Source organism: Polaromonas jejuensis NBRC 106434 (assembly GCF_001598235.1).
Lineage (GTDB): Bacteria > Pseudomonadota > Gammaproteobacteria > Burkholderiales > Burkholderiaceae_C > Polaromonas > Polaromonas jejuensis.
Genome location: NZ_BCYO01000008.1, coordinates 1 through 54,285 on the forward strand (window position 1 = coordinate 1; position 54,285 = coordinate 54,285).

At 61.9% G+C, this 54,285-nt stretch carries 63 protein-coding genes and 1 pseudogene (1 of these 64 only partly in view); 31 read left to right on the forward strand and 33 right to left on the reverse strand.

Translation table 11 applies throughout. The annotated features are described in order from the left end of the window. Positions 1–266: 266 nt before the first annotated feature. Entirely contained in the window at positions 267–1,217 is a 951-nt protein-coding gene (locus tag PJE01S_RS11345; protein ID WP_068833737.1) for a transporter family protein, read from the forward strand. A gap of 1 nt (position 1,218) precedes the next feature. On the opposite strand, the gene PJE01S_RS11350 is transcribed toward PJE01S_RS11345, so the two are convergent. From PJE01S_RS11350 to PJE01S_RS11360, 3 genes are all read right to left on the reverse strand, one after another. Further along, positions 1,219–1,716, reverse strand: a complete 498-nt coding sequence (locus PJE01S_RS11350) for a peroxiredoxin family protein (RefSeq protein WP_068833738.1) — start codon at positions 1,714–1,716, stop codon at positions 1,219–1,221. Positions 1,717–2,062: 346 nt separating this feature from the next. After that, the gene (locus PJE01S_RS11355) at positions 2,063–3,295 is read right to left on the reverse strand and encodes a trans-sulfuration enzyme family protein (RefSeq protein WP_218017515.1); all 1,233 of its coding nucleotides are present in this window, start codon (positions 3,293–3,295) and stop codon (positions 2,063–2,065) included. Between the two features lie 31 nt (positions 3,296–3,326). After that, positions 3,327–4,247, reverse strand: coding sequence for a carbon-nitrogen hydrolase family protein (locus tag PJE01S_RS11360; RefSeq protein WP_068833739.1), 921 nt, complete (start codon positions 4,245–4,247; stop codon positions 3,327–3,329). 82 nt (positions 4,248–4,329) lie between these two features. Here PJE01S_RS11360 and PJE01S_RS11365 point away from each other — a divergent pair, with 82 nt between their 5' ends. Next, on the forward strand, positions 4,330–5,253 hold the full coding sequence (locus PJE01S_RS11365; protein ID WP_068833740.1) for a LysR family transcriptional regulator: 924 nt from the start codon (positions 4,330–4,332) through the stop codon (positions 5,251–5,253). A 188-nt stretch (positions 5,254–5,441) separates the two neighbouring features. Here the strand turns inward: PJE01S_RS11365 and PJE01S_RS11370 are convergent, their stop codons facing one another. Next, positions 5,442–5,657 carry an AbrB/MazE/SpoVT family DNA-binding domain-containing protein gene (locus PJE01S_RS11370; RefSeq protein WP_068833741.1) on the reverse strand — a complete coding sequence of 72 codons (216 nt, stop codon included), beginning with the start codon at positions 5,655–5,657 and terminating at the stop codon, positions 5,442–5,444. A 59-nt stretch (positions 5,658–5,716) separates the two neighbouring features. Here PJE01S_RS11370 and PJE01S_RS11375 point away from each other — a divergent pair, with 59 nt between their 5' ends. The 3 genes from PJE01S_RS11375 (at position 5,717) to PJE01S_RS11385 (ending at position 7,309) form a co-directional block, all read left to right on the forward strand. Further along, positions 5,717–5,929, forward strand: a complete 213-nt coding sequence (locus tag PJE01S_RS11375) for a site-specific integrase (protein WP_068833742.1) — start codon at positions 5,717–5,719, stop codon at positions 5,927–5,929. 334 nt (positions 5,930–6,263) lie between these two features. Continuing rightward, positions 6,264–6,668, forward strand: coding sequence for a hypothetical protein (locus PJE01S_RS25140; RefSeq protein ID WP_157090295.1), 405 nt, complete (start codon positions 6,264–6,266; stop codon positions 6,666–6,668). A gap of 332 nt (positions 6,669–7,000) precedes the next feature. Beyond that, the gene (locus tag PJE01S_RS11385) at positions 7,001–7,309 is read left to right on the forward strand and encodes a hypothetical protein (protein WP_068833744.1); all 309 of its coding nucleotides are present in this window, start codon (positions 7,001–7,003) and stop codon (positions 7,307–7,309) included. Here PJE01S_RS11385 and PJE01S_RS26310 read toward each other — a convergent pair. Next, a complete protein-coding gene (locus PJE01S_RS26310) occupies positions 7,302–8,258 on the reverse strand; it encodes a TniQ family protein (RefSeq protein WP_369406097.1) in 957 nt (318 codons plus the stop codon). The genes PJE01S_RS11385 and PJE01S_RS26310 overlap by 8 nt on opposite strands. A gap of 703 nt (positions 8,259–8,961) precedes the next feature. On the opposite strand from PJE01S_RS26310, the gene PJE01S_RS11390 reads away from it, so the two are divergent. Together PJE01S_RS11390 and PJE01S_RS11395 are read left to right on the forward strand one after the other, a co-directional pair. Continuing rightward, complete coding sequence (locus PJE01S_RS11390; RefSeq protein ID WP_068833745.1) at positions 8,962–9,501, forward strand: DUF4142 domain-containing protein; 540 nt, start codon at positions 8,962–8,964, stop codon at positions 9,499–9,501. A gap of 30 nt (positions 9,502–9,531) precedes the next feature. Continuing rightward, positions 9,532–9,897 carry a cupredoxin domain-containing protein gene (locus PJE01S_RS11395; RefSeq protein ID WP_068833746.1) on the forward strand — a complete coding sequence of 122 codons (366 nt, stop codon included), beginning with the start codon at positions 9,532–9,534 and terminating at the stop codon, positions 9,895–9,897. A 368-nt stretch (positions 9,898–10,265) separates the two neighbouring features. Here the strand turns inward: PJE01S_RS11395 and PJE01S_RS11400 are convergent, their stop codons facing one another. Both PJE01S_RS11400 and PJE01S_RS11405 read right to left on the reverse strand, forming a co-directional pair. Continuing rightward, complete coding sequence (locus PJE01S_RS11400; protein ID WP_084389479.1) at positions 10,266–10,706, reverse strand: cupin domain-containing protein; 441 nt, start codon at positions 10,704–10,706, stop codon at positions 10,266–10,268. Positions 10,707–10,829: 123 nt separating this feature from the next. Further along, the gene (locus tag PJE01S_RS11405; protein ID WP_068833747.1) at positions 10,830–11,201 is read right to left on the reverse strand and encodes a type 1 periplasmic-binding domain-containing protein; all 372 of its coding nucleotides are present in this window, start codon (positions 11,199–11,201) and stop codon (positions 10,830–10,832) included. A 126-nt stretch (positions 11,202–11,327) separates the two neighbouring features. Here PJE01S_RS11405 and PJE01S_RS11410 point away from each other — a divergent pair, with 126 nt between their 5' ends. The 3 genes from PJE01S_RS11410 (at position 11,328) to PJE01S_RS25145 (ending at position 13,369) form a co-directional block, all read left to right on the forward strand. Continuing rightward, positions 11,328–11,972, forward strand: coding sequence for a DUF1326 domain-containing protein (locus PJE01S_RS11410; RefSeq protein WP_068833748.1), 645 nt, complete (start codon positions 11,328–11,330; stop codon positions 11,970–11,972). Then, positions 11,969–12,760 (forward strand): DUF2182 domain-containing protein, encoded by a 792-nt coding sequence (locus tag PJE01S_RS11415; protein ID WP_068833749.1) that lies wholly within the window; start codon positions 11,969–11,971, stop codon positions 12,758–12,760. Before PJE01S_RS11410 ends, PJE01S_RS11415 begins: the two co-directional genes overlap by 4 nt. A gap of 447 nt (positions 12,761–13,207) precedes the next feature. Then, positions 13,208–13,369, forward strand: a complete 162-nt coding sequence (locus PJE01S_RS25145) for a hypothetical protein (RefSeq protein WP_157090297.1) — start codon at positions 13,208–13,210, stop codon at positions 13,367–13,369. A 420-nt stretch (positions 13,370–13,789) separates the two neighbouring features. On the opposite strand, the gene PJE01S_RS11420 is transcribed toward PJE01S_RS25145, so the two are convergent. From PJE01S_RS11420 to bufA1, 4 genes are all read right to left on the reverse strand, one after another. Then, complete coding sequence (locus tag PJE01S_RS11420; RefSeq protein ID WP_245660747.1) at positions 13,790–14,203, reverse strand: DoxX family protein; 414 nt, start codon at positions 14,201–14,203, stop codon at positions 13,790–13,792. 68 nt (positions 14,204–14,271) lie between these two features. Next, complete coding sequence (locus PJE01S_RS11425) at positions 14,272–15,066, reverse strand: HvfC/BufC N-terminal domain-containing protein (RefSeq protein WP_068833751.1); 795 nt, start codon at positions 15,064–15,066, stop codon at positions 14,272–14,274. Beyond that, entirely contained in the window at positions 15,038–15,928 is an 891-nt protein-coding gene (gene bufB, locus PJE01S_RS11430; protein WP_068833752.1) for an MNIO family bufferin maturase, read from the reverse strand. Before bufB ends, PJE01S_RS11425 begins: the two co-directional genes overlap by 29 nt. A gap of 14 nt (positions 15,929–15,942) precedes the next feature. Beyond that, on the reverse strand, positions 15,943–16,263 hold the full coding sequence (gene bufA1, locus PJE01S_RS11435; protein ID WP_068833753.1) for a BufA1 family periplasmic bufferin-type metallophore: 321 nt from the start codon (positions 16,261–16,263) through the stop codon (positions 15,943–15,945). A 147-nt stretch (positions 16,264–16,410) separates the two neighbouring features. On the opposite strand from bufA1, the gene PJE01S_RS11440 reads away from it, so the two are divergent. Both PJE01S_RS11440 and PJE01S_RS11445 read left to right on the forward strand, forming a co-directional pair. Beyond that, complete coding sequence (locus PJE01S_RS11440) at positions 16,411–17,070, forward strand: sigma-70 family RNA polymerase sigma factor (RefSeq protein ID WP_068833754.1); 660 nt, start codon at positions 16,411–16,413, stop codon at positions 17,068–17,070. After that, the gene (locus PJE01S_RS11445) at positions 17,067–17,729 is read left to right on the forward strand and encodes an NrsF family protein (protein ID WP_068833755.1); all 663 of its coding nucleotides are present in this window, start codon (positions 17,067–17,069) and stop codon (positions 17,727–17,729) included. Before PJE01S_RS11440 ends, PJE01S_RS11445 begins: the two co-directional genes overlap by 4 nt. Here PJE01S_RS11445 and PJE01S_RS25920 read toward each other — a convergent pair. From PJE01S_RS25920 to merT, 3 genes are read right to left on the reverse strand one after another with little or no spacing between them, the layout of a single operon-like run. Then, the gene (locus PJE01S_RS25920; RefSeq protein ID WP_084389480.1) at positions 17,714–17,968 is read right to left on the reverse strand and encodes a GDCCVxC domain-containing (seleno)protein; all 255 of its coding nucleotides are present in this window, start codon (positions 17,966–17,968) and stop codon (positions 17,714–17,716) included. The genes PJE01S_RS11445 and PJE01S_RS25920 overlap by 16 nt on opposite strands. Next, positions 17,965–18,249 (reverse strand): mercury resistance system periplasmic binding protein MerP, encoded by a 285-nt coding sequence (gene merP, locus PJE01S_RS11450; RefSeq protein ID WP_068833756.1) that lies wholly within the window; start codon positions 18,247–18,249, stop codon positions 17,965–17,967. The genes PJE01S_RS25920 and merP overlap by 4 nt, the downstream gene beginning before the upstream one ends. Before the next feature lie 12 nt (positions 18,250–18,261). Beyond that, complete coding sequence (merT, locus tag PJE01S_RS11455; protein WP_068833757.1) at positions 18,262–18,642, reverse strand: mercuric ion transporter MerT; 381 nt, start codon at positions 18,640–18,642, stop codon at positions 18,262–18,264. Positions 18,643–18,684: 42 nt separating this feature from the next. On the opposite strand from merT, the gene merR reads away from it, so the two are divergent. Further along, entirely contained in the window at positions 18,685–19,095 is a 411-nt protein-coding gene (gene merR, locus PJE01S_RS11460; RefSeq protein ID WP_068833758.1) for a mercury resistance transcriptional regulator MerR, read from the forward strand. A 204-nt stretch (positions 19,096–19,299) separates the two neighbouring features. Here the strand turns inward: merR and PJE01S_RS11465 are convergent, their stop codons facing one another. Beyond that, complete coding sequence (locus PJE01S_RS11465; RefSeq protein WP_068833759.1) at positions 19,300–21,111, reverse strand: L-lactate permease; 1,812 nt, start codon at positions 21,109–21,111, stop codon at positions 19,300–19,302. Positions 21,112–21,505: 394 nt separating this feature from the next. Here PJE01S_RS11465 and PJE01S_RS26185 point away from each other — a divergent pair. Further along, positions 21,506–21,763 (forward strand): annotated as a pseudogene (locus tag PJE01S_RS26185) (DUF2255 family protein); the annotation flags it as partial. 96 nt (positions 21,764–21,859) lie between these two features. Then, entirely contained in the window at positions 21,860–22,270 is a 411-nt protein-coding gene (locus PJE01S_RS25930) for a hypothetical protein (RefSeq protein ID WP_068833900.1), read from the forward strand. Between the two features lie 245 nt (positions 22,271–22,515). Here the strand turns inward: PJE01S_RS25930 and PJE01S_RS11475 are convergent, their stop codons facing one another. The 10 genes from PJE01S_RS11475 to PJE01S_RS11515 all read right to left on the reverse strand — a co-directional run bounded on the left by PJE01S_RS11475 (position 22,516) and on the right by PJE01S_RS11515 (position 32,116). Then, on the reverse strand, positions 22,516–23,691 hold the full coding sequence (locus PJE01S_RS11475) for an MFS transporter (protein ID WP_068833760.1): 1,176 nt from the start codon (positions 23,689–23,691) through the stop codon (positions 22,516–22,518). A gap of 8 nt (positions 23,692–23,699) precedes the next feature. Beyond that, the gene (gene hydA, locus PJE01S_RS11480; RefSeq protein WP_068833761.1) at positions 23,700–25,148 is read right to left on the reverse strand and encodes a dihydropyrimidinase; all 1,449 of its coding nucleotides are present in this window, start codon (positions 25,146–25,148) and stop codon (positions 23,700–23,702) included. Positions 25,149–25,183: 35 nt separating this feature from the next. Then, positions 25,184–25,957: an ABC transporter ATP-binding protein gene (locus PJE01S_RS11485; protein ID WP_068833762.1), complete on the reverse strand. Its 774-nt coding sequence runs from the start codon at positions 25,955–25,957 to the stop codon at positions 25,184–25,186. Between the two features lie 4 nt (positions 25,958–25,961). Then, the gene (locus PJE01S_RS11490; RefSeq protein WP_068833763.1) at positions 25,962–26,786 is read right to left on the reverse strand and encodes an ABC transporter permease; all 825 of its coding nucleotides are present in this window, start codon (positions 26,784–26,786) and stop codon (positions 25,962–25,964) included. Positions 26,787–26,794: 8 nt separating this feature from the next. Continuing rightward, complete coding sequence (locus tag PJE01S_RS11495) at positions 26,795–27,796, reverse strand: ABC transporter substrate-binding protein (protein WP_068833764.1); 1,002 nt, start codon at positions 27,794–27,796, stop codon at positions 26,795–26,797. Positions 27,797–28,052: 256 nt separating this feature from the next. Further along, complete coding sequence (locus PJE01S_RS25150; RefSeq protein ID WP_157090298.1) at positions 28,053–28,214, reverse strand: hypothetical protein; 162 nt, start codon at positions 28,212–28,214, stop codon at positions 28,053–28,055. Between the two features lie 23 nt (positions 28,215–28,237). After that, a complete protein-coding gene (locus PJE01S_RS11500; RefSeq protein ID WP_068833765.1) occupies positions 28,238–29,053 on the reverse strand; it encodes an ABC transporter permease in 816 nt (271 codons plus the stop codon). Positions 29,054–29,057: 4 nt separating this feature from the next. After that, complete coding sequence (locus PJE01S_RS11505; RefSeq protein ID WP_068833766.1) at positions 29,058–29,924, reverse strand: ABC transporter permease; 867 nt, start codon at positions 29,922–29,924, stop codon at positions 29,058–29,060. A gap of 32 nt (positions 29,925–29,956) precedes the next feature. Next, positions 29,957–31,000, reverse strand: coding sequence for an ABC transporter substrate-binding protein (locus tag PJE01S_RS11510; protein WP_068833767.1), 1,044 nt, complete (start codon positions 30,998–31,000; stop codon positions 29,957–29,959). A 30-nt stretch (positions 31,001–31,030) separates the two neighbouring features. Next, a complete protein-coding gene (locus PJE01S_RS11515) occupies positions 31,031–32,116 on the reverse strand; it encodes an ABC transporter ATP-binding protein (RefSeq protein ID WP_068833768.1) in 1,086 nt (361 codons plus the stop codon). Between the two features lie 222 nt (positions 32,117–32,338). Between PJE01S_RS11515 and PJE01S_RS11520 the strand changes: the two genes are divergently transcribed. Then, the gene (locus PJE01S_RS11520; RefSeq protein ID WP_068833769.1) at positions 32,339–33,760 is read left to right on the forward strand and encodes an amidase; all 1,422 of its coding nucleotides are present in this window, start codon (positions 32,339–32,341) and stop codon (positions 33,758–33,760) included. Between the two features lie 14 nt (positions 33,761–33,774). Here PJE01S_RS11520 and PJE01S_RS11525 read toward each other — a convergent pair whose 3' ends face one another. Beyond that, a complete protein-coding gene (locus PJE01S_RS11525; RefSeq protein ID WP_084389482.1) occupies positions 33,775–34,506 on the reverse strand; it encodes a GntR family transcriptional regulator in 732 nt (243 codons plus the stop codon). Between the two features lie 499 nt (positions 34,507–35,005). Continuing rightward, positions 35,006–35,701: a ribulose-phosphate 3-epimerase gene (gene rpe, locus PJE01S_RS11530; RefSeq protein ID WP_068833770.1), complete on the reverse strand. Its 696-nt coding sequence runs from the start codon at positions 35,699–35,701 to the stop codon at positions 35,006–35,008. A gap of 98 nt (positions 35,702–35,799) precedes the next feature. On the opposite strand from rpe, the gene apaG reads away from it, so the two are divergent. The 11 genes from apaG to PJE01S_RS11585 all read left to right on the forward strand — a co-directional run bounded on the left by apaG (position 35,800) and on the right by PJE01S_RS11585 (position 46,553). Continuing rightward, complete coding sequence (apaG, locus tag PJE01S_RS11535; protein ID WP_068833771.1) at positions 35,800–36,195, forward strand: Co2+/Mg2+ efflux facilitator ApaG/CorD; 396 nt, start codon at positions 35,800–35,802, stop codon at positions 36,193–36,195. 7 nt (positions 36,196–36,202) lie between these two features. Then, on the forward strand, positions 36,203–38,167 hold the full coding sequence (tlpB, locus tag PJE01S_RS11540; RefSeq protein ID WP_068833902.1) for a transporter-like protein TlpB: 1,965 nt from the start codon (positions 36,203–36,205) through the stop codon (positions 38,165–38,167). Positions 38,168–38,471: 304 nt separating this feature from the next. Further along, positions 38,472–39,731, forward strand: coding sequence for a cation:proton antiporter domain-containing protein (locus PJE01S_RS11545; protein WP_068833772.1), 1,260 nt, complete (start codon positions 38,472–38,474; stop codon positions 39,729–39,731). Beyond that, complete coding sequence (locus PJE01S_RS11550) at positions 39,721–40,860, forward strand: YbdK family carboxylate-amine ligase (protein ID WP_068833773.1); 1,140 nt, start codon at positions 39,721–39,723, stop codon at positions 40,858–40,860. Before PJE01S_RS11545 ends, PJE01S_RS11550 begins: the two co-directional genes overlap by 11 nt. Before the next feature lie 46 nt (positions 40,861–40,906). Then, on the forward strand, positions 40,907–41,893 hold the full coding sequence (thiL, locus tag PJE01S_RS11555; RefSeq protein WP_068833774.1) for a thiamine-phosphate kinase: 987 nt from the start codon (positions 40,907–40,909) through the stop codon (positions 41,891–41,893). Positions 41,894–41,900: 7 nt separating this feature from the next. Further along, a complete protein-coding gene (locus PJE01S_RS11560; RefSeq protein WP_068833775.1) occupies positions 41,901–42,467 on the forward strand; it encodes a phosphatidylglycerophosphatase A family protein in 567 nt (188 codons plus the stop codon). Continuing rightward, on the forward strand, positions 42,467–42,997 hold the full coding sequence (locus tag PJE01S_RS11565) for a CinA family protein (protein WP_068833776.1): 531 nt from the start codon (positions 42,467–42,469) through the stop codon (positions 42,995–42,997). The genes PJE01S_RS11560 and PJE01S_RS11565 overlap by 1 nt, the downstream gene beginning before the upstream one ends. Before the next feature lie 99 nt (positions 42,998–43,096). After that, a complete protein-coding gene (locus PJE01S_RS11570; protein ID WP_068833777.1) occupies positions 43,097–43,588 on the forward strand; it encodes a nuclear transport factor 2 family protein in 492 nt (163 codons plus the stop codon). A gap of 2 nt (positions 43,589–43,590) precedes the next feature. Then, positions 43,591–44,523 (forward strand): alpha/beta fold hydrolase, encoded by a 933-nt coding sequence (locus PJE01S_RS11575; RefSeq protein ID WP_068833778.1) that lies wholly within the window; start codon positions 43,591–43,593, stop codon positions 44,521–44,523. Between the two features lie 15 nt (positions 44,524–44,538). After that, positions 44,539–45,009 (forward strand): OsmC family protein, encoded by a 471-nt coding sequence (locus PJE01S_RS11580; RefSeq protein ID WP_068833779.1) that lies wholly within the window; start codon positions 44,539–44,541, stop codon positions 45,007–45,009. A 1,022-nt stretch (positions 45,010–46,031) separates the two neighbouring features. Next, positions 46,032–46,553: a DUF6680 family protein gene (locus tag PJE01S_RS11585; protein WP_157090299.1), complete on the forward strand. Its 522-nt coding sequence runs from the start codon at positions 46,032–46,034 to the stop codon at positions 46,551–46,553. A gap of 164 nt (positions 46,554–46,717) precedes the next feature. Here the strand turns inward: PJE01S_RS11585 and PJE01S_RS11590 are convergent, their stop codons facing one another. Further along, complete coding sequence (locus tag PJE01S_RS11590) at positions 46,718–47,569, reverse strand: UPF0149 family protein (protein WP_084389483.1); 852 nt, start codon at positions 47,567–47,569, stop codon at positions 46,718–46,720. Positions 47,570–47,899: 330 nt separating this feature from the next. On the opposite strand from PJE01S_RS11590, the gene PJE01S_RS11595 reads away from it, so the two are divergent. Genes PJE01S_RS11595 through PJE01S_RS11610 form a run of 4 tightly spaced genes read left to right on the forward strand, consistent with a single transcriptional unit; the run spans position 47,900 to position 50,160 of the window. Further along, on the forward strand, positions 47,900–48,988 hold the full coding sequence (locus PJE01S_RS11595; protein ID WP_084389484.1) for a patatin-like phospholipase family protein: 1,089 nt from the start codon (positions 47,900–47,902) through the stop codon (positions 48,986–48,988). Positions 48,989–49,044: 56 nt separating this feature from the next. Then, positions 49,045–49,284, forward strand: coding sequence for a hypothetical protein (locus PJE01S_RS11600; RefSeq protein ID WP_157090300.1), 240 nt, complete (start codon positions 49,045–49,047; stop codon positions 49,282–49,284). Between the two features lie 21 nt (positions 49,285–49,305). Next, the gene (locus PJE01S_RS11605; protein WP_068833782.1) at positions 49,306–49,863 is read left to right on the forward strand and encodes a DedA family protein; all 558 of its coding nucleotides are present in this window, start codon (positions 49,306–49,308) and stop codon (positions 49,861–49,863) included. A gap of 42 nt (positions 49,864–49,905) precedes the next feature. After that, positions 49,906–50,160 (forward strand): hypothetical protein, encoded by a 255-nt coding sequence (locus PJE01S_RS11610; protein WP_068833783.1) that lies wholly within the window; start codon positions 49,906–49,908, stop codon positions 50,158–50,160. A 115-nt stretch (positions 50,161–50,275) separates the two neighbouring features. Here the strand turns inward: PJE01S_RS11610 and PJE01S_RS11615 are convergent, their stop codons facing one another. The 5 genes from PJE01S_RS11615 to PJE01S_RS11635 all read right to left on the reverse strand — a co-directional run. Beyond that, positions 50,276–51,079 (reverse strand): FTR1 family iron permease, encoded by an 804-nt coding sequence (locus tag PJE01S_RS11615; RefSeq protein ID WP_068833784.1) that lies wholly within the window; start codon positions 51,077–51,079, stop codon positions 50,276–50,278. Positions 51,080–51,098: 19 nt separating this feature from the next. Further along, entirely contained in the window at positions 51,099–51,434 is a 336-nt protein-coding gene (locus tag PJE01S_RS11620; protein ID WP_068833785.1) for a cupredoxin domain-containing protein, read from the reverse strand. Positions 51,435–51,722: 288 nt separating this feature from the next. Next, entirely contained in the window at positions 51,723–52,130 is a 408-nt protein-coding gene (locus tag PJE01S_RS11625) for a putative toxin-antitoxin system toxin component, PIN family (protein ID WP_068833786.1), read from the reverse strand. Beyond that, complete coding sequence (locus PJE01S_RS11630) at positions 52,130–53,509, reverse strand: THUMP domain-containing class I SAM-dependent RNA methyltransferase (protein ID WP_068833787.1); 1,380 nt, start codon at positions 53,507–53,509, stop codon at positions 52,130–52,132. Before PJE01S_RS11630 ends, PJE01S_RS11625 begins: the two co-directional genes overlap by 1 nt. 80 nt (positions 53,510–53,589) lie before the next feature. Continuing rightward, positions 53,590–54,285 carry the 3' end of an RNA polymerase factor sigma-54 gene (locus PJE01S_RS11635; RefSeq protein WP_068833788.1) on the reverse strand. 858 nt of this gene lie beyond the right edge of the window, so the window shows 696 of its 1,554 coding nt (coding positions 859–1,554); its start codon lies beyond the right edge, outside the window; its stop codon occupies positions 53,590–53,592.

Here is a 54,285-nt window from a genome sequence, read left to right on the forward strand (position 1 = left end):
CCCGTCATTTCTCCAGGTGACCAAGGCGTTGATCACTCGCGTGACCTCCTGCCCTTGCATCTACGACTGCCTTGGTCGTCAGCGCAGCAGCGCGCACCTCCACTTCATTGCTGAAGACTGCGCGTTGAATTGACGTCCGGGAAACTTCTGGTTTCCCTTTGTGGCGTCCGCCATTTCATTTTTTACAAAAGAGCTGTCCGTTCCAGCGACGGCCTAACCTATTAATTTTGGCGATGGGTTTTTAACCCCGCCCGAGGGAGAACGATATGAAAAAACAAACTCAATGCCTCCTGGCATTTTTGGCTGTATTACCTTCCACCGCCGTATTCGCCTGTGCCAGCGACGGATGTTCGCTGAGCTCGGATGTGGACGTGGAGTGGCTGTCTTCAAGCAATGGATTCAGATTCGACCTTCGTTATGACTACCTGAACCAGAACCAAATCCGTAGCGGAACCGGCACGCCCGCGGTTTTCCCTGTAGACGGTCATGAACAAGAGCTTTATACAAAGAGTCAAACTGTCACAGCCGGATTCGACTATCGCTGGAACGCATATTGGTCGGTCAATGTCCAGGTTCCTTACCTTGATCGCGCACATGGAACAAATGGCTTTGCTTTCGACGGCACGGATGCTGGCACTTCTCACACCAAGAGCATCGGCGATATCAAGGTGATTGGAAGCTACATGGGTCTTTCAGATGAACATAACTTGGGTGTTCAATTTGGCCTGAAGCTGCCCACTGGCAGCTATACCCAGAACTTCGACGGAGGGCCTATTGCTGGACAGCCGCTTGATCGCGGTTTGCAGCCTGGAACGGGCACAACGGACGCCATTGTGGGAGCTTTCCGATTTTCGCCGTTGTCTCAGAACTGGAACTACTTCACCCAGGCCATAGTTCAGATTCCGCTCAATAGCCGTGCGGACTACAAGCCTGGCAAAGCGCTTAACCTGAATGCCGGGTTACGGTACTTGGGGTTTGACAAGGTGGTGCCGCAAGTTCAGCTTAACGTGAAGTTTTTGGGGAAAGACTCAGGCGCGAATGCCGCGCCAGATGACAGCGGCGGCACAACGGTTTATTTGAGCCCTGGCTTCACAGCCCCGCTAACCGAAAAGGTAAAGGTGTATGGATCCGTGCAGCTGCCGATTTACCGAAAGCTCAATGGTTTTCAGCTTGCGGCGAAATACATCTTCTCAGTGGGTACCCGCGTCGAATTTTGATTCACCGGCTGTTTAGCAGCGGCGTGACCAGTGATTCCAGCAAAGGAAGCGTGACTTCCGGATCACCGACATGACCGTTTTTTCTGAGGATGCCGTCTTTGTCGACCACGAACGTGGACGGCATCCTCCAGACTCGCCCCAGTCCTTTGAAGTTGGCTTCTGACTTGATCGCGATGGGAAAGGTGAAACTCTGGGCGACCTTTCTGACTTTTTCCAGGTTGCTCGCATCGTCCATGCTGATGGCCAAAATTTCCAGCCCTTCTGCTTTGTGCTTGTCGTAGTAGGCCTGAATCGCAGGCATCTCCTCTCTGCACGGCGCACACCACGTGGCCCAGAAATTGATGATGGTCACCTTGCCCTGGTTGGCCGACAGCCGGACCAGCGTGGGGCTGTCGAGCAGCGTTGCTTCGACGTCGGGCGCGGGTGATCCGACTACCAAGTCGGCACTTATGGCTGGCAGAGAGAAAACAAAAATAACAATAAACAACAAGCGGTTCATGAGCAAGATTTTCGCATCTCTACATGTCCTGATATCTATCGCACGGCTAGCAACGACTGCGCAGGCCAAGTTACTGCATGACCGATTCTGGATACCTACGGCTGCACGCCTCTGGAAGCTGTCGTTGAGTTCAAGTGAGGTCGAACGACAGCTGACCGGCAAGCCAAAATTAGAGATTGGATCTCCAGAAAGCCGCCGTTGGCCAATACCCGCAAACGCTGCGAAGTTGCCACTCGCGGGGACCGGGCCAATGTCGAATTTTGGTCCAAACTAGCCGGTCAACGTGTTCTGCTTGAGCGCCTGCAGTGCAGCGAACGGAGCCGGTCGGGTCGGGCGTACCGCCTCGTCAAGACCTTGCGCCTGAGTAGAGCGAGGCCTTTACCAGCGCCTGCTCAACATCGGCGAGCAAGTCCGCGATATCTTCGATGCCGACACTCATGCGGACGAGACCGTCCGTCACCCCACTCTGGCGGCGAACCGCTTCGTCAACGGCGCTGTGTGTTGTTGACGCCGGGTGGCAGGCCAGCGAGTCCGTATCGCCCACGGATACGGCCTGGGTGACAAGCGTCAGTGCGTCGAGAAACGAGCGCGCGGCGGGCAGTCCTCCTCGCAGCTCGAAAGAAAGAATGCCCCCAAAGCGGCGCATCTGCCGTTGGGCAACCGCGTGGCCTGGATGCCTCGCCAGCCCCGGATAGTGCACTCGCTCCACCGCCGGATGATTATTCAGCGCCTCGGCAATCTCCTCGGCGTTGTCACAGGAGGCCTCGATGCGCAAGGGCAGCGTTTTCAAGCCCCGCATTAGCATCGCCGCATCGTGGGGACTCAAACACGCGCCAAACTGCTTCATGCCGGTCGACCTGATCGCCTCCACCAGTTCAGCGCGTGCGATGGCCACGCCGCCGGTGGCATCGCCGTGACCACCGATGTACTTGGTGGCTGAATGAACAACGATGTCGACACCCAGCGCCAGCGGTCTCGATAGACAAGGAGTGGCGAACGTGTTGTCCGCGACGCTGATGATGCCTGCATTGCGTGCAATGCTCTCCACCGCAGCCAGATCGGTAATTCCCAGCACCGGGTTGGTGGGAGTCTCGACGTAGACCACTTTCGTCCGCGCACTGATGCGTGCCTGCAGATCGTCCACCGTCGGTGCATGGACGCTGCGAATGCCCAGCCGAGGCAACAGGTTGCGCATGATCCCTTCAGTGCCGCCGTACAGGGTGCCGACAGACACGATTTCGTCCCCGGCAGAGAGCACGGCGAACAGGCTCGAACAGATTGCGGCCATCCCACTGGAGAATGCCACCGCGCCGTCGCCGCCCTCAAGCGCCGCCATTTTGGCCTCAAAGGCCGCGACCGTTGGATTGGCGAAACGACTGTAAAGATAGCCCGGCGCTTTCCCTGAAAAGCGCGCCACACCGGCGTCGAAGTCGTCGTAGGCAAAAGAGGAGGTTGCAACGATGGGCGTTGCAATCGCGCCTGTGCTGGCATCCGGCTTCTGACCCGCATGGACTGCGAGGGTACGCAAGCCTGGAGAACGGTGTCTCGCCGGATCAGGACCCTTGTCTTTCATCATCATTCGTGCATCTCCTCGAACGAACTGCGCTTACTCAAACGAAATTCACCGAACGCTTTTGCCGTTCGTCGACGGTCAAGCTGAACACGTCCGGACGCGCATAGTGGCCGACCACATCGAAGTCGTAGCGCGCGCGCACCAGTTCTTCGATGTCGATGGACGCCGTCACCAAGCCGGTCTGGTTCATCAGTGGGCCGGCGAGGACATCACCCATTGGGCCGACGATCAGCGACCCGCCACGGATCAGTGGACGTTCGGGATCCCAGTCGGGCACCTTGATGCCCAATTTGCTCGGCGAAGGCTGCACCTGGCAGGCGCTGATGACGAAGCAGCGGCCTTCGTGGGCGATGTGGCGCATCGAGCATTGCCAGATATCGCGCTCGTCCACGGTCGGGGCACACCAGATTTGGACGCCCTTGGCATACATGGCTGTGCGCAGCAGCGGCATGTGGTTCTCCCAGCAGATGACCGAGGCCAGACGACCGGCCGCCGACTCCACCACCGGCAGAGTCGAGCCATCGCCCTGGCCCCAAATCAGCCGTTCGGTGCCGGTCGGCATCAGTTTGCGGTGCTTGGTCAGCAAGCCCTGCTGCGGATCGAAGAACAAGGCGGTGCAGTAGAGGGTGCTGCCGTCGCGCTCTATCACACCCAGAACCAAGCTGGCGCCGGTGCGCCGGGACAGCTCGGCCAATGCTTCGGTCTCCGGGCCGGGCACGTCAATGGCATTGGCGTAGTAGCGGGCAAACTCTTCCCGGCCTTCCGGCAAGCGGTAGCCAAGGCGGGTGCCAAAGATCTGGCCCTTGGGATAGCCGCCCAGCAGTGCCTCGGGCATCACCACCAGAGAGGCGCTTGCGGCGGCGATCTCGGCTTCGAACGACAGGATGTGTTCCAGGGTTTCGGCTTTGCCGGCGGGTGAAGAGCCGATCTGGAGCGCGGCGACGATAGATGTGGACATGGAATACAGCCTCAGCAGAATTGGATGAAGCCATTGTTCCCGTCCCATAGAATTAATCAACGTAGCATCGTCACTGAATGATATGAATGGAATTAATATCGAGTCGACAGATCTGAACCTTCTCAAGGTCTTCGAGGCTTTGTATGAAGAAGGCGGCGCGAGCCGGGCCGCCTTGCGCTTGGGGTTGACCCAGTCGGCGGTGAGCGCGGCTCTCGGCCGCTTGCGCACGCTGTACGTCGACCCCTTGTTCGTCCGTACTGGGCGCGGACTGGCTCCAACGCTGCGGGCCAACGAGCTGAAGCCCTTGATTTGCGAAGCGTTAAATAAGTGTCGGCAGAGCCTGGCACTGGTATCGAGCCAGTCAGGCGGCTACCAAGGGCGCTCGGTGGCGATAGGCCTGTCCGACGATTTCGAGATCGCACTGGGCCCGCGCTTGATCGAAGCTGTCGCCCAGCGCACGCCGGGACTGCGGCTGGTTTTCCGGCAAACCCATAGCCGGATCGTGGCGGAGATGCTGATGGCGCGCGAGTTCGACTTGGGCGTCACCGCGGGTGGGTTTTCGTCACGCTCGCTCAGCCGCGAAGCCCTCGGCGAGGGGCGCTATGCCTGTCTGGTTGAATCCGACAGCCTGCCCGCCGGACAGGTTAATCTGTCGGTGGCAGAGTTCGTGCGCCGCGGGCATCTGCTGGTTTCGTCCGGCGGTTTTGTCGGGGTGGTCGATGAAGTACTCGCCGCCATGGGATTGCAACGGCAGGTCCTCGCTTCTACGACCCACTTCGCTGCCTTGCCCTTCCTGCTGCAAGGGAGCGACGCAGTGGCCACTTTGCCGCTGCATGCGGCCAGAGCTTTGGCCGCACGCACAGGGCTGCGCCTGTTGCCGTGTCCGCTGGACATGCCGCGCTACCCGATCGAACTGGGCTGGCGCATGGACACCCTGCGCGACCCGGCCATCAAAGAGGTGAAGGCTGTCGTGGGCGGGTTGTTGGCGGAGTACAAGTGGCAGTGATCTGGCCAAGCTCGGTTGACTCGGTCACGCCTGGCCGGAGTTTGTTGCCGGGAAAACGCGTCAATGTCGCGGCCTGGGACGTAACTCTTCAGCGCTTCGGTAGTTACTGAATGGCCGGATTCGCTGCAATGCGGAATTGCACGGTAGCAATCAGAAAGTCGGCAAGGGGCTCAAGGCGACCTTCAGCGCTAAGGATTCATATCCTCGATGCGAACCTTCTTCTTGTTAGGCGGCTTTAGCATTCCTTGCATTTCAAGTATTGACTTCGTCTTAGCCCTCACGATAATTTTCCCGCCTGACATAACATGCCACTTCAACTTGGTCCCAGGCTGCGCGCGGATGGCATCACGAATAAGCTTTGGGACAGTAGTTTGGTCTTTTGCTGTGATGGTTGATTCAGACATCTGTGTTCCTTACTGAGCACTTTTAGGTCAGGGTACAACATCGTTAAGAAATTGTCGATTTGATCAGCCAAATTCTCGGTGAATTTTTGACCATCACTATGATGGAGCGCACTACGCTCCGTAGAACGAAGGCCACGCTGATCCACAAGCGCAACAAAAACATTCGAGCCATGCAGCTCTTACTGGGACACACGAAGCTCGAGAGCACTGTTCACTACTTGGGAATCGAAGTGGATGGCGCACTGGAAATTTCAGAGCTGACCGGGATATAGACCGTTTTCGGCCGGAAACGGCTATGGCGCCTCGCTTCGTTCGCCCGGGGTGCCACTGCACTGGTCAGTCCATTGACGTTGCGTGCAGACCACGATCAAAGTTTTCCCCAACGATTTGGCGCCTTCCTTGTGGAAAATGGACTTGTGACTATCCGAACCATGCGTTTCACGTCCGTCGGCACTCTTGTCGTCGCAGTCTTGCTGGGAGCCTTACTCTGGGTAGCGGCTCCAGTTGTTATTGATCGCCCCCTCAGGCTCTGGGAAGCGTTTGTTGCTACCGCCGCGATCTTGGCGCTTTTGGAGTGGTGGCGAGGGCGTCGGCTCCAGCGAGAACGTGAGCAAATCGAAAGCGTACGCGACTCAGCCCTCTGGTAGCTACACCTGCCATGTGCCCGCGAAGCTGCCGCGCGAAGTGTCGGTTGTCGTGAGCATCTCCGGCAAGGTCGCGCATCCTGTCGGCCGCGAAGTCGTGGAATTTCAAGCAGTCGCACCTGACCGCGGCATCATCCGCAAAGACACGCACGTGCAGCAATTTCGGCGCAGCTTCGACGCGTTTTTGCAGCGCGTCACCGGTGCTGGTGGCATACCGCCCAGCATCATTTCAATGGGGGTCAGGCCGGCAAATATCTTTTGCGGGCTCCGCAGGAAACTCCAGAGCAAGGTCGAGGAGACGTCGGCGTCGCGATATTCCCGGATGATTTGCTTAAGCAGCGATTTATCCAGGCGTTCATCGAGCTGAAACGCGGGGTAGCGCCGGCCATCGACTCGGGCTAGCGACAAGAGGACAATGAATTCACCGGCAACCGCGCGTTCGTAAACCGCCTCCGGCGCACACTTCAGGTCTCCGGCCATCTCCTCGGCTGTAAGCACGCCGTATAGATGCGCAAAGCGGCCGGGTTTCTGGCTGTCGATGGTTGCTTGAGGATGCTCGACAGCTGTCGCAGTTTATTCCTGGGGCATTTGATCGATATTCCCGCGTGCTCGCACTCTAAGCCAAGTACCCAGGGTTGCACGCAAACATGTCTCGCATAAATCGATTTCTACGCGATTTCCATCACCAAAAATCGAGTCATGGCCTGCATCGAAGCCGATGGACGTCATTTCTGCGAAACCGGGCTCGCCACGCAGGGCTTCTTTGTCACATCGATCGCACCTGATCTGATGGACTACGCTCACTGCTTCAATACCTTTGAGCTGCATCGAATACTCCCCGCGAAATTGCAAATAGCTAGCATAGTCGCACTGCGAGGCGGATGCTGTTGTATCGACCGGTTGACTCCGCAGCCGAAAGCAGCCTGGATATCGGCCGTCTTCGAGATCTCCAGCTCAATGGCCAGTTACCTGACGGTACTTTCCAGCCTCGCGCGCCCATTTACGTAGATCCATCTGGCATACCCATATACATAGCATCCAAAACAATGAGTTGAGCGACAAGTGAGCTGCTTGAGGTGTGTCCGCTAAGCGAAGACTGCACGTAATATTTGTCAAGTGGAAACAGGAGAATTTCACTCACGCCGTCAGGTGATTGCACCCCCCACTTTGTACCAATTCGGTCTGATAAAACTTCTAGCGCTGTACGAGGAGAATCAAAAGATGCTCGAAACTTTTTTACCAGCTCTGCCCATGCGTTTGGTCTGAATTTTTCACTTCGCGTGTAAAACGCGTCCTCGCATTGCGAAATCAACGAGAGATATCCTTTATTCGCAGTTGCCGGTAGATCAGTGAACCGTGCTGACCCACATGCGGTACAACTTTCCCCAGGTAGCCTGAACTGATTTCCGGTGTCTAGTGGTCTCTTACAATCTTCGCAGCACACGCTTAAGGGCACCCCATGGACTGAGCAGGAGCGGATGAATGGCAGCTGATGAATAACTCGCCAAGCGGCAAACCCCAGCTTCAACTGATCGGAACAAGCACAAATTGAGCACCACCTCAACCCGAGGGCTCCCGCCTCAGGCACATAGATTCTTTTGTATTGAGCAGGTCTCACCGACGTTCCCACCTTTAACTGGGCCGCCCATTTTGACTCAACAGACTTGCTGAGCCCTAATGCGTAGAACCCAAAAAGGGTATTTTGCCGAAGCACCTGATCTGGTGTCAGGGAGTCTGCAAAGTAGCTGCGGGCAATGTTATTCGCACCCACACCGAAAAGATTGGATGCGATCCCTTTGCGGTGCCCGTAAACTCGTTCCATCGCAAGCCCTCTACTCGGATACCCCCCAAATCTCTGGGCAATTACTACCGCTGAATAGATCAACGAGCCCGGAGGAAGAAGCGGAGAAAACGCTGGAAGGGCTGTTGTGAACTCTATTCTTGATGCTACGTTCACGAAAACTGCTTCCTTGGAAAAGTTGTGGACTTTAGACAATAAAACGCTGACACCAAAATGTGGATCTCTCTCTGAAAGGTTGTTGTGGACTCTTTTCAATCAAACCAGGTCTTGGTTTGAAGTAATAGAGTTCACAACAAAGTAATAGAGTTCACAACAAACGCTTCATCTTAAGCGGAGCGCACTTACTTAATAGAGTTCACAGCAGCCGCGTATTCGACGCAGGACTGATGAATGGGCATGGTTTTGCGAATACCGGTGCAAACTGACCACCGTTCCTGTATTCGTTGACCAGACTGCTGGCGATGACCATTGACCCGGTCAGCCGCCTTGCAGCGGGAGCTGCCCTTCGAATTAGACCCTGGCCTTGGAGCAGGCGCTCCAGACAGGTCATTGACAACGCTTCTGCGAACCAGCCCTTTATCGTAGGCGTCAATCAACTTTTTGTTGGGCCGTCGCTTGTGCAGCGGTAACTGTCGGTCACAGGTTTTTACCTGTGTGGATCTTCAGCGCCCGAAGCGGAAGGGGACAATCGAGAAGCACTACTCTAAACAGACCATACACTGTTCGCTGACGCACAAATCAATCCCGGACGGGTGGATTTTTGTTGCCTCTTCGAATAAAACGCGCATCATAGACAACGACGCTGTTGTAGTACTGGACCTGTGTGAATCTCAACCGATAGTCACGTAAGGAGAAGGTCATGAAATCATCGAGCATCATTTTCGCCTGCGCATTGGCTCTCGCGGCCGGTGCTGCCTTGGCGCAAGGTAGTCCATCCGCCGACGCCGGACCCACGGACGCGCAGATCGCGCACATTGTGGTTACAGCGAACCAGGTCGACATCAATGCGGGCAAGCTCGCCGTGTCGAAAGGCAGCGACAAGGAGGTCAAGGGCTTTGGTAAGCAGATGGTCACCGACCACACTGGTGTCAACAAACAGGCTACCGCGCTGGTCAAAAAGCTCAAGGTCAAGCCAGAAGACAACCCAACCAGCAAGAGCCTCATGTCCGGCGGCGAGGACAACCTCAAGAAGCTCAAAGCGCTGAAGGGCAAAGACTTTGACAAGGCCTACATCGACAACGAGGTTGCCTATCATCAGGCCGTACTGGACGCGATCGACAAGACACTGGTGCCCAATGCCAAGAACGAAGAGCTCAAGGGGCTGATCGTCAAGGTCCGGCCGGCCTTCGTCGCGCATCTCGAGCATGCCAAGATGATGCAGGCATCGCTCAGCAAATAGCGACAGATACCCGGCGTGCAAGAGACACATATGACCGCGTTGCTTGAGCAACGTTACGGTCGCAGGTGGACATATCCGCTAGTGGTCGCGCTGGTATGCGTCGTGGGCTTGCTCCGCGTCGACCCCGGCGCGATTGCCGCTGGGAAGCCCGTAACGCACACTGTTGTTATCGAAGCGTTGAAATACGCGCCCGACACCCTCACGGTCAAACGCGGTGACATGGTTGTGTGGATCAATAAAGACCCGTTTCCTCACACCGTCACCGCAAACGGCGTCTTTGATTCGCACGACATCGCGGCCAGCCGCTCATGGAAGTACACGGCGCGCACCCCAGGCGAATTCGCATACATCTGCAAGCTTCATCCGACAATGAAGGGAGCGCTGACAGTCGAATGAGTTCTGCGCTTTTCGTGGTGCCGACTCACTTCCATCCGACTGTGGGCTTTCGGGAGGCATCTCCAATGGCTGGTTGTGATTCGAGGCTTGCCCGCCGCCTGATTTCAATCAATACTCGCTCGCGCTGCACAAGAGCCGGTCAAACGGAAAAACTGACATCCCAAGTCGAATGACCGCCCCCGAGTTCCAAGCACCGGCAACGAATGTCAGCTTCTCGCCCAGGCGAACAGCATGCGGGTATTTGCGGGGAGTTGCAGCGGCGGAGGAAGCACCAGCCCCATCTCCGCAAGCTTTGCTTCAATTCTTGCCACGGTAAGCTCCTCGTTTTTTCCCTTGATACCGCGTGCAGTGCGCGGTCGCCAAGCGAATCATCGCAGGATGACCCATCGTTTCATTGCCAACCGGTCGCATTGCTTTTGAGCTGGTCTTATGGCCCCCCGGTCATCCAGTTCGGGGTGCATCACAACGCTTTCCTGGGCCGTCGACTCATTACGTACACCAATGAACACTGCGGGCACTTCGCGACGGTTCACCGCGACATGCGGAACACCAGCGGGAATAAAGAGATAGTCCCCGGGATGTGCCACTTCCCGATGCTCCAGCGCGCCGCCCGTCCACAGTTCGACTTCGCCCCCTCTCATCATGTAGAAAGCCGATTCGTGAAGTGCGTGAATATGCGCCTTGGTTCGACCTTCAGGGGGAATCGTGACCATTCCGAGAAACAGCGCCTGCGCTCCAACCGACTCTTTGCTGATGCCCGGTGTGTATTTCGATCCCTGCCTGCTCACATAACTGGCCGAACCGGACACAACACATCCGAATTATCTTTGATCTGCAGTTTCCATTTGTGAATCTCCCGGAAACATCAAGCAAAGCAAAATACGCCCGCGCCTTTGGGGCGTCAACCGACCGACGGAGTATGCCGGACGGGCTCAGTCCATCAAGGAGGGGGTATTTGCACTTGTCATTGCGATGACATTCATTTCGAACTTGACCAATTCAGCGGCGAGCCCGGGAAGTCTTTCGACCTGGCCGGCACCATATCGCACTTCGAGTGCAAGATTTTCACCCTCGACATAGCCAAGCTCGCAAAGACCTTGCCTAAATGCTTCCAGTGCGGGAGTTGCTTGCGCGGGTATTCCGTTGCCTGCCGTAGAAGCCGTTGCGCGAGGGGAAAAAGCCGAATTGAGGATCAGACCAATCCGTGCGGTGCTGGCTGCTTGCTGGGCAGTGGAAAAGCGTGGCGCTGCGGTGAGTCCCAAAAATACGATGGCGGTCAACGCGATCATCTCGTTGAGCTTCATTGCCTTTTCTCCCGGCATCAACCAAGGGGAACCCACTCTAGGCTTGACATCGCGGCTTGTCCAGACTCAGTATTGACGTGCGCAATCACGGGTGCTACTCTGACCCTCCGTACTGAGGAGCGCGCCATGACACCATGGGACATTCAGGGCACCGAGCTGATCAACTGCAATTGCTCGTACGGCTGCCCGTGCCAGTTCAATGCACTACCCACCAAGGGATTCTGCGAAGCCATGGGGGCAATCTCCATCGAGAAAGGCCACTTCGGGGAGGTGCCGCTCGACGGGCTGAAGATCGGCGTGGTGTTCAGCTGGCCCGGCCCCATCCACGAAGGCAAAGGCAAGTGCCAGCCCATCGTCGACACCAAGGCGTCACCGCAGCAACGCGAGGCTCTTCTGAAGATCATGTCGGGCGAGGAAACCGAGCCCTTTGCAACCATGTTCTCAGTGTTCGCCTCGACCATGGAAACAGTCTATGAGCCGATCTTCACCAGGATCGATTACGACGTGAATGTCGAGGGCCGGCGCGGCGTGGTGCATGTCCAGGACGTGTTCGATCTCGTCGGTGAGCCGATCCGCAACCCCGTCACCGGCCAGGAACACCGTGCCCGCATCGACCTTCCGAACGGCTTTGAATATGAAATCGCGGAAATCGGCTCCGCGACCAGCCGATCCATGGGCAAGCTCGCGGTCGACCTGAAGAACAGCTACGCGCAGTTCGCCCGGCTTCACTTGAACAACAAGGGTATCGTGCGCCATCGCGCAGCCGTGTGATGGGACCGGAGGCCCTGCTGCGGCACGAGCGCCCGATCATCGTCTGCGGGATCGCGGCAGTCTTCGCACTCTCCTGGGTGTACATCTGGCAGGGGGCTGGAATGGGCATGTCGGCGCTCGACATGACCACCCTCAGCCTGTTTCCCCATCGCCAGACGAGCATGGAAGGCAGCATGGAGGCGAGTTGGCGGATCGTCGCCGCCATGTGGTGGGTCATGATGATTGCCATGATGACGCCCAGCGCGACGCCGCTGGTGCTGCTTTATTCGAAGGTGCTGGAGCGGCAGTCGGGACCCATGGCCCGCCGCTACGCGGCCACTTCGCTTCTGATGGCTGGCTATCTGGTGGTGTGGCTGGCCTTTTCGGTGGTGGCCGCGACGCTGCAAAAGATGCTCGAGCCCGCCGGGCTCATCTCGGGGATGATGCTCTGGTCGCGCAGCGCGGCCCTGTCGGCGGGGGTGCTGGCGGCTGCGGGCCTGTACCAGTTTTCCGGCACCAAGCGCGCGTGTCTGACCCAGTGCCGCTCACCCGTTCGCTTTCTGACCCAGTACGCGCGCCCGGGTATCGGGGCGGGCTTCATGCTTGGCATGCGCCACGGCGCTTTCTGTGTGGGGTGTTGCTGGCTGCTGATGGCCTTGCTATTCGTCGGCGGGATCATGAACCTGATCTGGATCGCCGCGCTGATGCTCTTTGTGTTGGTCGAGAAGCTGATGCCGGCCGGGGCTACATTCGGCAGGGTATCGGGAGCACTCATGATTCTCTGGGCGGGTGCGACCCTTCTTGTTTGAAACCCAGGGACACTTTCGAAGAAGCGGGAGCCATACGAGGCTACATGATTGGGCGCTGTGGCGGCAATTTCCATGCTTCAGGACCTGCGCGCACGCCTGGATGACCGGCTGCTTTGCGGCGACCAAATGCGAGAGCGGTAGGACAGCAATGGGCGCGATGGAGCCTGTGACCGGTGGCCGCAATCTGGAATCCTGGTTTTTGAAGTGCCCAATGACAGTTTTCTCGTTAGCTCCGTCGACCGGCAATTCGGTGCCGTTTAGTGCCAACTGCCAATCGGATTTTTTCTCGACCGTCAACAGCAGACTGGACTTCCCACGGTCTGGTAGACAGTCCGGGCCCATGATTTCTTCATAGGAGCAAGCCATGAGCATCCAGCGTTATCCCAACAGTTCCCCCGGCCAATCGTAGGCGCAAGCTTGGGCGGGCGGTATCACCCATCGGTACGCATGGCCCCTGCCTTGGTGGGCTGCGAGGCCCAGCCCACGGATTTGCAACTCGCCTTCCATCTCCTGGCCGTGTTGGTCATTGTCAGCGGTAGCCGCTGGGGGCGGGAGGTGCAGGCACGCCGGCGCACCGCAGTGACGGCGCGAGTCCCCGGTAGCGCTTAGGCGCTAAGAGCCAACGCTACGTAGCTGTTAGTTGATCATTTGCCAGACCCCATTAGCCTGTCGGCAGGCTGTTCTAGATGGAACCGTTCCAATTTGCGGGGCCAATACCCCGAAGCGGCCCCCTGCCCTATCAAGCCCAAGCAGGACCGTGTGCTGAAATAGATTGGGGCCCAACCGCGCCGCCGATGATGTCGGCGCTTAAGGACGCGCAAGGTGCGGGCGTTTGTCGATTTCATGCTGGCATGCGTGGGCACCGGGTAGGTGCCGCAGCCTCGGGCATCAGCCCACGGTCGAAGCATCCTGGCCAGCCAGTCTCCATTTGGGTTTAGACCACTCAACCGTTGAGTCCAATCAGGTGGCCCAGATGCCATTTAGAGACCTCGACGCTCAATCTGTGCCATGTCTGCCTGGTGCACCGAGCTATCTCATCCATCGCTGCCGCAGCAGATGGTCGAGGGAGCAGCTTCCGGCCCCCCGGCATAGCAGCACCAGCAGCATCGCGGCCCACTGGATATGCGTAGGCCAGGCTTGCGGGTAGATGAATATCTCGATGACCGCGGTCATGCCCAGAAGTACCAGCGCCACCGGCCTGCTCGCCAATCCGAGCACCAGCAGTACTGGCGCACTCAACTCGATCGAAACTGCCATGTAGGCGGCAATTTCCGGAGGTATGAGCGGCACCTTGTACTCTTCGCGAAACAGCTCCACGGCAGTCGCCCAATTGGCCAGCTTGGTCATGGCGGAATTCCAGAACACTGTGGCCACCGCGAGCCGCAGCGGGATGGCCAGGAGTGTGTAGGGCACCTGGTCGAGCCAACCGACGAGGCGCACCATCGGGTTGTCATGCGCCGCTTGCGGCTTGATGGATGGGGGCGAATTTTTCATGTTCGAATCGTCCGGGGTTAAAGCGCCATCGTCCGGCTCGCCTGGCTGAAACTCGCATAGCATCCGCGCGCCAGGTGAGCGGCGAGCAAGCGGTGCGGCTCGGCACAAGATGCCGCCGCCAGCGCCGCGCCCAGTGGTTGCCCCGAAAACAGCGCTGCGGCAACCCGCCATTCGGGCTCGCTCAGGCGCACCGTGTGGACATCGTCGCCCGTTCGTTGAACCAGCAGCCAGACCGGACCGTCGGCAAGGTTTATCGCCGCCATGGCATCATCATCACGCCCCAGCACCGCGTGCCAGACCGCGTCGGCCGGGAACTCGCAGCGCAGCAGTTGCGTCGCCGGGTCCGGCACCAGGCGCAGGTCTTCGAGCGCTGCCTCGCCCAGGGTCGCCAGACGCGCGATCTCCAGCGGTTCGGCGTCGGCCGCGTGCAGCACGAGGTTGACCTTCCATTCGAGCCTGGCCAGGTCCGGCAGATAAGGCAGCGACGCCGCCTGCCCAAGTTGTGCCAGAAATTGCGGGAAGTCCGCGCCATACGCATCCAGCCAGGCACTGCGGGGTGGAGCCTGCGCCGCGAACAGGCGCGCCGCGCCCTCGAAGAATTCCACGCCCACCACATGTTGCACGGCCGGAAAGGCCAGGCGAAGTGCCGTCACCAGCACGCCGGCCGAGGTGTTGCGGTAAATGCCGATCCGCTCCTGCGGGTCCAATCCTTCGTTGATGACAAAGGCCGATGCGTCCCCGTCCACGCCGCCCAGCAGGCTGTGGCGAATCGCCAGCTGGAGTTCAAGCAATGTTGGCGCAGGCGGCCTCATGGCGGTGTTCCTTGAGTATGACCTCGGCGACGGCTGCTTCCTCCATCAGGACTTCAAGCGCAGGCACATGGGTATCCCACTCGATCAGTGTCGGAATCGGGCCGAAGCGCGCGAGCGCCTCTCGATAGAGCGTCCAGACCGCCGGCGCGACGCGCGAGCCGTGGTCGTCGATGCGCAGCGTCCTGCCCCGACCGAACTCGCGGATGCTGTGTCCGGCAAGGTGGATTTCGCCGATGGCCGCTGGAGGCAAGGCCGCAAGGTAGGTCAGCGTATCCCAGCCGTGATTGCAGGCGCTGACGTAGATATTGTTGACGTCGCACAGAATACCGCAGCCGGTTCGTTGCGCGACATGCGCCAGGAACTCCCACTCGGGAATGGTCGAGTGCCGGAAACGCAGATAAGTCGACGGATTCTCGATGAGGATGCGCCGCCTCAGGTGCATCTGAACCTGGTCGACATGATGACAGACGATGGCCAAGGCCTCTTCAGTCAAGGGCAGCGGCAGCAGGTCGGCCAGATAGGTGCCGCCGCTCACGCTCCACGACAAATGCTCGGAGATCAGTCCGGGTTCTACCCTGTCGACAACATCTCGCAGACGCCCAAGATGGGCGGTGTCCAGCCCGTCGGCACTGCCCAGGGACAGGCCGACGCCATGCAGCGAGATCGGGTAGTCGCGGCGAATCGCGTCGAGGTAGCGTGGCGCCGTGCCGCCGCCCATGTAGTTTTCGCTATGCACCTCGAACCACGCGACATCGGGACGCGCCTCGGCGACCGGCTGATGGTGCCGAAAGCGCAACCCGATACCGGCGCGCGCGGGAATTTGGTCAGGTGCCTCCCGCGCCTTGGCCAAAGCGACTCGCATAGGCTTGTGTCCGCCTAGCTTGCCTTCAGCTTGCCGCCCTGAATCTTGGAACAGTCACCCGCCGGCAGCAGCACAAAGGACTTTGCGTCGCGCGCCTGCGTGGACAGGCCGGCGCAGGAATGCGCGCCTTCCGCGCAATCGTTCTTGGCCACCGCATTGATGCCGTAGCATTTCTCCAGCTTGTTTTGCGTCATCCGCATCATGTTGTCCTTGACGACCTGCGGCGCGTTGCTCATGTCCTTCGTGCCCTGCGCCTGTCCCGGCACCGCCAGAAATGCCAGCGCGAGACCGATCGTTGCAGACAGCGTCGAAGCTGCCAATACCTGTTTGCTCATCTGGGTTTCTCCTCAAGCTAAAAAAGGTAGGTTCACGGGGCGCAGGATTGCAACCCTGAAATGAGATTCGACCGGCGGCGAGCAAAGGTTACTGGGCACGCAACATTTATTTGTTCGAAATGGTCCCTCCAAAGTGGAAAATCGGTCATGTCCTCCAAAACGCTGCCAATCGGTCCAACGCCGAGTCCGGAGCCGGATGCCCAAGGTCCGGAGGCACCCGGGCGCGAACCCATCGCCGCGGAGACCCGCGCCGACGGCAGGCTCGATTGGTCCATCCTCATGGCACGGGCGCAAGGGGGTGACCGTGATGCCTACCGACGCCTGCTCGAAGCAATCACGCCCTATTTACGGGCGCTCGCAGCCCGCCGCATCGGGAATCGAAGCGATCTTGAGGATACGGTTCAAGACATTCTTCTGACCGTGCACACGGTGCGCCACACCTACGACCCGGCCCTCCCATTCGGCCCCTGGCTGCTTACCATCGCCAAGCGGCGCATCGTTGACGGGCTGAGGCGGCAGGAGCGTTCCAGTGCGCATGAATTACCGATTGAGCTCGAACACGAAACCTTGTGGGCCTCCCACGCGAACTTACAGGAAGAGGCAGCGGACGCCCGCGTGCTGCGCGAAGCCATTGAGCATCTGCCCGCCGGACAACGGGATGCGATACGAATGCTGAAACTCGAAGAAATGTCATTGCAGGAAGCGTCGGCGGCCAGCGCAATGTCGGTTGTTTCGTTGAAGGTGGCAACGCATAGGGCCTTGAAGAAGCTGCGCGCGATGATCGAAAAGTCAGGAGACCGGACATGATCTCAACCTCCGAAGTCATCGATTCACTGGTGGCTGACGCAAAACCGGTGCGGCGCCTGCGGCCGCCTGCGCTGCGGGCGCTTTGCTGGCTGCTGTTTTCGGCGCTGATACTGGTGCTGGTCGCCTTCGGTCATGGCGTGCGACCGGATCTCCTGCTCAAGCTGCGCCAACCGGTTTTTGCCGCCGGCCTTGCGGCGGCCTTGGCGACCGGCGTTCTGGCTGCGATAGCGTCGTTTATGGCGAGTGTTCCCGGCCGATCGCGATGGTGGCAGCTACTGCCGGCGCCCGCGCTGGCCGCGTGGATTTCCACGATTGGCTATGGCTGCCTCACGGACTGGGTCAGCATGGGACCAGAAGGCATGTCCCCCGGCGAAACCGCGCGCTGTTTTGCCACGCTGGCGCTCACCAGCATCCCGCTGTCGCTGGTGCAGCTCTTCATGCTGCGCTACATGGCGCGTCTGTCACCGGTGCCCGTAGCGATGATGGGGAGTCTTGCGGTCGCCGCGATGACGGCGGTCGCACTGTCACTGTTTCATCCGATCGACGCAACGGTCTTGATCCTGTTTTGGAACTTCGGCGTTGCGGCGCTGTTCTTGACCTTCAGCGGGCTTTATGGCAAGCGCCTGCTGGAGTGGCTTGCCGGCTACGGCGGCAGGTGAGCTGAAAAGACGGCTGATCTGCCACAGCAGCCGACCAGCCGACCGTGTTCCTGAATTGGCGGGCACGGCACCGTCCCATACGAGCAGAAGACACAGCAGTCGCCTGGTTTCGGTTTGAGTACGGCGTGGCAGGCCGTGCACTCATAAAACCATTGACAGGCGTCGGTGGGCATGCGTTCCGTTTTGGCGTGGCCGCAATGCGGGCAGGTCAGGGTCGAATCCAGGAGCACCGCGCTCATTTCGAAGTCCCTATCAGTGTTGACGGATAGCCCGCATTTCGGGTGGCCTGGGTCAGGGCATCGACGCTGGTCCTGGCATCGTCAAACGTGACCCTCGCCTGACGCTTGTCGAAGTTCACCTCGGCCTGACTCACGCCCGGAACCCGGGTGAGTGCTTTTTTGACGGTGATCGGGCACACCGGGCAATCCATGCCCGGCACGGCCAGCGTGACCGTCCTGGTCGCGGCCCAGACCGGGCCCATCAACACGGCCACGGCAGTCATGGCCAACAGTCTTTTCATGCTTGACTCCTTTCAGTAAAACAAGGGCGCCAGGTAGGGAAAGACCAGTGCGACCAGCACCAACAAGGCCACCAGACCGAACAGCAGTTTGTAGCCACGCTTGACTTGTGGCCGCGCGCAGACTTCACCCACAGCGCATCTGGCGGCTGGCCGCCAGATGCGCCGCCATGCAAGAAACAATGCCAGCAGCGCCGCGCCAATGAAGATGGGGCGATACGGTTCAAGCAGGGTCAGATTGCCTATCCATGCGCCCGAGAAACCGAGCGTGATCAACACCAGCGGCCCCAGGCAACAGGTTGAGGCGAGCAGCGCCGCCACACCTCCGGCCAGCAGTGCAGCACGACCGGTCTGCAGCGGGGGGCGACCCTCTCTCTGGAATGACTCTGGAAACATGAAGTAAGCTTACTTCCGTACTTGAGTACGGAGTCAAGCGACATGGAATACCCATTACACAAACTCACCATAGGCGCGCTGGCCGTCGAGGCAGGCGTCAATGTCGAAACCATCCGGTTTTACCAGCGCAAGAAGCTGCTGCCCGAGCCCGAACGTCCCCAAGGCGGCATTCGCCGCTATGGTCCAGCGGAGGTGTCCCGTGTGCGCTTCATCAAGGCAGCCCAGCGCATCGGGTTCACGCTGGACGAGATCGCCCAGTTGCTGCAGCTTGAAGACGGCACGCATTGTTCGCAGGCGAGGGACATAGCCGAGCACAAGCTCGCCGATGTCCGCCACCGGCTCGAAGATCTGCGGCGCATGGAGTCCACCCTGGCCGATCTGGTCCGGCGTTGCGCCGCCGGACGGGGCAAAATCGCCTGCCCGCTGATTGCGTCCCTGCAGGAGACCCGCTGATGAGGCGAGAGTGGAGCAAGTGTCCGCTTCTTTGGGTAGCGAATGTCGTCTGCGGGCCCGTTGTTGACCGCCACGAACGACCGCTTCCATGAGGACTCGTTTGTCAAGCCGTTTTTGATGACGGCCAAGCGAGAAAATTCCAACATTCCGTGTGACCGGCTCCTCCAAACTGCGGCATATCACCAGGCGAGCTATGCGGAGACCTCACTTGGGCGGCGGTGGTAGGGGGATCGCACCCGGGAAGACATAGGCTTGCAGCATAGCGATCACACCGATCACTGCGGCGCCGGCGATCGAGTACCAGAACACCTTGCGGAAAATGGGTCCGAGCGCATGCGCACGCTCGTGCGAATCGTCGTAACATGCGGCGCAGGCCACCATGATGGACTGTGCGTCGATCATCTTGCCCATGACGCCGCCCGTTGAGTTGGTCGCCACAATCAGAATCTCGTTCAGATGCAGCTGTTGTGCCGTGATTCGCTGCAGGCTGCCGAACAAGGCGTTGGACGCCGTGTCCGACCCTGTGAGGAACACGCCCAGCCAGCCCAGATACGCCGCAAAGAACGGATACATCACGCCCGCGCCGGTGAAGGCCAGACCCAAGACCGCGTCCGTGCCCGAGTAGCGGGTAAGAAACCCGAGCCCCAGCACCAGAGCGATGACCACAACGGGCGTCGCCATGCGGCGTCCGGTGCGAACAACGGCGTCTTTCCACTGCGTCGCGCTCAACCTGAGAACCAAACCAGACAGTATGGCGGCAACGAACACGCCGGTCCCCGCGGCCGACAGCCAGTTGATGACGAAGCGCGCCGCCTCGGGCTTGGCGCTGGCCGAGACCACCGGTGGGGTACGCTGTACAAGGTTGTGCAGCGCCGGCATATCCCATGCCGGCAAGGACAGCGTACCCGTAAACGGCGAGCCCAGCAGCGTGGTCTTGAATGTGACACCGGAGAAGAGCGCATTCAGATAGCTCTTCCATGCGGGCATACCCCATACCGCGCAGCAGATGATCAGGATGGTCCACGGCATCCAGGCGTAGATTGTTTCCCCCACACTGTACGAGTACTTCCAGGTGCTGCGGTCGGTTGTCACGGCCGCGGACTTTCCGGCTTTCGCGAGCGCCTCGCGCTCCGTTTTCAGAAGAAAACGGGTCTTCGGATGCCAGACAAAACGCAGGAACAAAGCCGTGCAGATGACGGAGAAAACGCCCGATACGACATCGGTCATCAGGTGGAATTGATTGGTTCCCGAGGCGAAATACTGCATCAACGCGAACGACCCACCCGCGCACAGCGTCGCTGGCCACACCTCGAAGACTTCCTTCCACGTGCCACCCTCCATCTTCACGAAAACAGCGACCAGCCAGAATGGAACCAGCAGTGAAACCCAGGGTAACTGATGACCGGCCATGGCGGAGAGCGTGACCTGGTCCAGGCCGCTCACGGAAGCCAGCACGACGATGGGGGTGCCGATCGCCCCCCAGGCGACCGGGGCGGTGTTGGCGAGGAGATTCAGCACGGCGGACTGGAAAGGTTTGAATCCCAGGCCCACCATCACGGCGCCGGCGATGGCCACCGGCGTGCCGAAGCCCGAAGTTCCCTCGATGATCGCGCCGAAAGAAAAAGCGATTAGCACACACTGGAGTCGCCGGTCGAAGGAGATTTGAATAATGGATTCCTTCACAATCTCGAATTTTCCGCTGATCACGGTCATCGTGTAGAGGAACATCGCCCCCAGAATGATCCAGATGATCCCCAAGAATCCCGAGAGTGAGCCCAGTGCGAAAGCCGACGCGGCCGACGCTAGTGGCATCTTGAAGGCGACGCAGGAGACGAGGAAGGCGGCGAGCACGCCGCACAATGCCGCGTAAGGAGCGGAGATGCCCAGATGCTTCGTTCCCTGGGCGTCGCGATGCGGATGCAGGGCGATGAAGTACAACAGAACGACAATGGGAAGCGCTGCTACCAAAGTGGAAAGGAACACGTTCCCCATCGGATTGTAACTTTGATAGTACATAAGTCCTCCACCTGACGGAACTACGCGGCGGCTATTTCCTGGGAAACGCAGTCTGTGTTCTTGTCTCTTGACGGCGCACTGGTCCACAACACCTGATGTTGATCTGCGTATCACCGCGCGCAGTGTTGCCTGAACTACGCTCAATGCGCATGACTCGATTCACGGTCGTTGCCTCAGTTATCCAAACCGGATTTCCCGGACGACTTTGCTTTCATTCTTGTGCATTACTTTGTACCTGTCAATCGCGGTCGCGCTTTTGGGAAAAATGCTTGGAGGACCGCTTTTTACCGATTCCGCAGGCCGAGTCGCCATGGCCGAGTGCCCGCTCCCGCTGCAATCCTGTCTAACAAAGAATTGGCGGTGGTTGGCTGAAAAAGACTGAGGATTACGGTAGGTGTTCAGTCTCATTCATGGATTCTTCACCTGGTCCGCAGCTGTCGACGATGATCTCTACGTGCGCGGCTATCACGGGCGGAACTCTCGCTGGTACCAGGCTGCCGTGACGCAGAAAGCGGGTCCAATCATCGCTGCCGGCATGACGAGGGAAGTGATCTTCAAGCCGGTCGAGGGCCCGATCAACGACGCCTACCACGCCAAGTATCGCGGCAGCCCAAACCTGGGGCTAGTGATCGGCCCGCTTGCCCGCTCAGCCACCGTGAAGGTAACTCCTCGCGATGGTGGGGTACCCAAGTCTGACTATGATTGCTCAAACTGCCATCTCAGCCCGAGACAAAGAATGGCAATGCCCATGACTACTACTCTGCCCCCCTTCCCCATACGCACCGAATGCCCGCCCGGCGCCTGCAACTGCGGGCGCGATGCGCTGCTGGAGAACCCTGGTGGCGACCTGCGCGTGTTACGCCTGACCCGCGAGGATGAGAAGCGCCTGGTGCACCGGCTTGAAAACTTGAGCAGCCTCAGCGATCTGCGGCATATGGAAGAGCGGATGGAACAGCAGGTCGGCATCCGGCTGAGCATCAGCACCAGCCCCAACGTAGTCCGCAGCCTCCGCGGAATCACGATCCTGGTGCATGAGCAGCCCGGCCTGTGCCGAAAGACGCGCCAGGCCATTCCGGCAGCAATCAAGCGCAGTTTGGAGCAGCGGCCTGAAATTGCTTACGAGATTTTGAACGCCGGGGGCCTGTTCGAAAACCAGTGACCCTCGCCCCGCCCTGGGCCCGGCAGCCCGACTGTGCCGGCCTTATTGGCAAGACGGAATGTTCTCTATGAGGCCTCTCAACCATGTGCCAACTCTGCGGAAATATGTAGCCGCTCAATGGCCAGGTACCTGACGGTACTTTCCAGCCTCGTATGCCCGTTTATGTAGATCCATCTGGCACCTTATTCTGCTCACAGAAGAAATCCCGTGGAACAGCGTCAACTTCAATTCTTGAGCGCGCGTCATTACCGCCGAAGAAGTAGACAGGTGCCCATGACACAAGTCATCGTAAGCAAGCCCACAAAGGCTGCGCCTGTACCCAGCGCAGCGCCGACGGCGGCGAAGCACAAGGGAGCCAGCGCAAGACCCGAATAGCCGAACAGCAGCACCGCGCCGGTCACAGCGCCCGCGCGCGCCGGCCCGGCAATGCGCGCGACTTCCGCCACCATCACGCCATTCCAGCCGCTGGCGCTCAAGCCCGTCAACACGAGCAGCACCGCAAGCGCAATGGATGGCGGCGTCGCCGGCCATAAAAACAACAGCAGGCCGGCAAGGCCCATCAGCAGCCCAAGCCCGCCCAGCAGTTGCACCGTCGACAGACCCGGGCGCTGGGCGACCCGCCCCCACAGCAGGCGCCCGACCAGTCCCGCCGCCTGCATTAGCGCGACCCAGCCCGCAGCGGCGGGGATGCGCAGTTGCCAGTGATGCACCGCATGGCACATGACAAAAAAGTTGAGGCACACCTGCGCGGCCATGTAAACCAGCATGGTGGCAGTCAGCAGGCGCAGTAGCGGCGATTCCATCACGTCGCGCAGGCCGCTGATGCCGCCGGTTCCACCGACCCCCAGGGTCGTCACAGCGCCACCGTCGCGCCGCACCAGACTGATGCACCAGAGTCCAACGCACAACGCGAGTGAGGCAACCAGCGCAAAGGGCCAGGCTGCATGCTGGAGCAACAGCGTGGGCAGCGCCAGCGAGCCCGTCATCGCGCCAATCTGATTACCGGTCTGCCGCACCGAAAAAATCCAGGGGCGACGCGCGAGCGGCGTGATGCGCGCCAGCACAGAAGCGCTGGCAGGTGTCTCGGGCCCGAAGGCCAGGCCGAGCAGCAGCACCGCAGGCCAGAGCGACCAGCGGGACGGACCGATCCCCATCGCATCGCCGGTAAGGCACAGCATCGCCAGCATCACCGCGACCATGCAGAGGGCGGCCAGTTGCAGGTCGCCGACGCAGCGTATCAGCCGCCCTGTGGCCAAAGAAGAGAGCGCGCCGATGCCGAACAACACGCTGCCCAGCAGTCCAAGCGCCTGAACGTCGACGCCGAGCTGCGGTGCAAGCACCGACAGTGCGAAGGTGCCCATGGCGACGACCGCCTGCACCGCCATCATGGCCGGCAGGGTTCGGGCGATGGCGCTGGCCACTGCGAGGTTCAGGCGCCGAGAAGGCGCGTCATGGCGTCCGGCAAACGGCGCTTGGGCAACAGCGTCGGTGCGCCGCAGGCAAGCAGCTCGCCGCGGCCCGGTTTCGGATGAAAGACGCAGCCATCCCACACCACCTCGCCGCGACTCAGCGTGACGCCCGGCCAGGCCTTGAGGCGCATGCCTTCATACGGCGTGTAGTCAACTTCGTGATGGAGCTGCTCGTTCTTCAGCACAAATTCACGCTCATCCCAAATCACGAGGTCGGCATCGGCGCCAATCGCAATCGTGCCCTTGCGCGGATGCAGGCCGTAGGCCTTGGCCGGCCCCGTCGAAGTGAGTTCGACAAAACGGTTGGCTGTCATGCGGCCAGCCAGCACGCCTTCGGACCAGAGCAGTGCCATGCGCGTCTCCAGCCCCGGGATGCCGTTGGGAATATGGCGGAACGCAACCTCTTCGCCGTGCGGCTTCTTGCCTTCCGGCCCGTCGTACTTGAAGGGCGCATGGTCCGACGAGAACACGGTGAAGAGGCCGTCGTTGAGCCCATCCCAGATCACCTGCTGGTTGGCCTTGTCGCGCGGCGGCGGGCTGCAGATGCAACGTGCGCCCTTGTAGCTGTCGTCAATGCCGAGGTCCTCGGCCGTGAGAAAGAGGTACTGCGGGCAGGTCTCGGCAAAGACATTGAGGCCATGCGCACGCGCCCAACGGATCTGCTCGACAGCCTCCCGGCCCGAGACGTGGACGATGAGAATGGGCACATCGACCAGCTCGGCCAGTGCGATGGCGCGGTGTGTGGCTTCGCGCTCCACCAGCATGGGCCGCGAATGCGCGTGGAAACGCGGCGCGGTGCGGCCAGCGGCTTCCAGCCGCCGGGTCAGCCACTCGATGCAGTCGGAGTTTTCGGCGTGCAGCATCGCCATGGCACCGTGCTGGCGGGCGACATCGAGCACGTCGAGGATCTGGCCGTCGTCGAGTTTCATGTCATCGTAGGTCATGTAGATCTTGAACGACGTAAAGCCTTCGCGTATCAGCTCGGGCAGTTCTTCCCTCAGCACGGTGGGCGTCGGATCGCTCACGATCAGATGGAAGGCGTAGTCGACATGCGCCTTGCCGGCAGCGCGTGCGCGGTAGTCCTCGACCGCGGCACGAAGAGACTGGCCCTTTTGCTGCGCCGCGAAGGGAATGACGGTGGTCGTTCCGCCGCAAGCGGCCGAACGCGTCCCGGTATCGAAGTCGTCGGCGTTGCGCGTGGGCGGTGCCATCGGCTGGTCGAGATGGCAGTGCGCGTCAACGCCGCCAGGCGTCACCGTTCGACCGGCCGCATCGATCTCGTTTGCACCTACGTCCAGCGCTTGGCCGATCTGGACGATGCGCCCGTCGCGTATGCCAATGTCGCAATCGAAGGTATCGCAGGCGGTCACGACGCGCGCGTTGCGCACGACAAGGTCGAATTCATTCATGGTTTCAGTGAGGGCAAATAATCTTTGCAGGAGATTCAGGCCGCTACGCCCAGCGTCTCTTCGGGCCGCAGCAGCGAGAGGATGTGCCGCTTGTAGTCGTTGAATTGCGGGCCGGTCGGGTCGCGCGGGCGCGGCAAGTCGACTTCGATCAGCTCGCGGATGCGCCCGGGCCGAGCCGACATGACGGCCACGTGAGTGCCGAGCGCGAGCGACTCGTCGATGCCGTGCGTCACGAACACTATGGTGCTCTGGCTCTCGCGCCAGATACGCACCAGCTCGCCGTGCATTTCCATCCTGGTCTGTTCGTCGAGGGCACCGAAGGGCTCGTCCATCAGGATGACTTCGGGGTTCATGAGCAGCGCGCGTGCGATGCCAACGCGCTGGTTCATGCCGCCAGACAGTTCGCTCGGAAAGTGGTTTTCGAAACCGGTGAGTCGGACCATGTCGATGAAGCGCTGGGCCTTGTCCCTGCTCTCGCGCTTGTCCATTCCGCGCATCGTCAGGTGGAACGCTACGTTTTCCCATATCGTCAGCCACGGCATCAGCGTAGGCTGCTGGAACACGAAGCCGCGGTCCGACCCCGGCGCGCTCACGAGTTGGCCGCCGACCGACACCGTGCCGCTGGTCGGCTTGTCAAAGCCCGCAATCATATTGAGCAGCGTCGACTTGCCACAACCGCTGGGCCCGAGCAGGCAGAGGAATTCGTTGCGCCCGACCTTCAGGCTGATGTCGTCAAGCGCCTTGACGGCGCTCTTGCGCTTGGGATCGTTGAAGAACCGCGAAACGCGGTCTATGGTGATCAAGGTCATAGGTTCAGCCTTCCTTGGCCTGCAGGGTGGAGCCGCGCTGCCAGCGCAGCACGCGCGCGGCCGCCAGTTTGATGGCCATGTCGCTGAGAAAGCCAAGCAGCCCGATGCTTACCATGGCCGCGATGACGATGTCGTAGCGCAGAAAGTAGTATGAATCCCAAAGCACGTAGCCGACGCCGCTTTTCACCGCGACCATCTCGGCGGTCACCGACAGCATCCAGGCCGATCCGATCGCGATGCGCAACCCCGAGAAGATGCTCGGCAGCGCGGCCGGAAACACGATGTGACGCAACAGGTTCCGCGGCGAGCCGCCCGCCATGGCACCGGCGCGCAGCAGGTTGCGGTCGCAGGTCTTCACCCCGTGGATGGTGCTCAGCAGCACCGGAAAGAAGGAGCCCAAAAACACGAGGAAGATGGCCGGCTTGTCGGCAATCCCGAACCAGATGATCGCCAGCGGAATCCATGACACGGGCGGCACCGGCCGCAGAATCTGCAGCACGGGTTCAATCAGCTTCTCGACAGTGCGGGACCAGCCGATGGCCATGCCGATGGCGACGCCCAGAACGGTGGCCAGCGCGAAACCGGCAAGCACCCGGCTCGCGCTCGCGGCGGTGTCAAAAATCCAGTGGCCGCTGTAGCTCTGGGTGTTGCCGTCGGTGGCGAAGATCCAGTCGGCCCAGGCGAGCAGCACCTGCGACGGTGCCGGCAGCAGGGCGCGCGGCAGCACGCCGGAACGGGAAAACACTTCCCACCCCGCAAGGATCAGCACCGGCACGATCGCGCGCTCGATGCGTCGGTAGAAAGTGGCGAGGGAGGAAGGCAAGTCCATGGCTGGTCTCAGTAGCCGAGTGCGGACTTGGACTTGCCCGTGGCCGCTTCGAGGAAGCGGTAGTCCATATTCTTCTCGATCGCGGCGGAGACATCGGACTGGATGTACTTCAGGTCGCGCATCATGGCGCCGAGGGCGACTGCGGACGAGCGGTACATCTTGTAGTCGGGGTACAGGTTTTCCACGGCGCCTGCTGCGATGGCCTTGTCCAGCCCGGTGACCTTCTGGATGGTCTCGACGAATAGCGGCTTGTCGGCCGCCATCAGGGCGTTCACCTTGACAATGGAGCGCACCGTCTCCTCGACCGCCTTCGGCTTGCTGGCGATCACATCGGAACGCGTGACGATCAGGTTGGTGAGCTTGCCGGCGGCCTGGTCATAAGGGTAGGCGAAAAACCTGGCCGCGTTGAGCTGGCGGATCTGCGTGGCGAACGGGTCGACCGAGCAGATCAGCTCCACCTCGCCGCGGCGCAGCGCCTGCACGTGATCCGAAGGGTTCGGAATGTTGATGAACTGCACGTCCCTGTTGACGTCGATGCCCTGCTTGGCGAACGCGCCGCGCATATGGATGTCCTGCGCATTGCCGCGCGAAGCGGCCACGCGGAAGGGCTTGCCTGCCGCCTTGTAGTCGGCGATGACCTTCTTCAGGCTGGCCCAGTCGTTTTCCTTGATGGGCAGGTCGTTGGCGACCAGCATCTGCGAGCCGCCGTTGACCTGCCCCGAAATGGCGATCAAATCAAAGCCCTTGTCCAGCGCGCTAGCGTAGTGCAGGTAAGTAACCTGCGCCACGTCGATGCTCTTGGCCAGCAAGGCCGTCAGCACGTCGTTGCCGGTGTTGAAACCGATCGCTTCCAGCTTGACGTTGGCGGCGTGCTGCGGCGTCAGCGACAGCGGCGTGCAGTGCGCGCACTTGGCATAGCCCAGCTTGATCGAGGGGGTCTCTTGAGCGTGGCTTGCCAGCGGCACGATGGCCGCCAACGCCAGCATGAATTTCGCCATGGATCTGAACATATGGGTTCCTCTGAAGTGTTGGATGGGCGACTGAAAAGGCGCCGCCTGCGCTCAACAAAGCAAATGGCATGCCAAATGTTGTATCCAATATGAATCTGGCCACCGGCGTACTGCAACTTCTCTACTTCTCTCAGAAGATGACGAAGCACCATACAGTTTTGGGAATATTTTCTTCTAGCGCAAAAGAAAATTGGATACAAAATACCTCTTGGTTGGTGCAGGATGCACGCCCTGCGGGCATGCTGGCGCATGCCGGTCAGCGCCAGTCGTGCCGCCCCTCGTTGCCCCAGAGTTCCCGCGCCGCGGCTTCGGCCTCCACGCAGACGCTTTCCATGTGGCCCCTGGTTGGCCTGCCGTGCTCGACCAGAATCTCGCTCCCGGGGTCGGTGAAGGCCCTGGATACGGTCGGCCACCTCAAGCCTTCCTTGTCAGTTCGAGACGTCAGCGTATGCGCTTGCTAATGCCGGTCAGGCGTTCCATCACGATCATCAGCACCAGCGTCACCAGCACCATCAGACTCGATACGGCCGCAATGCTGACGTCGAGCCGGCCTTCGAGGTCCTGCCACATGCGAATCGGCAGCATGTCCGTCGAGGCATTGCGCAGAAACAGGGACACCGGCACGTTGTCGAACGAAGACATGAAGCTGATGAACGCGCCCGCCGCAATGCCTGGCGCGATGAGTGGCAGCGTCACGCGGCGGAACGTGTAGGCACGGCTCGCACCGAGGCTGGCCGAGCTTTCGAGCAGGGCGGGCGGCATCTGCGAAAGTGCCGCCACCGTGGTGCGGATCACATAAGGAACGCCGACGACGGTGTGACCGACGACCAGCGTCAATAGCGACAGTTCGATGCCAATGCGCGAAAAATAGATCAGCGAAGCCAGGCCGAAGGCCAGCGCGGGCAGGATCAACGGTGACATGAAGAATGAATCGAGCACCCGCGCCATCGCCTTTTCGGACCTCGCGATGGCCATTGCGGCGGCAACGCCAAGCACCACTGCGAACAGGGTGGAAGCAGCCGCGACCTTGAGGCTGTTGAGCGCGGCGTATTGGAGCTGGAAAGCGTCGGGCAGGGATTCGTACCAGCGCAGCGAATAGCCGGGCGGCGGAAACTTGAGCGAGAAACCGTTGGTGAACGACAGCACGATCACGACGACCGTGGGCGCAAGCAGCAGCAGCGTCGCGATGGTCGCTATGACGCCAAGCACGGCGGTCAGCGCGATGGCGGAGGGTTCGTGGCGACGGGCAGCACCCATCGCATCAACCGGCTACCTGGCCGCGGCTCAGTCGCCCCAGCAGGTTGAAAATGGTCACGCACGCCATGACAGCGACGAGGAACACGAGCGAGATGGCGGCCGCGAAGGGCCAGTTTTGCAGCGAGGACGCCTGCTGGTAGATGTACATGGGCATGAACAGCATCTGGCCGCCACCAATCAGCGACTGTGAAATGAAGGCCGTGATACTGGCCGCAAAGGTCAGCAGGCAACCCGCCAGAATGCCTGGCAGCGTGAGCGGCAGGGTGATGCGGACAAAGGTCCGCAGCGCACTCGCGCCGAGTGCGGACGATGCATCTTCAAGATTCGGGTCGAGCTTCTGCAGCGCCGTGATGAGCGGCAGCGCCATCAGCGGCAACTGCACATTGGCCAGCGAGACGATGAGCCCGTTGCGGGTGTAGAGCAATTTGAGCGGCGCTTCAATCCAGCGGAACTCCATGAGCACCGAGTTGACGATGCCCTGGCGCCCCAGGATAACGACCCAGGCGAAGGTCCGCACCACCACGCTGGTCAGCAGGGGCATGACGATGATCAGCATCAGCACCTTCTGCAAGGCGCCGGGGCTGCGCACGTAGCTCCAGGCGAGCGCATAGCCGAGCACCAGGCACAGCAACGTGGTCTGCACGCCGAGCCACAGCGTGTCGATCAGCACCGGCAGCGTGAAGCCGTCGATGGCGATCTTCACGTACTGGTCGGTGCCGAAGGACTTCAGCTCGGGCGTCGCATAGAAGCTGATCACGATCAGCAGCAGAAGCGGCGCCAGAAAGAAGAGCACGAAGAATGCCGCCAGCGGCGTGGCGAAGGCCAGGCCGTGGCCCGTGACGGGCGGGCCTTTCATTGCCGAGGTACTCATCGTGCGTATCCTGAGGCTGGTTCAGGCCCGGATCAGATCTTGATCTCGCGATTGAAGCGGTCTATCCATGCAGAGCGGTGCTCGTTGATCTTCTTCCAGTCCTGGAAGATGAACTTCTTTTTCATGTCGGCCGTGTCCTTGGCCAGCACCTTGGCGATTTCGCCGTCCATCTTGACCTTGCCGTTGGTCGGCACGACCAGGTACGGGCTCTGCATCAGCTTGCCCTGCACTTCGGGCGACAGCGCGACGTCAATCAGTTGCGCGGCGAGCGCCTTGTTGGGCGAGTTCTTGACGATGTGGATGCTGGTCTTGAAAGCGATGGCGCCTTCCTTCGGCGCCACGAACTCCACCGGCACGCCGCGCGCCTTGAGGATCTGAATCGCATTGAAGTTGCCGGGGCTGATGTCGACCTGGCCTTGCTGGAACAAGGCAGCGAGCGCGCCCGGGTTGGCCGCCACCGCCGCCAGGTTGGGCTTGAGCTTCTCGATGGCCTTGAAGCCTTCTTCGACGTTGCCTTCGTTGCCGCCGTGCATGCGTGCAATTTCAACCAGGAAGCCGGTGCCCAGTGTCGAGTTGAGATTGGTGATGCCGACGCGACCTTTGTATTCGGGCTTCCAGAGATCAGCCCAGGAAGTCGGCGGCGTCTTGACCTTCTCGGGGTTGTAGGTGAGGCCCACGACCTGAAAGAACATGGATGGACCCATCGGGTCCTGCGCCTCGGGAATCAGGTCCTTGTAGTTCTTGCTCTGGGCGGCCGGGAAGGGTTCGACCAGGTCCTGTCCGATGGCGGTGAGCGCCGGACCCGGATCGTGCAGCATCACGTCAATCGGCGGGTTGTTGCGCGCCGCCGAGACTTTGGCGATCTGGTCGACCGACAGCATCGCGTCGAGCAGCATGTCCTGGCCGGCGGCCTTTTTGAAGGCAGGCACCAGCACGTCGCGGTGGGCTTCTTCCCAGCTGCCGGTGAAGGTGGCAAACACCAGCTTGCGCGCTTGCGCATGGCTGATGCCGGGAAATAGCTCCATGGCGCTCAGTGTAAGCGCGCTGCCGAGCAGGTGACGACGGGTAAGTTGCATGGCGTTCCTCGTGAAGTGACAGTGAAAAGATCAGGGCGCTGCGAACACGGTGACGCTGGCCGGCGAGGCGGGCTTGACCCACACCCGGGCCCCCGTCGCGCGCGGGCCTGTGCCAGGTGCGCGCGGTTCGGAAAGCTTGAGCCGCAAGCCGGTCTTGGTGCGGATCTCATGGACGATGGTCGCGCCCAGCGGCATTCCAAGTTCAACCGTGCTTTCGAACGCACCGAGGGGTTCGTCGCTCAAGCGCATGTTTTCCGGACGGATGCAGGCCAGCACCTTGCTGCCGGGTGCGATACCCGTCGGGGCGCGGGTCGACAGCATGGTGCCGTTGTCAAGCAACACCTTGGCGCCGTCGCCGCCCAGCGAATCGAGCGTGCCTGGCAGCACATTGGCCGTGCCCACGAATTGGTTCACGAAGTAGCTCGCCGGCGCGTCATAAACCTGTGAAGGCGCTGCGAATTGCTCCAGCCGGCCCTGGTTCAGAACCGCCACGCGATCAGCCATGCCGAGTGCTTCCTCCTGGTCGTGGGTGACGATGATGGCGGTGGTACCGGCAGCGCGCTGGATGCGTTTGATCTCTATCTGCATGTCGAGCCTCAGGCTCTTGTCGAGCGCCGAAAACGGCTCGTCGAGCAGCAGCACCCGCGGCTCGATGGCCAACGCGCGGGCCAGCGCCACGCGCTGCTGCTGGCCGCCAGAAAGCTGGCGCGTGAGGCGGCCTGCCAAGTGGCCTAGCTGCACCATCTCCAGCATCTCGGTCGTGCGCCTGCGCGTCGCGTTGCGGTCGGTGCCGCGCGCGGCAAGGCCGTAGCCCACGTTCTCCGCCACCGTCATGTGCGGGAACAGCGCGTAGTTCTGGAACACAATGCCGACGTTGCGGCGCGCTGGCGGCAGTTCGTCGATGCGGCGACCGCCTATGACCACCTTGCCGGAGGTCTGCGTGATGAATCCCGCAATGATGCGCAGCAGCGTGGTCTTGCCGCAGCCGCTGGGGCCAAGCAGTGCGACGAGCTCGCCCGCGGCGACCTCCAGTGTCACGTGATCGACCGCCAGCGTGCCCGCATAGCGGTGCCTGATGTCATCCAGGGTCAGGCTTTGTCCGGCGGTCGATTCCATGCCCTTCACATATGCAATCGCTGTGCCAGGTTTTGTATCCAATCAGTATTTCGCCCCTGGCGGCCTGCTTTCTCCTTGATGTTGACGAAGAGAACGGGCTGGAACTGGTCTTGCTTGGGAACAGGCGGACACCCGTTAAACGATGCAATATGGTGCAATTTCGCACCATATTGGATACAAAACATAAGGTCTGGTGCATCCATTTAAAAGAAGGAAGCTTGCATGCATGACGATTTACACCGCTGGACGGCCCGGCACATGGCACAGGAGGTGTCGGCTCGAAGGCTCTCCGCGAGCGAGGTCGCGCGGGCGATGTGCGACCGGGTAGCGAGACTGCAGCCGCAGCTCAACGCCTTTGCGGACTTCGATCCGGCACTGCCGCTGGCCGCCGCCCTTGCTGTGGATGCACGCCTTGCCGCAGGGGAGCGCCTGCCGCTCGCGGGGGTGCCTTTCACGGTGAAGGACAACCTCTGGTTGGGCGGCCGGCCAGCGACCTTCGGTTCAAGGGTCTTCGCGAACTTCGTCGCACCACGCGATTCATGGTGCGTGGCCCGGCTGCGTGATCTGGGGGCCGTGCCGCTGGGCATGACCAACTGTTCCGAATTCGCCTGCAAAGGCATCACCGCTACGCCGCTGCACGGCGAAACGCACAACCCGTGGGACCTGCGGCGCACGCCGGGGGGATCGTCGGGTGGCGCCGTGGCAGCCGTGGCGGCCGGGCTGGGACCGATCGCGCTTGCCACGGATGCGGGCGGCTCGGTCCGCCGTCCTGCGGCCCATACCGGCCTGGTCGGAATGAAGCCGACCCTCGGCCGGGTGCCGAATCCCTGGGGTTTCGACGACCCCAACCACTTGCTGTCCGTCATCGGGCAGATCGGCCGCAACGTCGAAGATGTCGCCTTCATGCTGGATGCGCTCACCGCCTGGGAGCCGGCAGACACGCTTTCGTCGCCGGCCTTTGCGACGCCCGATGCCATCGCGTCGTTGAAACGGCCGCTGCGGCCATTGCGCCTGGCCTGGTCACCCCAACTGGGTTGCGATCTGGCTATCGATGCGGACGTACTCGCCACGCTGGAAGCGGCCATCGAGCAGTTGCGCAAGGCGGGCTGGACCATCGAACGGGCTGATCCGGTCTGGCCGCCGCAAGCACGCGAATACCCGCTCATCGCCCTGCAGCAGGCAGGGCTCGCGCAACGTTTCGGCGAGGTCTGGCGAAAGACGCCGGAGCAGCTCGATCCGGACATCGGGGCGCAGATCGAACTCGGCTTCGCCATTTCCGGAGCGCGCGTGACCGAACTGCTGAAGCTGCGCGAAGAATTCCACGCCAGTTTCACGCGCCTGTTTGATGGCTACGACGCATTGCTATGCCCCGTGAGTCCGGTCGAGGCCTGGCCCCTTGGCAGCCTCGGGCCGAGCGAGATCGGAGGCTTGCCGGCGGGACCGCGAGGCCACGCGGCTTTTACGCCAATTTTCAATTACGGCGGCGTGCCGGCGCTTTCATTGCCATGCGGCACCGGCCGGCAAGGGCTGCCAGTGGGCTTGCAGATTGCCGGGCCTCGCTTTGCCGACGCGCTGGTACTGCAGCTCGCATGGCATGCGGAACAGGCGCTGGGCGCGGCGCCGTTCTCTCCCCTGATGGACTGAGGCCTGCAGGCCATTCACCCGAAAAGCACGTCGGCGAGATCGACTTCCTGGACCTCCTGCGCGTCGAGCTTGAGGGAGTTTTCTATGTGGTCGAGGTGGTCGATCATGAGCCGTTCAGCCGCGTCGGCGTCGCCGGCTTCGATGGCGTCGATCAGCAAGGCGTGCTCGTCATTCGGGCATGCCGCCGACGTGGGGGCTTCGAATGTCAGGATGGCCAGGCAGGTGAGCGGTGTGAGTTCGCGCATCAGCCGCGCCAGGATGCTGCTGCCCGACACCTCGGCCAGCAGAACATGGAAGTCGCCGGACAGGCGCACCGACTGCCGGCGGTCGCCGCGCGCGAGCGCTTGCTGCTCACGTTTGACCAGCGCGCGCAGCTGCTTCACGGCAGTCGGCGCCTTGCCGGCGGCGATGCGCTCAATCAACCGCGCCACGGCTGCCGGCTCGAGCGTGCGGCGCACCGACAGCACATCACGCGCCTCCTCTGCGCTCGGCGTCGTCACGAACGCGCCGCGGTTGGGAACGAGCGTGATCAGCTGCTCGACCGCAAGGCGCTGCAGCGCACCGCGCACCTGCGTGCGGCTCACCGCGAAAAGCTCGGCCACCCGCTCTTCCGACAGCTTGGTGCCGGGCAAGAGCCTGTGTTCCACGATCGCGTCGTAAATACTCTGGTGGATGTCGGCTTTGCTTGCCACGCTGCGTGCCGCAGGCAGAGCATTCTTCGTCACGGTAGATTTCAGTTTTTTCATAGGTGATGGAACACAGCAAGAGTCATGCAAGCAAACCGCTGGCCATGGCGCTCGACATGGATACAAGAATCGTAGCTGATCGTATTCAATTTGCATCAGCTGGCACGATGCTGGCTTTGTCAGCAGCGAATATGAACGAAAAAACACGATGTCGGCGCGCAAGCATTCCGGGATGCTCAGCTCTCGTCCAACCCCATGCGGGGTCCGTCACGGCCGCCAGGCTTTCGGATCGGCCGGAGGTCAGCACACAGTTCGGAGATTCTGGTCGCTGCCAGGTGACGGCTGGAGCGGCACCTCTTCAGGCTAGCTCAGCTTCGAGTCCGACCGTCAGCTTTGCACGGCGATCCAGCGCACGACCGGCTCTCTTGCGTGCACCTCGGTGCTCGCACTGAACGAAGTCCTGCAGGCGACGTCGGTGCGTCGCCCCCACCAGAACACGCAGTCAGAAACGCATGTTTCGAACGCCATTAAAACGGCGGTGGTGATTTTCTCCAACGCATTACTTAGCCAGTTCCAGGCGCATCGCGTCAATCACCGCCTTGTAGTCCGGCTTGCCAAAAATGGCGCTGCCGGCCACGAAGGTGTCTGCCCCCGCGGCGGCCACGCTGGCGATGTTGTCGATCTTGATGCCACCGTCAACTTCGAGCCGGATGTCCTTGCCCGAGGCATCGATGCGCTTGCGCGCCTCATCGATCTTGCGCAGCGCCGAGTCAATAAAGCTCTGGCCGCCAAAGCCGGGATTGACGCTCATGATCAGGATCAGGTCGATATCTTCGATCACCCAGTCCAGCACGTCCATGGGCGAGGCCGGGTTGAACACCAGGCCGGCCTTGCAGCCCTTGGCCTTGATGGCCTGGATGCTGCGGTGCAAATGGGCCGAGGCGTCGGGGTGAAAACTGATCAGGTCGGCGCCGGCATCGGCAAACGCGGCGGCCAGGCTGTCTACCGGCTGCACCATCAGGTGCACGTCAACCGGCACGGCCGTGCCATCCGCCTTTTTGGCATGCGGCTTGAGCGCCTGGCAAATCATGGGCCCAAAAGTCAGGTTGGGCACGTAATGGTTGTCCATCACGTCAAAATGGATCCAGTCGGCGCCGGCCGCAATGACGGCCTTGAGCTCATCGCCCAGACGGGCGAAGTCGGCAGACAAAATGGACGGAGCAATCCGGTAGGTGGGCGGCGTGGTTTTACTCATAGGCAGATTGTCGCAGCAAGCCCGCGCGGCGTCATCCCGCGGGTCACAGCCGCGGTGATCCGGGCGGTTAACATGGACCCTCACAGTCCCTTTTCCCCATGCCGAAATACCAATTCTCCTGCGAAGTCACCCCCCAATACCGGCCTGAGCAATCAGCGCCGGAAGACCTGGTCTATGGGTTTTCCTATACCGTGACCGTCACCAACACCGGCGAGGTGGCGGCCCAGCTGATTTCGCGCCACTGGATCATCAGCGACGCCAACGGCCACACCGAAGAGGTCAAGGGCCTGGGTGTGGTGGGGCATCAGCCGCTGCTCAAACCGGGCGAGGCCTTCCAGTACACCAGCGGCTGCCGCCTGCGCACCCCCAGCGGCACCATGCATGGCAGTTATTTTTGCGTGGCCGAAGACGGCGAACGCTTTGAGGTGCCCATCCCCATGTTTGTGCTGGAAGCCAGCCATGGCGGCGGCACGCCCAGCCGCGTGCTGCATTGATGACCGCATGAAAGATCTGTCCTCCCTGCTCAAGGCGCTGGACCCTGATGCCGACCTGGCGCAGCGCCATGTCTGGCTGATCAAGCTGTTTGAGTGGATTCGCGGCGACCAGACCTCCAGCCCGGCCGCCGTGGCGCGGGTCCAGACCTTCGTGGATGCCGTCCAGCGGCAGCCCGAGGTTCAGGCGCGCCTGCAGGCCTGGTGGCAAACCCTGAGCCAGACCGTCGACATCACCCCCTTGCTGGCGGATTTCGGCTTTGCCCCGCGGACGGCCTTTGTCAGCGAACTGGCCGAGCGCCTGCGCCGCAAGATGCTGCCCGGCACGCCGGAGACCGTGGATGCGTCAGAGCTGTTTCCGCTGGTGGCGCCTACCCGTTTCGATGCCCAATGGATGGGAGCCCTGGAAGAGCCCCTCATCACCCAGCTCACGCGGCTGCTGTCGGCCAACCCCAAGCGGGACACGCTGCACTGGCAGTACAACCTGATGGACGCGCTGACCTACTGCACGGCGCAAATCCGTGCCACCGGTTTTGCGCCGGAGTTGCGATTGCGCATGGACCGGGCCACACCCGACGCCCGGGCCTTTCACGCCCTGCCGGCCGACGTGGAGGAACTGCGCAACGTGTTTTTCCGGCCTGAACGCGATGAGGAAGCGCTCCAGGCGGCCATCACCCGGTACCGCGAGCGGCTCGATGCCTGCCGGCAGGCGGTCAACAGCATCTATGCCCATCTGGAGGAAAACGGGATTTCAGTCGGCATGGTGTTTCGTTTGCGCCAATTGCGTGCGCGCATCCTGCGCGTGCGGGAGCTGCTCGATGCCCTGCTTTCGACCAAACCCGCAGTGGCGGCGCTCAAGCTGCTGACGCGCCGGGTCGTCATTGCACAGGAAGGCAAAAGCATTGGCGCCTTGATCAGTGCCAACTCCACGCTGCTGTCCGCCAAGGTCGCCGAACGCAGTGCCGAAACCGGTGAGCGCTACATCACCCGCAATCGGGGGGAATACCTGGAAATGCTGGGCAAGGCCATGGGCGGCGGCGCCGTGACGGCCTTCACCACCCTGCTCAAGTTCATGGTGGTGGGCATAGGCCTGTCGGCCTTCTGGAGCGGCTTCTGGGCCAGCGTGGCCTACTCGGGCACCTTCATCATGATCCAGCTGCTGCATTTCACGCTGGCCACCAAGCAGCCCGCCATGACAGCGCCCGCCATGGCCGCCAAACTCAAGGACATCGACTCGACCGAAGCCAGCAACACGGTAGAGGACTTTGTCGACGAAGTTACACACCTGGTGCGCTCCCAGGTCGCGGCGGTGCTGGGCAATGTGTGCATGGTGGTGCCCGCCGTGCTGCTGGTCAACGTGCTGGTCCAGCTGCTGCTGGGCCGTCCCATGATCAGCCAGACTGAAGCCCGCCATGTGCTGGAAACCCTGACGCTGCTGGGCCCGACGCTGCTCTGGGCGGCCTTTACCGGCGTGATCCTCTTTGCCGCCAGCATGATGGCGGGCTGGGCGGAGAACTGGTTTGTCCTGCACCGGCTTGATTCGGCCATGCGCCACAACCCGCGCTTCACCGCGGTGCTGGGCGCCGAACGGGCGGCACGCTGGTCGACCTTCATGCGCGAGCACATCTCCGGTTTTGCCTCCAATATTGCGCTGGGCTTCATGCTGGGCCTGATTCCGGCCTTTACGGGCTTCTTCGGCATCGAGCTCGAAGCGCGCCACGTCACACTCTCGACCGGGCAGCTGGCGGCAGCCGGCGCCTCGCTGGGGCTGGAGGCCTTCAGGAATGCGACGCTCTGGTGGTGCATCGCGTCCATTCCCCTGATTGGCGCGCTGAATCTGGGCGTGAGTTTTTACCTCGCGTTCCGGCTGGCCCTGCAGGCCCACAATGTCAGCGGCATGAACCGCGCCCGCATTCGCTCGGCCATCTGGGCGCGCTGGCGCAGCCACCCACGCAGTTTTTTCATGCCTGAATAAGAGCCACTGACAAACCCAGCGCAGCGGTCCTGGCCAGGCGTGCCGCCGCAGACAGTGCGGTAGCACGGCAAGGCGGCACAACGACGCCAGGAGGGTTTTGTGAGCGGCTCCAAGCACCCGGCGGGGGAATTTCGGCCTTGTCCTACAGGCGCTGGTGTCGAACGCCTGTAAATTATGGCAACACATCGTTGTTCCCCTGATCACCACCGGGCTTCGCGCCGCAACGGCTGGTCAGCCAACGCGCACCACGTCCACCCTGCGGGCCTGGCTGCAGAAGTCCTGACTAGAGTGGAGACCCATCCCTATGAATGAAATCATGGCCATCTGGGCCGAATGGATCAAGCCATCGGCCGGATTGCCCACGGTGCAGTGGTCTATTTTGCTGGCACTGGCCGCCGCCGCAGGCCATCTCATCAACCGCTACACCGGCCTGCCCAAGGTGGTTGGCTATTCGGCGGTCGGCGCCTTCGCCGGTCTGGCCGGCTTCACAGGGGCCGTCTGGCCCTTGCAGGGCATAGGGCTCTTTCTGCTCGAACTGGGCGTGGCCGTCGTGCTGTTTGAAGCCGGCGGCCGCATCCCCCTGCGCTGGTTTCGCCACAACCCCATGGTGCTGGTGCAAAGCCTGGCCGAATCCACCGTCACCTTTTTGCTGGTGCACTGGCTGCTGGGCCGGATGGGGGTGCGCGAAGTGGTGGCCGAGTCGCTGGCGCTGATTGCCATGGCCGCGTCACCGGCCGTGCTGTCCCGCGTGGCCATAGACACGCGGGCGGCGGGCCCGGTGACCGAGCGCGCACTGGTGCTGTCCACCCTCGGCACCCTGTACGCCCTGACGCTGTGCAGTGCCCGCGCCGGCATGATGCCGCGCGGCGAGGCCGGATTGTCGAACACGCTCTTCCCCGTGCTGGTGGTGCTGGGCCTGTCGGTGGTGGTGGGTGCCGTGCTGGCGCTGACGCTGCGCATTGCGCTGCGCGTCATGAGCCCCACCAGCGAAAACACGGCCATCCTGCTGCTCACGCTGATCGCCGCGGGGGCTGCGCTGGCGGCCAATTTTGGCGGCTCGGCACCGCTGGCGGCCTTGCTGGGCGGCATGCTGCTGAAACAGCTGAACCCGCGCCCCTGGTCCTGGCCGCGGCAAATGGGCACCGCCTCGTCCATGCTCACCATGCTGATGTTCGTGCTGGTGTCGGTGGTGGCCGCGCAGGCCGACTGGAGCGGTCCCGTGGCCAGCCTGGTGGCGGCGCTGGTCGTCGCGCGCATGCTGGCCAAGATTGCCGGCGTGGCGATCGGCAATGCCGGCAGCGGCACGAGCTGGACGCAGGCCTTGTGGGTGGGTTGCGCCATGACGCCCATGTCGTCGGTGGCGCTGCTGCTGGTGTCGGAGTATATGGCCGCTTCCGCCCCCATCGGGCGCCAGGTTGCGGGCATTGCCCTGCCCGCCATTTTGCTGATGGAAGTGCTGGGGGCCGTGCTGGCCACCATGGCGCTGTACCGCGCCGGCGAATGTTCAAAACCCTGGGCGCCGCTGGTGCGCGGCCCCGCGACAGGACCTGTCCATGAGCCTTGAACCTTTTCACAAATCCGCCGCCCTGTCATTGGGCGTGGAGCTGGAACTGCAGCTCGTGAACACGCACGATTACGACCTGGCCCCCTATGCCGAGGACATGCTGCGCCTGATGGCCAAGATGCCGCTGCCCGGCGCGGTGGTGCCGGAAATGACGTCGAGCATGATCGAGATATCCACCGGCGTCTGCCAGTCGTCGTCCGAGGTGCTGGGCCAGCTCTCGCAAATCCGCGATGCGCTGGTCAAGAGCGCCGACAAGCTCAATATTGCCGTGGTCGGCGGCGGCACCCACCCCTTCCAGCAATGGCACGAGCGCCGCATTTACGACAAGCCGCGTTTTCGCGAGCTGTCCGAGCTCTACGGCTACCTCTCCAAGCAGTTCACGATTTTTGGCCAGCATGTGCATGTGGGCTGCCCGGACGCCGACAGCGCACTGCTGACACTGCACCGCATGTCGCGCTACATCCCGCACTTCATTGCCCTGTCGGCCTCCAGCCCCTACGTGCAGGGGCAGGACACGGCGTTTGACTCGGCGCGGCTCAATTCGGTGTTTGCCTTTCCGCTGTCGGGACGCGCGCCGTTCGCCCTGACCTGGGACGACTTCACCGCCTACTTCGACAAGATGACGCGCACCGGCGTGGTCAAGAGCATGAAGGACTTCTACTGGGACATACGGCCCAAGCCGGAATTTGGCACCATAGAAATCCGCGTCTTTGACACCCCGCTCACCGTGGAGCGCGCCGCCGCGCTGTCCGGCTACGTGCAATCGCTGGCTTCCTGGTTCCTCAACGAGCAGCCCTTCATGCCCAGCGAAGACGACTACCTGGTCTATACCTACAACCGCTTCCAGGCCTGCCGCTTCGGCCTGGATGCCGTCTATGTGGACCCGGCCACCGGCGGCCACATGCCGCTGCGCGAGCACATCCTCATGACCATGGGCCAGGTCGAGCGCCATGCGGCCAGCGTCGGCGCCAGCGCGTCCGTGCACCTGCTGCGCAGCAGCGTGGAACGCGACGACAACGATGCCCGCTGGTTGCGCGAACGGCAGGGCGAAGAGCACCTGCTGGCCGAGGTCATACGCCAGGCGTCCGAGCGCTTTCGCGGCGCTGCGGCGCATCTTCAGCAGCCCTGAGCCCGCAGCGCGCCACATAGTCCGGCGCTGCCTGTATGCTTGCCGCATGGGTGAATTTGATCTGATTGCACGCTATTTCACGCGCCCCGCGACCAAGGCCGCGCTGGGCGTGGGCGACGACTGCGCACTGCTGCAGCCCACGCCGGGCACACAGCTGGCCATCTCCTGCGACATGCTGGTGGAAGGCCGGCATTTTTTCGCGGATGTCGACCCCTTCGCGCTGGGCCACAAGGCCCTGGCCGTGAACCTGAGCGACCTCGCGGCCTGCGGCGCCACGCCGCTGGCCTTCACGCTGGCGCTGGCCCTGCCGCGCGCCGACGAGGCCTGGCTGGAAGCGTTTTCGCGCGGCCTCCTGGGCCTGGCCGATGCCCATGGCTGTGAATTGATCGGCGGCGACACCACGCAGGGGCCGCTCAACATCTGCATCACGGTGTTCGGCGAGGTGCCTGTCGTGGACGGCAAGAGCCAGGCGCTGTTGCGCTCGGGCGCCAGGGACGGTGACGATATCTACGTCAGCGGCACGCTGGGCGATGCCCGGCTGGCGCTGGAAGCCCTGCGCGGCACGCTCATCCTGCCACCGGCCTTGCTGGCCCAGACCAGGCAGCGGCTGGAACAACCCACGCCGCGCGTCGCGCTGGGCCAGGCGCTGCGCGGCGTGGCTTCGGCCGCGCTGGACCTGAGCGACGGCCTGCTCGGCGACCTGCAGCACATCCTGCAGGCCTCCGGCGTGGGCGCCACCCTCGACACCGCCATTGCTTCCAATTTAATAGCGGTACACACCCATCCCGCCTTGGAGACAGGCATTATTCCCTCTGAAAAGCAGCTGGAGTACGTGCTGGCGGGCGGCGACGACTACGAGCTGGCCTTCACCGCGCCCGCGTCGGCCCGCGAAGCCGTGCGCACGGCTTCGCAGCAGGCCGGCACACCGGTCACCCGCATAGGCCGCATCGAGGCGGAGCGCGGCCTCAGGCTGGTTGACGCCAACGGCCAGCCCGTCCCCAACACTTTTTCTTCCTTCGACCATTTCGCCTGAAATAGACATGACCGATACCCCCCCGTCGCCAATGCCAATGCCTGCGCCGCCCGCCCCGCTGCGGCCCAGCGCGACGTTTTTGCTGGCGCACCCGGCGCATTTCATGGCCCTGGGTTTTGGCTCAGGCCTCAGCCCGGTGGCGCCCGGCACCGCCGGCACGCTGTGGGCCTGGCTGTCGTTTCTGGTGCTGCAATTGTGGCTGTCACCGGCCCAGATGGGCTGGCTGATCGCCGCCTCCATCCCGCTGGGCTGGCTGGTCTGCACGGTCACCGCCCGCCACATGCGCGTGCTGGACCCGAGCAGTGTGGTCTGGGACGAGATCGCGGCCTTCTGGCTGGTGCTGTGGCTGGTCATGCCCACCGGCTTTTGGGGCCAGCTGGTGGCCTTCGGCCTGTTTCGCTACTTTGACGCCGCCAAACCCGGCCCGGTCGGCTGGGCCGATCGCCTGTCGCACGGCGTGGACCCCGCCAGCGACCGCCACGCCTGGACCTGGGCCGGCTTCGGCATCATGTTTGATGACCTGGCGGCCGCCGGCTGCACGCTGCTGGTCATCGCGCTGTGGAGGTTTTTCTGATGGCTGGCGCACTTCAACCGCTACCAAATTCAGAGCTTACTGCGCCCGCCACGCCTGGACTGGTGGTCAATCTGGCCGATATTCTGCAGCAGAAAAACTGGCAGCTGGCGATTGCCGAAAGCTGCACCGGCGGCATGATCTGCGCCGCCTGCACCGACCTGGCAGGCTCCAGCAACTGGTTTGAGCGCGGCTTTGTGACCTACTCCAACGCGGCCAAAACCGAGCTGCTGGGCGTGGACGCCGCGCTGATCGCCCGCCACGGCGCCGTCAGCGAAGCCGTGGCGCGCGCCATGGCGGAAGGCGCCATGAGCCATTCAAAGGCACAGGTCGCGCTGGCGGTGACCGGCGTCGCGGGCCCGACCGGCGGCAGCCCGGCCAAACCCGTGGGGATGGTCTGGTTTGGTTTTGCGCTGCCCGGGCAACAGCTGTCGGAAGTCAGGCATTTTGACGGCGACCGGGCCGCCGTGCGGGCGGCCACGGTGCGGCACGCCCTGCAGCGGCTGCTTGAATTGCTGCACAAAGCCCCCTGACAGGTCCATGATGCGTATCTGTACCTGCTAGCAGTGCCAGGAAACGGCGCCAGGCCAGCGTCGATGCCATCACCGCCGGCAAGCCGTCAAGGAGTCCGCATGCATCCCAACCAGACCCGGCTGGAAAACTTCTACGCCGCCTTCGCCCGCCTGGACGCCGAGGCCATGGCGGCCTGCTATGCCCGGGATGCGCAGTTTGACGACGAGGTGTTTTCGCTGCGCGGCCAGGACCAGGTGGCCGGCATGTGGCGCATGCTTTGTGCGGCCACCCAGGCCAAGGGCGCGGACGTCTGGAAGCTGAGCTGGAGCGGCGTCCAAGCCGATGCACGAAGCGGCAAGGCCCACTGGGAAGCCGACTACCGCTTCAGCGCCACCGGGCGCCTGGTGCACAACGCCATCGACGGGGTGTTTGAATTCAGCGAAGACGGACTGATCGCGCGCCACCGCGACCGCTTTGATTTCTGGGCCTGGTCACGCCAGGCCTTGGGCGCGCCCGGCCTGCTGCTGGGATGGACACCGCTGCTGCGCCGCAAGGTCCGCGCACAGGCCGCCGCCAATCTGCAAAAATACCTGACACAACGCAGGAGTTAACCATGTCCTGGTTTGACGGCTTTGAATCGCGCTGCTTCGAGCTCAACGGCGCCACCATACACGCCCGGTTTTCCAGGGTGGCGCTGGGCGAGCCGCTGCGCCCGGCCCTGCTGCTGCTGCACGGCTTTCCGCAGTCGCATGTGATGTGGCACCGCGTGGCGCAGCGCCTCGCCCCGCATTACTTTCTGGTCATGCCCGACCTGCGCGGCTACGGCGACTCCTCCAAAACGCCCGGCCTGCCCGACCACAGCAATTACAGCAAGCGCAACATGGCCCAGGACATGATAGGCGTGATGGATGCGCTGGGCGTAGACCGGTTTGACCTGTGCGGCCACGACCGCGGCGGACGCGTGGCGCACCGGCTGGCGCTGGACCATGCCGCCCGCGTGAACAAGCTCTGCGTCATCGACATCGTCCCCACGCTGGACATGTACGAGGGCCGCAGCCTGAGCGAGCCCTACATGGAATTCGCGCGCGCCTACTACCACTGGTTTCACCTGTTGCAGCCGGCGCCGCTGCCGGAAATCATGATGGGTGCCAACCACCCGGAAACCGCCCGCGCTTATCTGCACGCCAAACTGGGCGGCTGGGGCAGCGACGGCCTGGGCTATATCGAACCCCAGGCGCTGGCCGAGTACGAGCGCGGCTTTTGCAACGCCGAGGCGCTGCACACCGCCTGCGAGGACTACCGGGCCAGCGCCGGCATAGACCTGGCGCATGACCGCGAAAGCCGCGCACAGGGCCAGAAAATCGCCTGCGACATGCTGGTGCTCTGGGCCGAGCGCGGCGTGGTCCATCGCCTCTTTGATCCGCTGGCGCTCTGGGAGGCGCAGTGCAACGGCGAGGTGTCGGGCCAGTCCATGGCTGCGGGCCACTTCATCCCCGAAGAGCAGCCCGAGGCAACCGCCAGGCTGCTGCAGCATTTTTTCAACTGATTCAGCGAGCCGCTCATGTCGACCTACACCGCAGAAGTTTTATGGCAGCGAAATGGCGAAGACTTTCTGGGCAACCGCTACAGCCGCCGCCATCTGCTGCGCTTTGACGGCGGGCTGGAAGTGCCGGGCTCCTCGTCACCGCACGTGGTGCCGCTGCCCCTGTCGGATGCCTCGGCGCTGGACCCGGAGGAAGCCTTTGTAGCCTCGCTGGCCAGCTGCCACATGCTGTGGTTTCTGTCTATCGCCGCCAAGCGCCGGTTCTGCGTGGACCACTACCTTGACGCCGCCGAAGGCCTCATGGCCAGGAATGTCGACGGCAAAATGGCCATGACCGTCGTCACGCTGCGGCCCGCCGTGCACTTCTCGGGCGAGCGACTGCCCACGCGTGAAGAACTGGACCGGCTGCACCACGAGGCGCATGAGGCCTGCTTTATTGCCAATTCGGTGAAGACTGAAGTGCGTTGCGAGCCGGTGTATTCGGCTTGATCTGCCCTCTGCTTGTGCAAGTGTCATATCTGATTTAGCCGCGTTGCCCTTCACTACCAGGCCGGGTCTCGCCCCGGCAGGCGACTCACTTGTCTTTTGCTTCGCCAAAAGAAAGTAAGCAAAGAAAAGGCGACCCTACTGTCTGCGACCCTTCGCTGCGCTACGGGCACCTTGCGGTGCTCAGTCCAGCCGGGGTCTCGTGCAAACTCGCCTGCGGCTCAAACAAGCACGAGCCCTGATCCGTCTGGACTTCCGCTCCTCAGCGCATACAGAAGGGGTAGAGGGCAGAGAAAAACCAATACCAACAGCCACGCTCCGCAGAACGCGCTTTGCGCGTTCTGCTCCCCGATTCCGATTGCTTTCCCCCAAACCCGTCCTGGCTGGGCTGAGCAGCGCAGGAGGGGGCGGATAAAAATTTCAGATGTCCGAAGGCGGCGAAGCCGACAAGTTTCTAAAATTTCCGTCCCCTCCGAGCAGCGCAAGGTGCCCGGAGCGCAGCGCAGGGACCCAGACTGCGGGTCGCCTTTCTTTTGGGTACTTTTCTTTGGCGAAGCAAAGAACAAGTGCCTCGCCCGCCGGGGCGAGACCCGGCTTGGTCGTGAAGTACATGGCGCTCAAATCAATAAAGGCTTCGACAGGCTACCCGGTTTAGCCGGGTTTGCAGCAGGCAGGCCTTCAATAGGATCGCTACTAAATCAATAGCTGGTCATGCCTGTTTTCGGCGGGCTGGAGCCTGAAAATATTCTCAACAACAGACTGTAGTCTTCTGGACACGCCTGAAGCGCGCTGAAAAAGCATGCCGTTGCCGAGGGGGAGCTGAAACCGCTTTGACGTAGGCTCCCCTGTTATTCGGTGCCTTTGCGGCGTTTGTGGACATTTGCGCTGCAAAGTCATTGCTGGCCAAACGAATGCTGATATAAACCAATGAGTTACGAGAACAAGGGAGTTGCCAGCATGAATGATCAGCCATGTTATTCCGCAGGTTTGCGGTCTAAATCACCTTAGACCCCTGAGGAGACGAAGTGTCACTTACTGACGTTCTGATGATCCTCGCTACCGCTGCGAGCCCGCTGATTGCTGTTCAAGTCACGAGATACCTGGATGATCGAAATGAGATTCGGGGCCGAAAGCTACACGTCTTCAAGACGTTGATGGCTACTCGCGCGTACACGCTATCGCCAGCGCATGTCGAGGCGCTGAATCGAATTGACTTGGAGTTTTCATCCAAGAAGCCTGCCGAAAAAGCTGTCCTGGACGTGTGGCAACAGTACCTTGACCACCTCGGAAACAAAAACATGGAAATTCAGGCCTGGGGAAACAAACGAACTGACCTTCTTGTGGACCTGCTACACGCGATGGGCAAGACTTTGGGCTACGACTTCAACAAGACGCAAATCAAGAATGGCACCTACTCACCGGTGGCTCATGGCCGAATCGAGTCAGAACAGGAGCGCATGCGTCAACTAACGCTCGAACTGCTGGAGGGAAAGCGCATGCTGCCTATGCACGTCACCAACATACCGCATAATCCTCCAGCACCATGACGCAGCGGTCTAACCCTTCAATCGAGAAAACGTTGAGCATCGCTACCTCTGCTTTAGAGTTCAAAGAACTACTTTCTCATTAAATCAGCCGCCAGCCCTTTAGATTCTGACGCCATACGCTACAAAATCAGAAGCAATCAGTCCCGATCTTCAGGCCCCAGCCATCACCCGGCCCCATGGCACTTCTTGTATTTCTTGCCACTACCGCAGTAGCAAAGATCGTTGCGGCCAGGCGTGGCCTCCTTGCGCACCGTATCGACCTTGGGGCCCAGGGTCTTCCAGAGCTCGCGCAGGTCATACACCGCCCAGATCGCCTCGCCAAAGGCATTGAGCCGGGCAATGCTGGTGCTGGGCGCGCCTTCTTCGTTGAGGGGTGACACCTCGGGCGCGGCGGAGTCGTCTTCGGTCATGGCAACCACGGCCTGCAGGGCGCCGTCCAGCCATTTGGCGGCGTCCTTGTCGCGCGGGGCCGTCCATTCGTCGGGCCAGCTTTCGACGGCGAACATGAAGCCCAGCGCCCACACCTGGGCAAACGCGGGCAGCTCTTCGCCCTTGAAGCTTGCTTGTTCTTCGGGTGGCATGTCGGCCACGGCGCCGCGAATGTCCATGACTTCGGGGTGGTAGCAGCGCTCATCCTCCAGCGAGTCCACCTCGGAATCCAGCGCGGTTTCGACTTCCTTCCAGCGCTGCTTCCACAGCGTGAGGAAGCGCTCGCGCTGCGCATCGCTGGCGAACGAGCCACCTTCGGGGTCGGCGTCTTCGCCGGGGGCTGGCGTGGCCAGCAGCACCGACAGGTATTCGTCCTCGGCAATCGGGCGGCGCGAGCAGATCACGGCGGCCATGAAGCCCTCGCAGAACTCCCACTGCGGCGTTTCGTCGTAGCGGCTGCGCAGCTCGTCGAGGATGGCGTCCAGCTCGTCAAAGGCTTCGGCTTCCAGCAGGGGCGCATCGAGCGCGGCGGCCAGCGGCAGCTTGGCGGAGGTGGAGGGGGGAGCGGGGGGAAATGGGGTCTTCATGCGGTGCGGTCCTGAGCCTCCCGTGAGGCTCTTACAAGATGCAAAGTGTATCTGCCGCGCCGCGAAGCCCTGGATAAGCAGGCGCCAGTGCCTGCGCCCCGGGGCGTCAATACCCGCGTAGCCCGGGTGACGCCACTGGATCAGCCCAACCCGACAATTGCTAGCAATTAAATAGCTGGCTGCGCCCGTGTGCCGTGGGCTGGCAGCCTTTTTCCTGCAAGAAAGGTGCCGGTCGAAGCTGGCCTGCAGGTCGCCGATGATAGGAATTAAGGGAAAACCCTATACTGAACCGCACATGCACGGCAATCGGTGCGCCACAAAGGAATTTCCATGACCGACCGCTCAGCAAGCTACAGCCGTCCCGGCTTTCCCGAAAAATCAGGCCTTGCCCTGATCAAGCGCCTGGGCCGCAACTCGCCTGAACGCCTCAACCTGGCGCTGCAGGGCGGTGGCGCGCACGGGGCCTTCACCTGGGGCGTACTGGACGCCCTGCTCGAAAACACCGGCATTGAGTTCGAAGGCCTGAGCGGCAGCAGCGCCGGCGCCATGAACGCGGTGGTCCTGGCCGACGGCTGGATGAAGGGGGGACGCGAGGGCGCTCGCCAGGGCCTGGCGGATTTCTGGACGGAGGTCGGAAAGCAAATGCCCTGGGAAATGGTGACCCAGGGCGAGGGCGACGCGATCAGCCTGTCGCCAGCCGGCAAATGGCTGGCCAACTGGGCCGGGCACTTCTCGCCCTCGCAGCTCAACCCGCTGGAACTCAACCCCTTGCGTGATCTGCTCCAGCGCCAGGTCGATTTCGAGCAGCTGCGCGCACGCAGTCCGTTCAAGCTGTTTGTCGGCGCCACGCAGGCCAGTACCGGAAAGCTGCGGATATTTCGCGAAACCGAACTCACCCTGGACATGTTGCTCGCCTCGGCCTGCCTGCCCAAGATCCATCACACGGTGGAAATTGACGGCGAGCCCTATTGGGACGGTGGCTACGCCGCCAATCCGGCGGTATTCCCGCTGTTCTATGACTGCGAGGCGCGCGATGTGTTGCTGGTGCTGCTGAGCCCGCTCAAGCGCGAAGGCACACCGCACACGGTGAAGGAGATCGAATCGCGCATTGTCGAGCTGGCGTTCAGCGCCAACTTCATGCGCGAGATGCGGATGTTCGCGCATGCGACTGAATTTTCGAGCCCGACATTTCTGAGCTGGGGGCGCCTAGAGCGGCGGCTGCAGAAGATGCGCTTTCACATGATCGATGCCAGCCAGTTGAGCAGCCTGGAGCGCACCGAGACCAAGCTGCTGGCGCACAGCCCGTTTCTTGAGCTGCTGCGGGACCAGGGCCGCGAGCGTGCCGCCTTTTGGCAGGCGCAGCACTCGGCTGACGTCGGGCGACGATCAAGCTTCGATGTCAAGAAGTGCTTCACCTGATTTGGCGGCCATCAACGCTGGCGATTGATTTCCACCGAGATGTGAACCAGTTCCTCATGGACACGCAATTGCCGCTTGAAGTCATCGGGGTTGGCGTCAGCCGCGGTGATGAGATCGGCATCAAACTTCCGTACTTGGCATACAATTTTTTCCGGATTCTGCGAGCACCCCTTAAGGGGACATGGACCGAATTGATGTACCGCGTCGAAACATTCAACCAGGTGTCATTCCTAAAAATCAACACCGGTACCGGAACCATGGCACAGCCAATCAAGTGGGGTTGGCTGCGGCGGTAAAACGACGAAGGAAGGCAACACATGTCGTTGACCCAACTGCTTGCTCAATATGGCTACCTGGCGGTGTTCGTCGGTAGCGTCCTCGAAGGCGAAACCGTCCTGGTCCTGGCCGGTTTCGCAGCACATCAAGGCTATCTGTCGTTCCCGCTGGTGATCACGCTGGCATTCTGTGGCGGAACGCTGGGAGACCAGATTTCCTTCTTCATCGGGCGGTACTACGGCGCTCCCTTGCTGTCTCGCTTCCCACGTCTTGCCTCGCGCGCCCAGCCGATCAACCAGTGGATACAACACTACCAGACCGGCCTCATCGTCGGGGTGCGTTTTATGTATGGATTCCGCATCGCTGGCCCGCTTGTCATTGGCATGAGCGATGTGTCGGCATGGCGATTCCTGTTGCTCAACCTCCTTGGCGCCGCGATATGGGCCGTGCTGATCGCCGGGGCAGGCTATCTTTTCGGCGAAACATTGCAATGGCTGGTCACCGACCTCAAACAGTATGAAGAAATAGCACTGCTGCTGATTGTTGTTGCGGCTGTCCTCATGGGCCTGGTTCACCGGCTGTACGCCCGCCATCGCTAACGAATTGAGCGACACAGCCATGGGTTCGCCGCTCCAGGGGGCTTGGCGTACGATTTTTTTCCGTTTCGTGGGCTGGCGCCTGCTGCAGCAGATTGCCGCCATCCGGGGCGCCGTGAACACCTGGGCCCGGATACCGTCGCGCCGGAGCAGCGGCGCGAGGATTTGGAGAGCGTGCCGGCCGTGCTGCGCTCCTGGCTCAGGCAGGGCGAGCCTGAGCCGCGCTTTTATCTGTTCGGCAAATGGGGTGCGCGCGCGGCCATGCCGGCCCGGGGACCCGCCCAATACGCTATTGATTAAATAGCTGCCTGCGCCCGTGCACCATGGGTCAGCAGCCATTTCTCCATGGAAAGCAGGGCTTCCCTGTGCGTCGCTTCAACCCTCATCTGGCGCCATGAATGAATGGCGATTCAGCCTAGCGCCTGCCTTGCGTGCGCACCAGCAGGGTGACCGTGGTGAGCGTCAGCACATAGACGGCCAGCTGTATGCCGGCTGGGCGATCGGTATAGCCAATCAGGGTGTGCAGCATCTTGCCCAGAATGCTGGTGTCGCTCAGCAGCCAGGAGCTGTCCCAGATGGCATCGCCCCAGCTGGGCACCAGGTTGGCAGACAGCAGAAAGCCGACCCCCTGGCTGGCCATGCCCGCTGTGAGCAGGATGATCAGGGCATTGGTCACGGCAAACAGCCGGTGCGTCGCGATCTTCAGCAGGCCGAAGTACATGGCGGCACCGAGCCCGACACCGCCGACCAGGCCCAGCAGGCCACCGACCACCATCTGCGAGGTCTGGCCCGGCTCGCCGGCGGCAATGCCGTAAAGAAAGAGCACCGCCTCGGAACCCTCGCGCAGCACGGCAACGCCCACCACGACCGCCAGGCCGGTCAACGGCCGGGAGCCGCTGGCCACGGCACTGCCCACGGCGCTCAATTCCCGCGCCATTTCCCGTCCGTGCCGGCTCATCCAGATGCTGTGCCAGGCGAGCATGGCCACCGCCACGAACATGACGCAGGCATTGAATACCTCCTGGCCCATGCCGGAGGCCCACGAGGAAATGATGTCGGCAAAGCCGGCGACCAGGCAGGCGCCCAGAATCCCGCCGGCAATGCCGAGGCCGACCCAGCGCCCGCGCCGCGGGACCTGTTTGGTCGCGGCCAGCACGATGGAGGCGACCAGGGCCGCCTCGAGGATTTCGCGAAAGACGATGAGTGCGGTGGACAGCATGCGGGCTCCGGCAGCGTGTCTACTTGGCGATCAGGTAGGTTTTGGAGACGGCTTCGTGGTACTCGTCGTGGAACTCGTACTTGCCGGGCTTGAGCGGGCCGATGAACAAGGTGGCTTCCTTGCCAGGAGGAATCACCTTCTCGGCCTTGAAGTCATCACTTTCGAATTCGGCCGGTGTGGCATCCAGATTCTTGACGACCAATTTGACTTTGGTGTTGGCCGGAATGGTCAGCTCTGCAGGGGTGAACTTGTGGTCCTTCAGGCTAAGGTTGAAGGTGGTGTCTGCTGCCCAACCAGCAGCAGCGGCCAGCAGGGAACCAAGGATCAGGGTGGTACGGGCAATGTGGCGGATCATGGTGATTTCGTCTTTGGGTTGGACAGTTGGGCAATTGAACGGTTGGACCAGGAATCAAGCCAGGCCGGGGAGCGCCGTAGCCAAATTCGGATAAATTATAAATCACATTAAGAACAATTCGCATTTCCATTAATGGTGAAAAATCCGCGGGCTCCGGGGAAATGGGGTCAGACACTCATGGCGCGACCTGAAGCGCCCAACCAAAGACATTCGGGCCGGCGCAAAGTGGAGCCTGCGCGCCATTGGCGCTTCAACCAATCAGCACATCAGCCAGGAATTAGCTATCAATTACATAGCTGCCTGTGCACGTACTCCATGGGCCAGAAGCCTTTTCGCCATTGAGGTGACGGCCCGGTCCTTGCTCAGCAGCAAGGCCTGATGGGCCACCGCCAGATCGATGAATTTCTGGTCGTCGGGGTCGCTGCAGGTCAGGCGGGCTTTGGTGGCCACTTCAACCAGGCGGGCGTGGCGGTCAAAGGCTGTAAGGACGTCGGCGGCGCCCAGCTGGTAAAAATCAAGGCGCGGAACGATTTGCGGGTAGGCCAGCACGCGGGCCAACTCGTCGCGCATGGCTTGGGTGGCCAGCCAGTCGAGCTCGCCGGACTCCAGACCCTGCTTGACCGCAAGCGCCGCCGCATCGTTGAAGACAAACACGTCGAGGACGATGTTGGTGTCCAGAACGATGGGCCTGGCCATCAAGGCCTGGCCTCGCCGGTGGGCCGGTTCTCCGGTTTTCCGCGCGCCGAGCCGGCCACCATGTCAAAACGGAACAGCCGGCATTCAATCGGGCCGTTCCACATCGGCACGCGGCGCGATTCCTTGAGGCGCATCTTGCTGGGCAGCTTGAGGTCGGGCGTGAGCACATGGGCGGTCCAGCCGGCGTAGTGCTTCTTCCAGTGCGCGGCCAGCTGCGGGAAGAAGTCATTGGCCTCTTCGCCCCAGGCATTCAGCGCCTGTTCGCGGCCGGGGTTGGCGGAGCGGTCGCGCGGCGTCTCGAAGGCGGGTTCCTCGCGGGTATCACCCGCATTGCGGTTCAGCGGCTGGCCAAACTCGTCGATGCCCTGCCCCTGGAATTGCGAACGGCGCTGGTCGCGGCCCTGCACGCCGGTGATGCCGGCCACACCGGCGACATCAATCCGCTCGCCATAGGGCGGGTTCACCAGCATCACGCCGGAAGGCGCGGGCGGCATGCGCTGCAGCGCGTCGCCGCCGCGCAATTGCACGGCCTTGGCCACGCCGGCGCGCTCGGCATTGCGTTCGGCAAAGTCCACCATGCGAAAGGACACATCGCTGCCAAAGACCGGCGCCGTCGGCTCGGTGATGGCGGCCTCGGCCTGGTCCAGCAGGCCGTCCCAGACATGGCCCTGGAAGGGCAGGTATTTCTGGAAGGCAAAACGGCGGTTGATGCCGGGCGCAATGTTGCAGGCGATCTGCGCCGCCTCGATGGCTATGGTGCCCGAGCCGCAGCAGGGGTCATAGAGCGGCACGCCGTTCCGGCACTGCTGGTCCCAGCCGCTGGCGGCAATCATGGCGGCGGCCAGGGTTTCCTTGAGTGGCGCATCGCCCTTGTCCTCGCGCCAGCCGCGCTTGAACAGCGGCTCGCCCGAGGTGTCGATGTAAATGGTGACGGTGTCGGTGGTCAGGTGCACATAGACGCGCACATCGGGCCAGCGTGTGTCGACGTCGGGGCGCACCTCGAACTTGGCGCGAAAACGGTCGGCAATCGCGTCCTTGATCTTCAGCGCCGCGAAGTTCAGGCTTTGCAGCGGGCTGTGCTGCGCCGTGATCTCGACCTTGAAGGTCTGCCTGGGCGTGAACCAGATTTCCCAGGCCACGTTGGCCGCGGCGTTGTAGAGGTCCTGCTCGCTGCGGTACTGGTTGTGCTGCAGCTCGATCAGCACGCGCTGGGCCAGCCGGCTGTGCAGGTTAAGCTGCAGCGCATCGCGCCAGGAGCCCTGCAGCTGCACGCCGGCGCGCCAGGCCTTGCCCTGGATGCCGGTGACGCGCTGCACCTCGGTGGCCAGCAGGGCCTCCACGCCGGCGGCGCATGGCAAAAAGAGTTGGAGTTGATTCATAAGTAGGCTTTGAAAATTGGCGTGACGCCCGGCTGGAATGCTGCGCGACGGCGACCTGAAAGTAAAGAGGACGGTGCCGCTTACAGCGACTTGCGCAAGCTGGCGGGCGCGATGCGCAGGGCTTCCCGGTATTTGGCCACGGTGCGGCGCGCGCATTCAATGCCCTGCTCCTTGAGCATTTCCGAAATCTGGCTGTCGCTGAGCGGCTTTTTGGGGCTCTCGGAGGTGACAAACTGCTTGATCAGCGCACGCACCGCCGTGCTCGACGCATTGCCGCCGGTTTCGGTGCCCAGCGCCGAGCCAAAGAAATACTTCAGCTCAAAAGTGCCGAACGGCGTGGCCATGTATTTGGCCGTGGTGACCCGCGAAATGGTCGACTCATGCAGGCCCAGCTCATCGGCGATCTCGCGCAGCACCAGCGGGCGCATGGCCAGCTCGCCATGGGTGAAAAAGTTCTTCTGGCGCTCCACGATCGCGCTGCTCACCCGCAGTATGGTGTCAAAGCGCTGCTGGATGTTCTTGATGAACCAGCGCGCCTCCTGCAGGCGCTGCTGCAGCGCCTGCCCGCCGCCGCCCTTGCCGTTGTGCTGCTTGAGGGCGTTGGCATAAATGTCGTGCACGCGCAGGCGCGGCATCACGTCACCATTGAGCGAAACCTTGAAGCCCCGGCCCGACTTGACGACGATGACGTCGGGCACGATGAGGTTGCGCTCGACATTCACGAAGCGCCGGCCGGGCTTGGGGTCCAGCCGGGCAATCACGGCGATGGCGCCCTT

Coding starts and splice junctions, on each gene's coding strand:
- PJE01S_RS11345 (WP_068833737.1), top strand. CDS start 267: ATGAAAAAACAAACTCAATGCCTCCTGGCATTTTTGGCTGTATTACCT.
- PJE01S_RS11350 (WP_068833738.1), bottom strand. CDS start 1,716: ATGAACCGCTTGTTGTTTATTGTTATTTTTGTTTTCTCTCTGCCAGCC.
- PJE01S_RS11355 (WP_218017515.1), bottom strand. CDS start 3,295: ATGATGATGAAAGACAAGGGTCCTGATCCGGCGAGACACCGTTCTCCA.
- PJE01S_RS11360 (WP_068833739.1), bottom strand. CDS start 4,247: ATGTCCACATCTATCGTCGCCGCGCTCCAGATCGGCTCTTCACCCGCC.
- PJE01S_RS11365 (WP_068833740.1), top strand. CDS start 4,330: ATGAATGGAATTAATATCGAGTCGACAGATCTGAACCTTCTCAAGGTC.
- PJE01S_RS11370 (WP_068833741.1), bottom strand. CDS start 5,657: ATGTCTGAATCAACCATCACAGCAAAAGACCAAACTACTGTCCCAAAG.
- PJE01S_RS11385 (WP_068833744.1), top strand. CDS start 7,001: ATGGCCTGCATCGAAGCCGATGGACGTCATTTCTGCGAAACCGGGCTC.
- PJE01S_RS11390 (WP_068833745.1), top strand. CDS start 8,962: ATGAAATCATCGAGCATCATTTTCGCCTGCGCATTGGCTCTCGCGGCC.
- PJE01S_RS11395 (WP_068833746.1), top strand. CDS start 9,532: ATGACCGCGTTGCTTGAGCAACGTTACGGTCGCAGGTGGACATATCCG.
- PJE01S_RS11405 (WP_068833747.1), bottom strand. CDS start 11,201: ATGAAGCTCAACGAGATGATCGCGTTGACCGCCATCGTATTTTTGGGA.
- PJE01S_RS11410 (WP_068833748.1), top strand. CDS start 11,328: ATGACACCATGGGACATTCAGGGCACCGAGCTGATCAACTGCAATTGC.
- PJE01S_RS25145 (WP_157090297.1), top strand. CDS start 13,208: ATGGCCCCTGCCTTGGTGGGCTGCGAGGCCCAGCCCACGGATTTGCAA.
- PJE01S_RS11420 (WP_245660747.1), bottom strand. CDS start 14,203: ATGGTGCGCCTCGTCGGTTGGCTCGACCAGGTGCCCTACACACTCCTG.
- PJE01S_RS11425 (WP_068833751.1), bottom strand. CDS start 15,066: ATGAGGCCGCCTGCGCCAACATTGCTTGAACTCCAGCTGGCGATTCGC.
- bufB (WP_068833752.1), bottom strand. CDS start 15,928: ATGCGAGTCGCTTTGGCCAAGGCGCGGGAGGCACCTGACCAAATTCCC.
- bufA1 (WP_068833753.1), bottom strand. CDS start 16,263: ATGAGCAAACAGGTATTGGCAGCTTCGACGCTGTCTGCAACGATCGGT.
- PJE01S_RS11440 (WP_068833754.1), top strand. CDS start 16,411: ATGTCCTCCAAAACGCTGCCAATCGGTCCAACGCCGAGTCCGGAGCCG.
- PJE01S_RS11445 (WP_068833755.1), top strand. CDS start 17,067: ATGATCTCAACCTCCGAAGTCATCGATTCACTGGTGGCTGACGCAAAA.
- PJE01S_RS25920 (WP_084389480.1), bottom strand. CDS start 17,968: ATGAGCGCGGTGCTCCTGGATTCGACCCTGACCTGCCCGCATTGCGGC.
- merP (WP_068833756.1), bottom strand. CDS start 18,249: ATGAAAAGACTGTTGGCCATGACTGCCGTGGCCGTGTTGATGGGCCCG.
- merT (WP_068833757.1), bottom strand. CDS start 18,642: ATGTTTCCAGAGTCATTCCAGAGAGAGGGTCGCCCCCCGCTGCAGACC.
- merR (WP_068833758.1), top strand. CDS start 18,685: ATGGAATACCCATTACACAAACTCACCATAGGCGCGCTGGCCGTCGAG.
- PJE01S_RS11465 (WP_068833759.1), bottom strand. CDS start 21,111: ATGTACTATCAAAGTTACAATCCGATGGGGAACGTGTTCCTTTCCACT.
- PJE01S_RS25930 (WP_068833900.1), top strand. CDS start 21,860: ATGACTACTACTCTGCCCCCCTTCCCCATACGCACCGAATGCCCGCCC.
- hydA (WP_068833761.1), bottom strand. CDS start 25,148: ATGAATGAATTCGACCTTGTCGTGCGCAACGCGCGCGTCGTGACCGCC.
- PJE01S_RS11485 (WP_068833762.1), bottom strand. CDS start 25,957: ATGACCTTGATCACCATAGACCGCGTTTCGCGGTTCTTCAACGATCCC.
- PJE01S_RS11490 (WP_068833763.1), bottom strand. CDS start 26,786: ATGGACTTGCCTTCCTCCCTCGCCACTTTCTACCGACGCATCGAGCGC.
- PJE01S_RS11495 (WP_068833764.1), bottom strand. CDS start 27,796: ATGTTCAGATCCATGGCGAAATTCATGCTGGCGTTGGCGGCCATCGTG.
- PJE01S_RS11500 (WP_068833765.1), bottom strand. CDS start 29,053: ATGGGTGCTGCCCGTCGCCACGAACCCTCCGCCATCGCGCTGACCGCC.
- PJE01S_RS11505 (WP_068833766.1), bottom strand. CDS start 29,924: ATGAGTACCTCGGCAATGAAAGGCCCGCCCGTCACGGGCCACGGCCTG.
- PJE01S_RS11510 (WP_068833767.1), bottom strand. CDS start 31,000: ATGCAACTTACCCGTCGTCACCTGCTCGGCAGCGCGCTTACACTGAGC.
- PJE01S_RS11515 (WP_068833768.1), bottom strand. CDS start 32,116: ATGGAATCGACCGCCGGACAAAGCCTGACCCTGGATGACATCAGGCAC.
- PJE01S_RS11520 (WP_068833769.1), top strand. CDS start 32,339: ATGCATGACGATTTACACCGCTGGACGGCCCGGCACATGGCACAGGAG.
- PJE01S_RS11525 (WP_084389482.1), bottom strand. CDS start 34,506: ATGAAAAAACTGAAATCTACCGTGACGAAGAATGCTCTGCCTGCGGCA.
- rpe (WP_068833770.1), bottom strand. CDS start 35,701: ATGAGTAAAACCACGCCGCCCACCTACCGGATTGCTCCGTCCATTTTG.
- apaG (WP_068833771.1), top strand. CDS start 35,800: ATGCCGAAATACCAATTCTCCTGCGAAGTCACCCCCCAATACCGGCCT.
- tlpB (WP_068833902.1), top strand. CDS start 36,203: ATGAAAGATCTGTCCTCCCTGCTCAAGGCGCTGGACCCTGATGCCGAC.
- PJE01S_RS11545 (WP_068833772.1), top strand. CDS start 38,472: ATGAATGAAATCATGGCCATCTGGGCCGAATGGATCAAGCCATCGGCC.
- PJE01S_RS11550 (WP_068833773.1), top strand. CDS start 39,721: ATGAGCCTTGAACCTTTTCACAAATCCGCCGCCCTGTCATTGGGCGTG.
- thiL (WP_068833774.1), top strand. CDS start 40,907: ATGGGTGAATTTGATCTGATTGCACGCTATTTCACGCGCCCCGCGACC.
- PJE01S_RS11560 (WP_068833775.1), top strand. CDS start 41,901: ATGACCGATACCCCCCCGTCGCCAATGCCAATGCCTGCGCCGCCCGCC.
- PJE01S_RS11565 (WP_068833776.1), top strand. CDS start 42,467: ATGGCTGGCGCACTTCAACCGCTACCAAATTCAGAGCTTACTGCGCCC.
- PJE01S_RS11570 (WP_068833777.1), top strand. CDS start 43,097: ATGCATCCCAACCAGACCCGGCTGGAAAACTTCTACGCCGCCTTCGCC.
- PJE01S_RS11575 (WP_068833778.1), top strand. CDS start 43,591: ATGTCCTGGTTTGACGGCTTTGAATCGCGCTGCTTCGAGCTCAACGGC.
- PJE01S_RS11580 (WP_068833779.1), top strand. CDS start 44,539: ATGTCGACCTACACCGCAGAAGTTTTATGGCAGCGAAATGGCGAAGAC.
- PJE01S_RS11590 (WP_084389483.1), bottom strand. CDS start 47,569: ATGAAGACCCCATTTCCCCCCGCTCCCCCCTCCACCTCCGCCAAGCTG.
- PJE01S_RS11595 (WP_084389484.1), top strand. CDS start 47,900: ATGACCGACCGCTCAGCAAGCTACAGCCGTCCCGGCTTTCCCGAAAAA.
- PJE01S_RS11600 (WP_157090300.1), top strand. CDS start 49,045: ATGGACACGCAATTGCCGCTTGAAGTCATCGGGGTTGGCGTCAGCCGC.
- PJE01S_RS11605 (WP_068833782.1), top strand. CDS start 49,306: ATGTCGTTGACCCAACTGCTTGCTCAATATGGCTACCTGGCGGTGTTC.
- PJE01S_RS11615 (WP_068833784.1), bottom strand. CDS start 51,079: ATGCTGTCCACCGCACTCATCGTCTTTCGCGAAATCCTCGAGGCGGCC.
- PJE01S_RS11620 (WP_068833785.1), bottom strand. CDS start 51,434: ATGATCCGCCACATTGCCCGTACCACCCTGATCCTTGGTTCCCTGCTG.
- PJE01S_RS11625 (WP_068833786.1), bottom strand. CDS start 52,130: ATGGCCAGGCCCATCGTTCTGGACACCAACATCGTCCTCGACGTGTTT.
- PJE01S_RS11630 (WP_068833787.1), bottom strand. CDS start 53,509: ATGAATCAACTCCAACTCTTTTTGCCATGCGCCGCCGGCGTGGAGGCC.